Genomic DNA, 55,536 nt, shown 5'->3' with positions numbered 1-55,536 from the left:
CCGCGACATGCGCCATCGCGATCAGCGCGACCAGCGTCTTGCCCGAACCGACGTCGCCCTGCAGGAGCCGCACCATGCGCGTTTCGGAGCGGAGGTCGGCCGCGATCTCGGCGATCGCCTGTTCCTGCGAAGCCGTGAGGCCGAAGGGCAGGGCGGCCCGGATCCGCTCCGCGACCGCGCCCTCGAACCGCCACGCCTCGCCGCGGGCGCGCCGCGCATTGCCGCGCACCAGGGCGAGCGCGAGCTGGCTCGCCAGCAGTTCGTCGAAAGCGAGCCGCCGCGAGGCCGGCCCGATCGGATCGGCGTCCTCCGGCTTCCGCGGATCGTGGACCTGCCGGAGCGCTTCGGCGAAGGAAGGCCAAGCCTCGCGCGCGGCGTGCTCCGGCGAGATCCATTCCGGCAGGCGGGGAATCTTCCCGAGCGCGGCGGCCACAGCCTTGCGCAGCACCTTGGGCGACAGCCCCGCCGTGGTGCCGTAGACCGGCTCGATCTCCGGCAGGTCCCCGGCCTTCTCCGGCGGCAGGACGTAGTCGGGATGCACGATCTGCGGTCGGAGGTCGAACCATTCGACCGGCCCGCTCACCACGCGCCGCTCGCCGACGGGATAAAGCTTCAGCATCCAGTCGGCGCGGGCATGGAAATAGACGACCTGCACGGCCGCCCCGCCGTCCGAGATCACCACCCGCCACGGCGCCCGCGAGCCGGGCGGCGGCGGATCGTGCCGCTCCACCACGCCCTCCACCGTCACCGCCCCGGACGGCGGCAGCTGCCAGAGCGGCGGCCGGTTGCGCCGGTCGGTCACGCTTGAAGGCAGGTGGAAGAGGAGGTCCCGCACGAGCGGCTCCGCGCCGTTCTCGCCGATGATCCGCTTCAGCAGCGCCGCCACGCGCGGGCCGACCCCGGAGAGGGTCTCGGCCGGCGCGAACAGGGGGTCGAGGAGGGACGGGCGCATGATGCTCGGAGAGGGGCTGCCGCTTGTCTTGAAGAGCGCGCGACCGATCTATAGAGGCTCGTTCATCATCACCAAAGCGGAACCGGATCGGCTGTCATGACGGGCACCACCCGCACCAGCAACGGGCTCGACGTTCGCCGCCGGCGCGCACTCTACCACGCCTGGCATCGCGGCACGCGCGAGATGGACCTGCTCCTCGGCCGCTTTGCCGACAGCCACATCGCCGACCTCTCCGACGCCGAGCTCGCCGATTTCGAGGCGCTGATGGAAGTGCCCGACCCGGACCTCTTCGCCTGGCTGACCAACGCGCGCGAAGTGGCCGCCGAGCATGCCGGCCCGGTCTACCGTCGCCTCGTCCGCTTCCACGCCGAGACGGCAGGAAAGTCTCCATGAAGAAGAGCATCACGGGCAGCCCGGCCGAGCTCCTGAAGCAGCACGACCGGCTCGTCGTCGGCGGCGTGCCGGACGGCTACGAGGGCCGCGTCCTCGGCGATCTCGCGCGCGCCGAGGGCACGGTGCTCTACGTCGCGCCGGACGCGCGCCGGCTGGCGCTGACCGAGCAGGCGCTCGCCTTCTTCGCGCCCGACGTGGCGGTGATGACCTTTCCGGCCTGGGACTGCCTGCCCTACGACCGCGTCTCGCCCGCCCACGACGTCTCCGCCCGGCGGATCAGCGCGCTCCACGGCCTTTCCGCCGACGACTGGGGCAAGGCGCCGCGCATCCTGCTGACCACGGCGAACGCGATCGTGCAGCGCGTGCTGCCGCGCGACGTGGTCGAGACGCGGGCCTGGCGGGCGAAGGCCGGCGGCTCGGCGCCGATGAAGGGCCTCGTCGAATGGCTCGAGCAGAACGGCTTCGACCGCACGTCGACCGTCCGCGAGATCGGCGAATATGCCGTGCGCGGCGGCATCGTCGACCTCTGGGCCGCCGGAGCGCCGGCCCCGATCCGCCTCGATTTCTTCGGCGACACGCTGGAGACGATCCGCCCCTTCGATGCCGCCACCCAGCGCACCACCGGCCAGATCCCGCAGATCGACCTCGTGCCGGCGAGCGAGGTGATCCTGACCGAGGAGACGGTGAGCCGCTTCCGGCAGGCCTACCGCGACGCCTTCGGCGCGGTCACCGGCAGCGACCCGCTCTACGAGGCGGTCAGCGAGGGCCGCCGCTTCGCCGGCATGGAGCACTGGCTGCCCTTCTTCTACGAGCGCCTCGTGACGCTGTTCGACTACCTGCCCGACGCGCCCGTCGTGATCGGCCATCTGGTGGAGGAGGGGGTCGCGGCGCGGCTCGACCAGGTCCGCGACCATTACGAGGCGCGCAAGGAGGCGGTCGGGCACGCTTCGGCCGCCGGCGCCGTGCCCTACAAGCCGGCGCCGCCCGAAGGCCTTTATTTCTCGCCCGAAGGCTGGCGGTCCGCGCTCGCCGACCGCCGCCACGCCGTGCTCTCCCCCTTCGCCAAGCCGGAGGAGCAGGGCGGGCTCACCGTCGACCTCGAGGGCCGCACCGGGCGCACCTTCGCCGCCGAGCGCGCCGCCGGCGACGTCAACGTGTTCGACGCCCTCGTCGCCCATATCGCCGCGCTGCGGAAGGCCGGGAAGCGCGTCGTGCTCACGGCCTGGAGCGACGGCGCGCGCGACCGCCTCGCCCAGGTGCTCGCCGACCACGGCCTGCAGAGGCTCGAGCCGGTCGAGACGGCGGCGGAGGCCGAGGCGCTGCCGAAGGGCGCGACCGCGCTCGCCGTGCTGCCGCTGGAGACCGGCTTCGAGACGTCGGCGCTCGCCGTCATCGGCGACCAGGACGTGCTCGGCGACCGCCTCGTGCGCGCCGCGCGCAAGCGCAAGCGCGCCGCCGACGCCATCACCGAGGCGACGAGCCTGGCCGCCGGCGACCTCGTCGTCCATGTCGACCACGGCATCGCCCGCTTCACTGGGCTGCGCACCATCAAGGCGGCCGGCGCGCCGCACGATTGCCTGGAGCTGCAATATGCCGGCGGCGACAAGCTGTTCCTGCCGGTGGAGAACATCGAGCTCCTGACCCGCTTCGGCTCGGACGGCTCGGACGCCGATCTCGACAGGCTCGGCGGCGTCGGCTGGCAGAACCGCAAGGCGCGCCTCAAGAAGCGCATCCGCGACATGGCCGACGCGCTCATCCGGACGGCGGCGGCGCGCCTCACGAAGAAGGCGCCCGAGCTGCCGCCGCCGCACGGCCTCTACGGCGAGTTCGCCGCCCGCTTCCCCTACGAGGAGACGGACGACCAACTCGCGGCGATCGACGCCGCGCTCGACGATCTCGTCGCCGGGCGCCCGATGGACCGGCTCGTCTGCGGCGACGTCGGGTTCGGCAAGACCGAGGTGGCTCTGCGCGCCGCCTTCGTGGCCGCCATGAACGGCAAGCAGGTCGCCGTCGTGGTGCCGACGACGCTGCTCGCCCGCCAGCACTTCCGCACCTTCCAGGAGCGCTTCCGCGGCCTGCCGCTCGTCGTCGAGCAGGCCTCGCGCCTGGTCGGCTCCGCCCAGCTCGCCAAGGTGAAGAAGGGCCTCGCCGACGGCACGGTCGACATCGTGATCGGCACGCACGCGCTCCTCGGCAAGGCCATCGCCTTCCGCGACCTCGGCCTCCTCATCGTCGACGAGGAGCAGCATTTCGGCGTCAAGCACAAGGAGCGGCTGAAGGAGATCCGCGCGAACGTCCACGTGCTCACCATGTCGGCGACGCCGATCCCGCGCACGCTGCAGCTGGCGCTGACCGGCGTGCGCGACCTCTCCATGATCGCCACCCCGCCGGTCGACCGGCTCGCCGTGCGCACCTTCGTCTCGCCGTTCGACCCGCTCACCATCCGCGAGGCGCTCCTGCGCGAGCGCGTGCGCGGCGGCCAGGCCTTCTACGTCGTGCCGCGCATCTCCGACCTCGCCGACATCAAGGCCTTCCTCGACGAGCAGGTCCCGGAGGCGACGGTGGCCGTCGCGCACGGCCAGATGCCGGCCTCCGAGCTCGACCAGATCATGAACGCCTTCTACGAGGGCCAGTACGACATCCTGCTGTCGACCACGATCGTGGAATCGGGCCTCGACATCCCGCGCGCCAACACGCTCGTCGTGCATCGCGCCGACATGTTCGGCCTCGCCCAGCTCTACCAGCTGCGCGGCCGCATCGGCCGGGCGAAGACGCGCGCCTACGCGCTCTTCACCGTGCCGGCGAACCGGGCGCTGACCGACATGGCGGAGCGCCGGCTGAAGGTGCTGCAGTCGCTCGACACGCTCGGCGCCGGCTTCCAGCTCGCCTCGCACGACCTCGACCTGCGCGGCGCCGGCAACCTCCTCGGCGAGGAGCAGTCCGGCCACATCCGCGAGGTCGGCTTCGAGCTCTACCAGCAGATGCTGGAGGAGGCGGTCGCGAGCCTCAAGGCCGGCGGCGACGCGGAAGCGGGCGAGGAGCGCTGGTCGCCGCAGATCACGATCGGCACCGCCGTCATGATCCCGGAGGCCTACGTGCCGGACCTGCAGCTGCGCATGAGCCTCTACCGCCGCCTCGCCGACCTCGAGGACGCCGCCGCCATCGACGCCTTCGGCGCCGAGCTCATCGACCGCTTCGGCCCGCTCCCCGACGAGGTCGAGCACCTCCTGAAGGTCGTCTACGTGAAGTCGCTCTGCCGGCGCGCCAATGTCGAGAAGGTCGACGCCGGGCCGAAGGGCGTCGTCGTCGCCTTCCGCAACAACGAGTTCGCCAACCCGGCCGGGCTCGTCCGCTATATCGGCGAGCAGGGCACGATGGCGAAGATCCGCCCCGACCAGCGCATCGTCCTCCAGCGCGACTGGCCGCGCGAGGACGACCGCCTCAAGGGCGTCGCCACCGTCATGACCCGCCTGGTGCGGATCGCCGAGGAGGCGGAGAAGAAGGCGGCTTGAGGACCTTCACACCACCTTGCTATCGCCGCCTTATCCAGCGACAATGGTGTTCATATCCGTGCAGGGTTCTTTCGATGCAAGTAGCACCTATGGCAACCTGAGAACATGATCTCGGTCACGGCTTTTGTTGACTGGAAAGCGCAAATTCATAATGCACAAGCTGTTAGGATTGTGAGCGTGATCGACCGAGCGCGTATCTCGCTCGATCATTGTTGTGACGTGATAGGAACTGCGCTTGCCAAGTCGTCCACTAGCGCGCGCGACCGTTTTCGCGTCCAGCTACGTTTATATCACGGTTGGCATAGAGGGCTCGCGCCGACCGACATGCGATTGGCCCTGTTGAAGTTGAGTTCTCAGCCAAATTTTGCCCTGACTTGTAAGGAATCCAATGTAATCTTCTCGACCCCACTCGAATTTGGAGAACGCCTTCTCAATGCGCTGCCGAACCGCTTGGTAAAGTCCTGTCGGTCTGGAATGCCACAGATACACCTTCCTGACACATTTCGTGCACCAATGAACAAGGGTGGTCCCTTTCGTGAGAAGATGGTAGATACTGCGATTGCTTGCGATGTGCTTTGCCACGCCCGATCAGACGCTAAGGACTGGCGCCTGGTGTTGGCTGAGGACGACGACTTGGTCCCGGCGCTTTTTGTTGCTGAAGCGTGGTCAAAGGAAAAAGGAGGAAGAACCTTGTTGGTCAGGAAACGGGGATCTTCCCGATACATTGATCTGTCTGGTTTTATGCGAGAGTGTCAAACATGATAGCAAGCGTTGATCAAGTTCGTGATGACCTCTCAGTATTCGCTGACGTGGGCTCATCTCCGCTTAATGTCGACGATAACGGACGTGAGATAGTCTGTCGCCTGACCCGCAACGGATCACAGATCACGGTGCGCCTTCGAAAAGAAGATGGTGCTATCACAAAGAGTTCGAACGGAATCGCCGATCGAAACTACGTCTCTTTCAAAGCTCTAATTGCATCGGAAGAGTTTGCGAATCTCAGAATGTGGGCAAGTGTTCAGCAACAGATGTTAAAGATGTCTGACTTAAAAGCTAACAGTATCCCAGTAAAAGGGCGTTTACTTAGAGATACAAATATATCAGATAGCACAATAGATGAAGTAAATGTATTTCTGACTGACAAGTCAGATGAACACCTTGTATCCGTACTTTTAGTAGATGGTCCAGCAGGTATTGGGAAAACCTATTTGATTGAGCAGCTTGCGCTTCAACGAGCAGAGAGTTTCTTTAGAACACAAGAGCCGCTTATTCTTCATGTAAAAAGCCGCGGTCGCGTGTTAACATTTCTTCAAGACCTAATGGCGTTCAGCCTACAGGTTATGCGATTGCAGGTAACATTCGACCAAGTGCCGGTTTTGGCTCGGTTGGGTTTGATTCAAGTTGCGATAGACGGGTTCGATGAGCTCGGCGATCCGAATGGGTACGATACAGCCTGGAGCCAAGTCCGGGATCTTGTTCAAGCGATAACGGGCGACGGTACGCTGATTCTGGCCGGGCGTGAAACGTTCATAGGCAGGGAGCGTTTGATAAAAGCAGTGCCAAGATTGGGCAGCGGTCGACATCACGTTGCTGTGTATAGCCTTCTTCCCGTTGATCCTAACACCGCAAAACAATGGCTACAAACCCAGGGGGTTGGCGACGGTCGAATTCGAGAGGCGGAAGAATGGGGGCTGTTTGAGCATGACTCATACGCGCTCCGCCCATTCTTTTTAAAGCGAGTGCGAGAGCTATTGGATGAGGATATTGAGTTTCAAACCTATCCGCCTCTGTTTTCTCTTGTTAACAGCATGGTTAACCGCGAGGCGGATAAATTCCCCGAGCCAGTATCTGAGGCGTGGGCGGTTTCGGATCGGCGCAAGTTTGTGATCGGTCTTTTGGGGGAGGTTGCTCGGGACATGGCCGAGAACCAATCGGACTCAATAGAGGAGGAGGCCCTCGCATGGCTCGTGGAAGCCGTTGTAGAAGACAAGATCGACGACGAGCTTATCCGACTGCTTAAGAACAGAGTGCAGGCGATTGCGTTTCTTGAGAATGATGATCGAAATAACAGGCGGAAGTTTGCGCATTCTGAGTTTTATAATTATTTCCTTTGCTATGCGATTCGGCAGGCCGTGCAACAGCAAGAAGTGCCGAAGTTTATCAGACGTACATTGATTGGTCCGGACCTTCTCGTCACGATGTCATATTACATCATGTCCTTGGACGATGATTCCGCGTCCCGCGTTTTGATGGAATTGTTGGAGACAAAGAAACTTACGTCGGGGATGGATAGGGCGGATCGTAATCTTTCTGCTTTGATCTTATCGTGCCTTCCAATCGTCGACAGTTCGAAGATCGCGCGCCTACCAGGTCTGAATGTCGATGATGCGGTGGTGCGAGGTGCTGTCGGCAATGTGACGTTGGAGGAGGCTAGTATCAATCAGTTGGACATCCGAGAGTGCGATCTATCAGGTGTAGAGTTTCGGAATGTAACACTGGCGACTGCTATTGTGGACTCCACCACGAGAGTCTCACCATCATTTCCTGATCCGGGATGGCTGCAGCTGATCGATCGTGGGAAGGAGGAGTATGTGCAGGGAGCTGCAGCCGCTGACTGGCTTAACAAGCATGGGAGGAGACCGAGCACCGAGGGTATGGGTCCTAGCTATGCTCGGATAGATGAGACGCACAAGTTAGTCATAACACTAAAGAAGGTATGCCGAGTTATGTTAAGGCAGCATTGGGTTAGAAGCGATGGAGAAGATCATGTCAATCGGCTGGTCAATTCACTGGAGTGGCAGATACTAGCGGACGTGTTGCGGAAGCACAATCTACTGGAAAAGAGGGATAACAAGCAAGCCTCAGGCCCGCCGTCTGCATTCTATCATGTGCGGCACGCCCGTGAGATCCTGATGTGGGACAGAGGTAATATGGACGTGCGCCGTTTCTTGGATGATTTGGAGAGGTGCGTTGGAGATGAAGCGGGTGCGTAGGCGTCTTTGGAGCGGCCAACCGCGAGCAGATCGCCCTGTCCTCCTGAGGTAGCGGTACGGCTGGTTGGACGCTGGCCACTGGCAGACCACGACAATGACCGAGGCGCTCACCCTACGGCCCATGATTGCTCCTTTCACCCGCTGAATCCGAAAAGAGAAATTGCGCCTTGCCGGCAAGGGCCGGAAGCACTACCTTGGTCGTATCGATCTTTGGCCTGACAACTTGGCCGTACTGCCTGGCATGCCGGGCGCACGTTCAGACCTTCTTTCCAAAACTCGACTTCATGGAGCGGGCGCTCTGAGCGCCCGGCCGAACGCGCGCGTCACGAAAGGACACGACATGACTACGGGCACCGTAAAGTTCTACAATTCCCAGAAGGGTTTCGGATTCATCCAGCCGGACGACGGCGGCAACGACGTCTTCGTGCACGCCACCGCTCTCGAGGCGGCCGGCATGCGCGGGCTCGTCGAAGGCCAGAAGATCAGCTTCGACGTCGAGAACGACCGTCGCTCCGGCAAGCCGGCGGCTGCGAACCTGCAGCACGCCTGACCCGGTCGGGTTGAGGAGGGGCGCGGGCGACCGCGCCTCTCCGCCATTTCGAAGGCTGGAGGAGATCTCGATGAACCGTCATGCCTTCAAGGTGGGCCAGAGCGTCCGCCTGTCCGGCTCGGCCGCCATGCGCGGCGCCGCCGGAACCTACAAGATCCTGGCGCTCATGCCGGAGGAGCGCGGCGACTGGCAGTACCGCGTCCAGGCGACCGACAGCCCGCAGCAGCGGGTGGTGTGGGAGAGCCAGCTTTCGCCGGCCTGGCCGGGATCGGGCCTCGATTCCTGACCGGCCCAGGCCGCCGCCCTCGACGAGCCCCGGACGGCGCGGGGAAGTGCGCCGCAGGCAAGGGAGCCCATGATGGCCAAGGCCCAGAAGCGCGGAAACAAGGAAGCCAAGAAGCCGAAGAGCGCCGAGAAGGGCGCGAAACCCGGCCCGAAATACATGGCCGCGAGCGATCTCGGCCAGGCCATGAAGAGCGCGGCGACGCGCCTCGGCCAGCAGAAGAAGTGAGGCCGGATGGCGCGCTTCGAACTGACCATGACGGGCGGCGAGAAGCTCGTCGTCGACCATCCCGCCGCGACCATGACCGAGATGCGGACCTTCCTTGCCGGCGGGCTGTTCGTCGTGTTCGGCGAGATCCGCGTCGGCGGCCACCCGCCGCTCCAGGACATCATCGTGGCGACGCGGCAGATCTCGCTGCTGAGGCCGCTCCTCGAGGGCGCCACCCAGGGCAGCGGGTTCCGGCCGAAGCGCTGAGCGCGCCCGCCACACGGGCGTGCCGTTTGGGAGGGCGTCGATGGCACTGAACACACGGGAGGTCGTCGCGCTGCAGGCGCAGATCGACGCCGCGCTCGCCGATCCCGGCGTGAGCGGCTTCGAGCGGCAGTTCCTCGCCGGCCAGAAGGCGCGGCTCGACCAGCACGGCACGCACGCCATGATCACCCGCGACCAGCGCAGCCGCATGGACGCGATCTTCGCCCGCAGCGAGGGCGGCGGCGCAGCGTCCTCCGCGCCCGCCGAACCCTCGGCCGGGCACGTCCTCCACGTGCATCAGGGCCTCCCGGACAACGACGGCTAGCGCGGCGCCTCGCGCCGGACCGGATTGCGCCGCCTGTGTAGCCCGAAGGGGCTCACGGGCTGGACTCCATCCATATTCGGGATATCATCCCGGATATGGAACGAAACTCTCCCCCCGACGAAGCGATCGACCGGCGCATCGCCGCGCGCCTCAAGGCGCTGAGGGCCGGGCGCGGCTGGGCGCTGAACGAGCTCGCGCGCCGCTCCGGCGTCAGTCGGGCGACGCTGTCGCGGCTGGAGAATGCCGAGGTGAGCGCCACGGCGGCCGTGCTCGGCCGGCTCTGCGCCGCCTACGGGCTGCCGATGTCGCGGCTCATGCTGATGGTGGAGGAGGACTTCCCGCCGCTCGTGCCCCCTGACGAGCAGCCGCTCTGGACCGATCCCGAAACCGGCTTCCGCCGGCGCTCCGTCTCGCCGCCGGCGCGCAGCCTCGCCGGCGAGGTGCTGGAATGCGCGCTGCCGCCCGCCACGCGCATCGCCTATGACGATCCGCCGAGGCCGGGGCTCGAGCACCATCTCGTCCTGCTCGAAGGCGCGCTGACGCTGAGCCTCGGCGCCGCCGTCCACGACCTCCGCCCGGGCGACTGCCTGCGCTACCGTCTCGAAGGCCCGAGCGCCTTCGAGACGCCCGCGGCGAGCGGGGCGCGCTATCTCCTGTTCATCCTGTGAGGACGCCATGAGCGCAGGGAAGGAAATCCAGGCGACGATCCGGCCGGCGATCGTCGCAGCCGACGAACTCGCGGGCCGGCTCGATGCATTCGCGAAGCTGCTTCATGCCTGCGTCCACGCCGGGGCGAGCGTGAATTTCGTGATGCCCTTCCCGGAAGCCGAAGCGCGCGCCTTCTGGGAGCGGAAGGTGCTGCCGGCCGTCCGCGACGGCACGCGCGTGCTCCTCGCCGCGGAATCGGGCGGGAAAATCGTCGGAACGGTGCAGCTCGCGCTCGACATGCCGCCCAACCAGCCGCACCGGGCGGAAATCTCCAAGCTCCTCGTCGATCCGGCCTTCCGCCGCCGCGGCATCGCCCGCGCGCTGATGGCGGCGGCGGAGAGCGAAGCGGCGGCACGGGGGCGCAGCCTCCTCACGCTCGACACGCGCACCGGCGACCATGCCGAGCCGCTCTATGCCTCGCTCGGATACGTCACCGCCGGGACGATCCCCGGCTATTGCCGCGATCCGTCCGCGGACCGGCTGGACGCCACGACCATCATGTACAAGCGCCTGAACGTGCCCGCAGCCCTGCTCGACGCCTAGGAGTCGCCGTTCTCCGCGGTCTCGCGCGCGACGGCCGCGAGCGCCTCGGCGATCGTCTCCGCCGCCTGCGCGCCGACGACCGCATATCTGTCGGCGAGGATGAAGGTCGGCACGCCGGTCACGCCCACGCGGCGGGCGAGCGCGACCTCCTCCTCGATGCGCGCCCGGTCGGCGTCGCCGGCGAGGAGGCGCGCCACCACCTCCGGCTCCATTCCGGCCTCGGCGGCGATCGCGACGAGCACCTCCTGGTCGCCGACGTTCCGCCCTTCGACGAAATAGGCGCGGAAGAGGGCCTCGATCACGGCGTCCTGCACGCCGGCCGTGAGCGCCCAGCGCGACAGCCGGTGCGCGTCGAGTGTGTTGGGCGAGACGCGGATCGCGGCGAAGTCGAAGGCGATGCCTTCCGCGGCGCCGGTTTCCGAAAGGCGCTCGTGCATGGCCGCGATCCGCCCGGGATCGCCGAACTTGTCGGAGAGGTAGGCGCCGCGGTCCTTGCCTTCGGGCGGAAGCGTCGGGTCGAGCTGGTAGGGGCGCCAGCGCACGGCCACCGCAAGCGGGGCGGCGAGCGCGAGCGCCTTTTCGAGCCGCCGCTTGCCGATGTAGCACCACGGGCACATCACGTCGGAGACGACGTCGATTGCGAGCGGCGCGATCGCGGTCCCGCTCATCGCGCGGCCTCCGCGGACCACCAGGTCGTCGGCTCCGGCCCGTAGAGCGAGCCCCGTTCGGGCGGCACGACGCGGGTCCATCGTGCCACCCAGTCGCCCGGCGGGTGGAAGAGCGGCAGCACGTAGAAGCCGGAGATGAGCACGCGGTCGAGCGCGCGGGCGGCGGCGAGGAACTCCTCGCGGGTGACGGCGGCAAGCAGCGCGTCGATCGTGGCGTCGACGGCGGGGTTGCGGACCCCGGCGAAGTTGAAGCTGCCGTCGGAATCCGCCGATTGCGACGACCAGCGGAAGCGCTGCTCGTTGCCGGGCGAGAGCGAGGCCGCGTAGGTCCACTGGATCATGTCGAAGTCGAACGACTTCAGCCGCTCCCAGTACTGCGCGGCGTCGACCTGCCGGACGCCGAGTTCGATGCCGATCAGCCCCAGCGTGCGCTGGAAGGCGAGGGCGAGCCGCTCCTGGTCGCGCGAGAGCACCAGCATCTCGAACCGGAGCGGCTGGCCCGTCTTCTCCTCGACGAGCTTGCCGCCACGGATGCCGTAGCCCGCTTCGGTGAGAAGGTTCATGCCGCGCTTGAGGTTCGCGCGGTCCCGGCCGGTGCCGTCGCTCACCGGCGGCGCGTAGCGGCCCTCCATCACCTCGGGCCTGACCGCGTCCGGAAAGGCCGCGAGCAATGCCCGCTCGCGCGCATCCGCCGGTTGCCCGAGCGCCGACAGTTCGGAGCCCTGGAAGAAGCTCCCCGTCCGCTGGTAGAGGTCGTGATAGAGGTTGCGGTTGATCCACTCGAAATCGAGAAAATAGGTGAGCGCCTCGCGCACCTTCGGAGCGTCGAAGGGCGGTCGGCGGGTGTTGAAGACGAAGCCGATCATCGCCTTCGGCACGCCGGTTTCGAACTCGTCGAGCTTCACGCGCCCGTCGCGCGCGGCCGGGAAGTCGTAGCCGATCGCCCAGCGGTTCGGGTCGGATTCCACCACCATGTCGAAGAGGCCCTTCTTGAAGGCTTCGAAATAGGAGTTGGAGTCGCGGAAGTACTCGACCCGGATCTCGTCGAAATTGTCGGTGCCGCGCTTCACCGGCAGGTCCTTGCCCCAGTAGTCGGGGTTGCGCCGGAGCGTCACGCGCGTGCCCGGGTTGACCTCCGCGATCATGTAGGGACCGGAGCCGACGGGAATGGTGAAGCCGGATCGGTCGAAGGTGTCCGGGTCGGTCGCGTGCTTCGGGAAGATCGGGAACATGCCGAGGAGGAGCGGCAGTTCGCGGCTCGAGCCTTCGGCGAGCGTGAAGCGGATGCCGTGCTCGCCGACGCTCTCGATCTTCGTCACGGCGTCCGCCCAGGAGCGGAAGTTCGGCCGCCCCTTCTTCGCAAGCAGCTCGAACGAGAAGCGCACGTCCTCGACCGTCACCGGCGCACCGTCGGAAAAGCGCGCCTCCGGGTTCAGCCGGAACTCGACCCAGCTGCGGTCCGCGGGTGATTCGACGGTTTCGGCGAGGAGGCCGTAGAGCGAGAAGGCCTCGTCCTTGTTCCGGGTGAGCAGGCTCTCCCAGACGTTGTTGCCCCACGTCACGTCCCACAGCCCCCGCGGCGCAGTGCCGCGCACGATGAACGGGTTCAGGCTGTCAAACGTGCCGACATTGGCGAAGCCGAGCCTGCCGCCCTTCGGCGCATCGGGATCGGCATAGGGCAGGTGAGGGAAGTCGGGCGGCAGCGCCGGCTCGCCATGCATCGCGATGCCGTGCGCCGGCTCGGCCTGGCCGCCTCCGCTCCCCGCGAGCAGGAGGAGAGCGGCGGCCACTGCACTTCGCCACCGCCATGTAGTAGAGAATCCCACGTTCCGTTCGTCCTTCCGCGATTCGCATGGCTGCGATCGTGTTGTCCGAGTCTGCGCGAAACTGGAACTATCGGCAAATGACGGCTATGGAGGGGCAGGGGACCGCCAGCCCAGCTATCGCCTCATTTGGAAGCGACGAGCCCGGAGCGGATTTCGGACCGCGCCCGCCACGAGCCGAGCGGGCCAGCCAGAGGGATTTTCATGTCTTCGACGCGCACACATGCCATTTCGCGCGCCGGCGCAACGCGGGCCGCCCTTGCGGCGGCCTTCATCGCAGCGGGTGCCGCATCCGCGCTTGCGCAGGATGCCGCCCAGCAGCCGGCCCCGGCCCCTGCGCAGGCCGCCCAGGGCGGCGACGCGCAGGCACAGCCCGACTGGCTGAAGCTCTGCAGCCAGAACCCGGAGAACAAGCAGAACGTCTGCGTGGTCACACGCGAGCGCCGGGCCGCGACCGGCCAGCTGCTCGCCGCGATCTCGCTGCGCGAGGTCGAGAACAAGAAGATCCTCGTGACCGCCGTCCCGCCCGGCATGCTGCTCCGTCCGGGGCTTCAGGTCCAGATCGACGGCGGCAAGACGCAGAAGGCGACCTACACGATCTGCTTCCCGAACCTCTGCTTCGCGGAGAACGAGGTGAACGCCGACTACGTGGCGAGCCTCAAGCGCGGCAAGCAGCTCGTCATCACCACGCTGAACCAGCAGGCGAAGCCGGTGAATTTCGACATCAGCCTCGCCGGCTTCACCGCGGCCTATGACGGCCCGGCCGTCGATCCGGCGCAGCTGCAGGCGGAGCAGCAGAAGCTGCAGGACGAGCTGACGAAGAAGGCCGAAGAGGCGCGGCAGCAGCTCATCGAGCGCCAGCGCCAGCCGGCCCCCGCCGCCGGACAGTAGAGCCTAGCCGCCGGGCCCGGCGCGAGCCGGGCCCAGTTCGCCGAGTCCAGTCCGCCGGGATCAGTTCATCGCGCAGCGGCTGCGGTAATAGCCCTTCTCGAAGCCGGCGAAGAGCTCGCGCACCTGGGGGTGGCGGACCGGATCGCCGCTCTCGTCCGGCATGAGGTTCTGCTCCGAAACGTAGGCGATGTATTCGGATTCCGCGTTCTCCGCGAGCAGGTGGTAGAACGGCTGGTCCTTGGACGGCCGGATCTCCTCCGGGATCGCCTGGTACCATTCCTCCGTGTTGTCGAACGCGGGATCGACGTCGAAGATCACGCCGCGGAAGGGAAAGTGCCTGTGGCGGACGATCTGTCCGACCCGGTACTTGGCTTCTATGACCTTCATCGTCACCCCGAGCCTCGTGCGGCGCTCTCGACCGCGGACGGCGCCGGCGTCTCGATGCGCCGCCTTCCGCTGTCGCGCCAGCGATCGTGGACCCACATCCATTCCTCCGGCCGTTCCCTGATCCAGGCCTCGAACTGGCTCTGGATCGCCTGCGTCGCCACCTGCACGTCGGCGGCCGGATCGCCGGTCACCGGGACCGGGATCTCCACCCCGTCAACCCGGAACCGCGCGCCACCGTCGCGCATGGCGCGCGCCGCATAGAGCGGCACGTGCAAACGGCGCGCCACCATCGCGGGAAACGGATTCGCGGTCGTCTCGCGGCCGAAGAAGGTCACGGGGACGCCGCGGGCCTCGCGGTGATCGACGAGGATGCCGATCGCCTTTCCCTCCCGCACCCAGCGCATCACCTGGGCCGCCGTGCGATGCCCCTTCGAGAAGAGCCCGCCGTTGAAGACCTCGCCGCGCATCCCGGTCACGTACCGATCCGACAGCGGGTTAGAGAGCCGCTGGTAAAGCCCCGCCACGGGGAAATAGGCCCGGACCGGCAGGGCGGCCACCTCCCAGTTCGCCGCATGCATGGACACGAAGATGGCACCGGTCTCGCAGGCGCGCAGCCGCTCATGGATAGCGGCGGGGTAGACCGACACGATGCGGCTGGGATCGGCGGCGATCCGGTCGATCTGGAAGGTCTCGGCGAAGGTGCGGCCGAGATTGTTCCACTGCGCCCGCGCGATCCGCAGACGCGCCTCCGGGCCGGCGTCCGGGAAGGCGATCGCGAGATTCTCCATCACGCGGGCATGGCGGCGCGTCAGCGGGGCGGCCTTTTCCCAGACCCATCCCATCAATGCGGAGGCGGTGTCCACGGGCAGGGCGCGCATGAGACCGGCCACCGTCCTCAACGCCGCATATTCGAGCATCTGCTGCGCCCGAAGCATCGGCCCCGACCGGCGCGGGCGGGTCGCCCTCATCGCCATCGGATCACCGCATCCCCTTCATTGACCTGCCATTCCATTCCGATTAGCCCCAGCCCGGACGCCGCCGCAGTTAAGGGAGGCGGTCGCCACTTGCAACCAGGGCCGGGACCAGCCCTCATTCCGATCGGGCCGTCATGACCGAGGTCGCGGGACTAGCGCTGCCCTTCTTCGGCCTGATCTTCATCGGCTTCCTGGCAGGCCGGATCTGGCGCAAGAGCGAGAGCGAACTCGCCTGGCTCAACGTCTTCGTCATCTATTTCGCGCTGCCGGCGCTCTTCATCCGGCTCGTCTCGCAGACGCCGATCGACCAGCTCGCCAACTGGTCCTTCGTGTTCGCCACGACGCTCGCCACCTATACCGCCTTCGCCATCGCCTTCGCCTTCGCCGCGATCCGCAACCGCGGCAACATCCCGGAAGCGACGCTGCAGGGCCTGGTCGGCGGCTACGGGAACGTCGGCTACATGGGGCCGCCGCTCGCGCTCGTCGCGATCGGGCCGGCCGCCGCCGTTCCGGCGGCGCTGGTCTTCTGCTTCGACGTGGCGCTCGTCTTCACCCTCGCGCCGCTGATGATGGCGCTCGGCGGCCACGGCTCCGGCTCGCTCGGCCGCCTCGTCCTCGTGGAGATTCCCAGGCGCGTGCTGCTTCACCCGTTCATCGTCTCGACGCTGATCGGGGTCCTTCTCGCCGCGCTCGAGGCGAACCTGCCCGCACCCGTCGAACGGCTGCTCGAATTCCTGTCGAATGCCGCCGCCCCCTGCGCGCTCTTCGCGCTCGGGGTGACCGTCGCGCTGAGGCCGCTCAAGCGCATGGGCGCGGAGCTGCCGGCCCTCGTTGCGGTGAAACTCCTCGTCCATCCGATGATCGTGTTCGTGCTGCTCGGCTGGATCGGCGGCTTCGAGCGGATCTGGATCGAGACCGCCGTGCTGATGGCGTCGCTGCCGCCGGCCGCGACGATCTACGTGATCGCGGTGCAGTACGACACCTATGTGTTCCGCAGCTCCTCCGCCATCATGATCGGGACGGCCGCCTCCGTCTTCACCGTCACCGGCGTGCTCTACCTCATCACGCACGATCTGTTGCCGTTCGGCCTCTTCGCCCGCTAGCGTGGCGCATGGCACAGCCGCTCTCCGGCCTCACCGTCCTCGATTTCTCGACCCTCCTGCCGGGCCCGCTCGCGGCCCTCATGCTCGCGGAGGCCGGCGCGCGGGTGGTGAAGGTCGAGCGGCCGGGCGGCGAAGACATGCGGCGCTTCCCGCCCTTCCTCGACGGCCGGTCGGCGATCCACGCCATGCTCAACCGCGGCAAGGAGGTGGTCTTCCTCGACCTCAAGTCCGACGAGGGACGGGACCGCGCGCTTGCGCTTGCTCGCGAGGCCGACATTCTCGTCGAGCAGTTCCGCCCCGGCGTGATGGCGCGGCTCGGCCTCGGCTACGAGGTCATCGGGCGCATGAACCCGCGCATCGTCTATTGCTCGATCACCGGCTACGGCCAGACCGGGCCGCGCGCCGGCGAGGTCGGTCACGACGTCAACTACATCGGGAACACCGGCCTCCTCGCGCAGTCCTGGGGCACGGCGGAACGGCCCGTCCTGCCGCCGACCCAGATCGCGGACATCGGCGGCGGCACCTTTCCCGCGGTGATCAACATCCTGCTCGCGCTCCTCGCCCGCCAGCGGACGGGGAGGGGGCTCCATCTCGACATCGCGATGTGCGACGCGATGTTCACGTTCGCCGTGATGGCGCACGCCTTTGCGGGCGCCACGGGGCAGGCCCCGGCCAACGGCGCCGGGCTGCTGACCGGCGGCTCGCCGCGCTACGGCCTCTATCCCGCACGTTGCGGCACGCCGATCTGCGTCGGCGCGCTGGAGGAGCCGTTCTGGATGGCGTTCTGCGACGCGGTCGGCCTGCCCCCGGACCGGCGCAACGATGCCGAGGACCCGGCTGCCGTCTGGGTCGCGGTCGCCGAAGCGGTCCGAGGCCGGACCGCAAGCGAATGGCGGCCGATCCTTGCCGCCGCGAACTGCTGCGCCACAGTTCTCGAGCCGCTCGAAGCAGCGCTCGGGGACCCGCATTTCGTCGAGCGCGGCCTCGTCGCCGGGCGTCCCCCGGGCGGCAGCCTGGCCGGCCTGGAGGCCGTCCTGCCGATCGCGCCCGCGTTCCGCGCCGAAGAGCAGGGAGGCGGCACCGCCTGACCGGTCACCCGGCGGCCGGAAGGCGCGCGGCGAGGCCCTGCCGCATGAGGAACTGGCGCGCGAACGGGATGCCCGAAGCCGCCGCCACGCCGAGGCTGCGGATCGCCTGGACCGGCAGGAAATCGGTCAGGAGCGACCGGTTCAGGATGTCCACCATCATCGTCCGGCTGGCGACGTCGAGCCGGCGGGCGCGGTCGAAGGCGGCAAGGGCCGCCGGCTCGCCCGGGTCCCGGCGATGCATGAGGAGGATCCGGCGGAGCGCGTCGACGTCCCGGAAGCCGAGATTGAGGCCCTGTGCCCCGATCGGCGGGAAGACGTGCGCCGCCTCGCCGACGAGCATCACCCGATGCTGCGCGAGCCGGTCGGCGAGCGCCCCGCGCAGCGGCACCAGGGCGGGCTCGCTGTCGAGGCTCAGCGCGCCGCAGATCGAGGCCGAGCGTCTCTCCACCTCCTCCGCGAAGGCCGCCGGCTCCAGGCGGGCGGCGATCGCCGCCCGCTCGGGACGATCCACCCAGATCAGGCTGACGCGCCGTCCCGGCATCGGCACCAGCGTGAAGGGGCCGTGCTCGGTGTGGAACTCGGTCGAGATTCCGCCGTGCGGCAGCTCGCTGGCGAGGGTCGCCACCAGGGCCGCCTGGGGATAGGACCAGGTCCGGGTGCCGATGCCGGCGGCACGCCGCGCGAGCGAACGGGCGCCGTCGGCCCCCACCACGAGCTTTGCCGAGACTTCGCCGCCTTCGGCAACGATTCCGACCTCCCGCTCCGCCGGCCGGATCGCCGCAACCGGCTCGGCACGAACCTCGAGCCTGTCCAGTTGGGCCGCGACGGCCGCCATGCCGGCCACCAGTTCGCCATTGGCGATGTTGTGGCCGAAGGCCGGCAGCCCAACCTCCGAGGCGTAGAAGGTCACTTCGGGGGCGCGGATCAGGCGCCGCGTCGCGTCGACGAGCCGGATCGCCGTGATCGGGGCGCCGCGGCCGGCGACGCGATCCCACACGCCGATGCCGGCGAGGAAGACGGCGGAGCCCTGCAGCAAGGCCGCCGTGCGTCCAGGCGGGAAGAGGATGGGCGGGGCGAAGAGAACGGTCCTGAGGCCCGCCGTCGCGGCCGCGATGGCGGCGGCATACCCGGTTGCCCCGCCGCCGATCACGGCCACGTCGAACCGGGTTCCGTCGCCTTCATCCATGCGTGGTAGATGGCGCAAATCCGCCCGACTGGCAATCTGCCGTCCGCCGCACGTCGGTTCGCCGCCGGGCCGTGCGGTCGCGTCCGCGCGACGGCACTTGCGCAGGCCGCGAGCGGCGGGGCATGAGAGGGGCGAGACAGGAGAGAGCTGTGGCGCTTCCACCCGGCCTGAACCGGCGCTCGGCCCGCGATGCGGCCGACGCCGTCGTGGTGGCGTGCCGCTTCGGTCGGCCGGCGCGTGCGGCCTGAGACGGTGGAGCTGCGGTGGTAGGGCCGAGACGTCTATTCGCCATTCATCTCTTCACGGCCACCGGGGCCGCGCTCGCGCTCCTCTCGGTCCTCGCTGCCGTGCAGGGAAACTGGCGCGCGACCTTCGTCTGGCTCGGCATCGCGCTCATCGTCGATGGCGTCGACGGGCCGATCGCACGGCGCTTCCGCGTGCGCGAGCGGCTGCCGAAATGGGATGGCGCCGCGCTCGATTTCGTCATCGACTACACGACCTATGTCTTCGTGCCCGCTCTGGTCGTCGCGCTCGGGCTCAATCTCTCGACGCTGCTCGGAGCGGTGCTCGGCGTCATCGTCGCCGTCACCGGCGCGCTTTATTTCGCCGACACGCGCATGAAGCAGCCGGACAATTCGTTTCGCGGCTTCCCCGCCGTGTGGAACATGGCCGCCTTCGTCCTCTTCGCGCTGCAGCCGCCGGCGGCGATCGTCGTGCTGGTCATCCTCGCCCTCGCCGCGCTCACCTTCCTGCCGGTCAACTTCGTGCACCCGGTGCGCGTCGTCCGCTGGCGGCCGCTCACGCTCGCCGTGCTGGCAGGCTGGCTGGTCGCCTCGGCCTGGTTCCTCTTGACGGATCCGCCGCTCGAGGCCGGCATGAAGGCGCTCCTGGCGCTGACGAGCCTTTATCTGCTCTCGGTCTCGGGGGTCCAGCAGTTGCTGCGGCGGACGGAATCGCGAGAAACATGAGGCTCGGTGCCGTCGTTCGCGTGCGGACGGGACGCGGCGCCGGAGCCGGCGCACGCCTGGGGGAGAAGAGATGGCGAAGGCGATCCTGATACGGCAGACCGGCGGGCCGGACGTGCTGAACTACGAGGAGATCGGCGAGATCGGCGATCCGGGCCCGGGCGAGGTCAGGATCCGGCACGAGGCGATCGGGCTCAACTTCATCGACTGCTATTTCCGCACCGGGATCTACCAGCCTCCCGGCGGCTATCCGTTCACTCCGGGCAACGAGGGGGCCGGGGTGGTCCTCGCGGTCGGTCCGGACGTGACGGATTTCCGGGCCGGGGACCGCGTCGCCTATACCGGGCCGCTCGGCGCCTACGCAACCGAACGGCTGATCCCGGCGGCAAGCCTGGTCAGGCTGCCGGACGAGGTGGATTTCCGCACCGGCGCGGCCATGATGCTGAAGGGGCTGACGGCGCAATACCTGTTGCGGCGAACCTTCCGGGTCGAGCCGGGCCACACCGTCCTCTTCCATGCCGCCGCCGGCGGCGTCGGGCTGATCGCCTGCCGCTGGGCCAAGGCGCTCGGGGCGACCGTCATCGGAACCGTCGGCTCGCCGGACAAGGCGCGGCTGGCGCGCGAGAACGGCTGCGACCACGTCATCGACTACCGCGCCGAGAGCTTCGTCGAGCGCGTGCTGGAGATCACCGGGGGCGAGAAGTGCGACGTCGTCTACGATTCGGTCGGCAAGGACACATTCCCGGGCTCGCTCGACTGCCTGAAGCCGTTCGGCATGTGGGTGCTGTTCGGGCAATCCTCCGGCGTGATCGACGGCTTCGACATGAACATTCTCGCGAAGAAGGGGTCGCTCTACGCCACCCGGCCGACGATCTTCACGCACATTGCCAGCCGCGCCGTCATGCAGGAGATGGCGGACGAGCTGTTCGATCTCGTCGGGCGCGGCGTGGTCGCGATTCCGGTCAACCAGGAGTTCAGGCTCGCCGATGCCGCAGGGGCGCACCGCGCGCTCGAAAGCCGTGCGACGACCGGCGCTTCCGTCCTCGTCCCCTGAACAGGGAAGCGGCTCCCCGTGCTCTCGATTTGGGCTGGCGCCAGGCGGCGACCGATCATAACGTGCCGGTCGCCTGGGGGATCGGATGGACGAAGCTGAGGCCGTGCCGGTCGGACGCGACGGGCCGCTATTGCTGCAGACGGTCGGCCTGACGAAGCGCTTCGGCGCCCTGACCGCGTGCGACCAGATCGGCTTCGGGATCGCCGCCGGGGAGATCCACGCCCTTCTCGGCGAGAACGGGGCGGGCAAGTCGACCCTCGTCAAGATGCTCTACGGCGCGCTCTCGCCCGATGCCGGCGAGATCCGCTGGCGGGGCGAGCCGGTCACCATCGCCAGCCCGGCGGCTGCGCGCGCGCTCGGCATCGGCATGGTGTTCCAGCACTTCTCGCTGTTCGATGCGCTCACCGTCGGCGAGAACATCGAGATCGCGCTGCCGAAAGGCACCAGCCGGCACACCCTGCCGGAGCGGATCCGGTCCGTGTCGCGACAGTACGGCCTGCCGCTCGATCCGGGCGCCCGGATCGCCGATCTCTCCGTCGGCGAGCGCCAGCGCGTGGAGATCGTGCGCTGCCTGCTCCAGGAGCCGCGGCTGATCATCATGGACGAGCCGACCTCGGTGCTGACCCCGCAGGAAAGCGGCGTCCTGTTCGAGACGCTGAAGCGGCTGTCCGACGAAGGCGTCGCGATCCTCTACATCACCCACCGGCTCGCCGAAGTGGTCGAGATCGCCGCCCGCGCCACGATCCTCCGGCGCGGTAAGGTGGTGGGCGAAGCGGATCCGAGACAGGAGAGCGCGCGCACGCTGGCGCGCCTCATGGTCGGCAGCGAGATCGGCGGCGTGGAACGCGCGGAGGCCCGGATGACGGGCGGCGAGAGGCTGCGGCTCGAGAACCTCTCGCTGCCTGCCGACAGCCCCTTCGGCGTCAGCCTGCGCGGCATCGACCTCACCGTCCGGTCCGGCGAGGTCGTGGGCATCGCTGGGGTCGCCGGCAACGGCCAGCAGGAGCTCTTCGACGCGATCTCCGGCGAACGGCTGGCGGAAGACGACGGCGCCGTCCTGATCGATGGACAGTCGGTCGGCCGGCGCGGCGTGAATGAACGGCGCCGGCTCGGCGCGGCCTTCGTTCCCGAGGAGCGCCTCGGCCACGGCGCGGTCGCGACGTTTCGGCTGTCCGACAATGTTGTCCTCACCCGCCACGCCACGCGCGAGCCGGTGGCGCGCCGCGGGCGCATCGACCACAAGGCGGCGCAGGACGTGGAGATCCGGGTCGCCGAGCGTTTCGACGTCCGCCGCGGCAGCCCGGATCCGCGTGCGGGATCGCTTTCGGGCGGCAATCTCCAGAAGTTCGTGGTCGGGCGGGAGATCGACCGCGCGCCGGCGCTGCTGGTCGTGAGCCAGCCGACCTGGGGGGTCGATGCCGGCGCCGCAAGGACGATCCGGAAAGCGCTGGTGTCGTTGGCCGAATCGGGTGCGGCGGTGCTCTTGATCAGCCAGGATCTCGACGAGATCTTCGAGATCGCCGACCGCATCGCGGTGATGTCCGAGGGACGGCTGTCGGAAGCCCATCCGGCGCGCTCGCTCACCGCGGAACAGATCGGCCTGCTGATGGGCGGCATTCACCACAGCCATGACGGGCTCGGCCCGAACGGGGAGGCGGCCGCCGCACATGCGCCTTAGCCTCGTCCCGCGGGCGGAGCCCTCCTTCCGCATGGCGCTCCTGTCGCCGGCCATCGCAACTCTGCTCACGCTCGCGATCGGCGCGATCCTGTTCGCGCTCCTCGGCGTCGATCCCGTCCGCGGCCTCTACGTCTATTTCGTCGCGCCGCTGACCGAATGGTGGTCGCTCGAGGAACTGGTCATCAAGGCGGCGCCGCTCGCGCTGATCGCCGTCGGCCTCGCCCTCTGCTTCCGCGCGAACGTATGGAACATCGGGGCGGAGGGCCAGTTCACGGTCGGCGCGATCTTCGGCGCGGCCCTGCCGATCCTGCTGCCGGAATGGGAAGGGCCGCTGGTCCTGCCGCTGATGCTTCTGTGCGGCATGGTCGGAGGCGCGCTCTATGGTGCCGTTCCCGCCATCCTCAAGAACCGCTTCGGCGCAAGCGAGATCCTGACCAGCCTGATGCTGAGCTACGTCGCGCTGCTCCTGCTCGACTGGCTCGTCCGTGGCCCCTGGCGCGATCCCGGCAGCTTCAATTTTCCCGAATCGGCGCTGTTCGGCCCGGCCGCGACGGTGCCGCTCGTCTCCGAAAGCGGCCGACTGCATTGGGGCGTCCTGTTCGCGCCGCTCGTCGCGCTGATCGTGTACGTCCGCCTCGGGAGCTCGGTTTCCGGCTTCGCCATCAAGGTTGCGGGCGAGGCTCCGCGGGCCGCACGCTTTGCCGGCTTCCGCCGGAGTGCCGTGACGCTGTCGGTCTTCGCGCTCTCCGGTGCCCTGGCGGGGCTCGCCGGCATCCTGGAGGTCGCCGGCACGATCGGCCAGCTCCGCCCCACCATCTCGCCCGGCTACGGTTTCGCCGCGATCATCGTGGCTTTCCTTGGCCGCCTCAACCCGCTCGGCATTCTCGCGGCCGCCTTGCTGCTCGCGCTCACCTATCTCGGCGGCGAAGGGGCGCAGGTCACGCTCGGCTTGTCGGCCAACGTCACCCGCCTGTTCCAGGGGCTGCTCCTCGTCGTGCTGCTGGCCTGCGACACCCTCATCGCCTACCGCATCCGGCTCGAGTGGCGCTCGGCCAAGCCCGTGGCCGGGGAGGCCGCGCATGGCTGACATCGCCATCCTCACCGCGATCGTCCTGACGGTCATCACGGCGGCGACGCCGCTCCTCCTCGCCGGCATCGGCGAGCTCGTGGCCGAGCGGGCGGGGGTCCTGAACCTCGGCCTGGAAGGCATGATGGCGGTGGGGGCAGTCGCCGGATTCGCGGGCGCCGCCATGACCGGCTCGCCCTCCGCGGGCATTCTCGCGGCAGGCCTCGCAGGATTGCTCCTCGCCGTGCCGTTCGCCTTCCTCGTGATCAATCTCGCCGCCAACCAGGTCGCGACCGGCCTTGCGCTGACGCTGCTCGGGCTCGGCGCCTCGGCAATGCTTGGGGAGAGCTTCATCGGCAAGCCGGGCGTCAAGCTTCCGAGCCTCGCCATACCCGGCCTCCGCGACCTGCCCTTCGTCGGCCCCGTCCTGTTCGGGCAGGACGCGCTGGTCTACCTGTCCTTCCTGCTCGTCGGCGCGGTCTCCTGGTTCCTGTTCCGCACGCGTGCGGGGCTCATGCTCCGCGCCGTCGGCGACAGCCACGATTCGGCGCACAATCTCGGCATCTCGGTCTATGCCACGCGCTGGACGGCCGTGCTCTTCGGCGGGTTCTGTGCGGGGCTCGGCGGCGGCTACCTGTCGCTCGCCTACACCCCGCTGTGGACCGAGAACATGACCGCCGGCCGCGGCTGGATCGCGCTGGCGCTCGTTGTCTTCGCAAGCTGGCTGCCGTGGCGCCTCGCCGTCGGCGCCTACCTCTTCGGCGCGGTCGCGATCCTGGGCTTCCACGCGCAAGGATTCGGCATCCGGATCAGCTCGCAATTTATTTCAATGCTTCCCTATCTTGCGACGATCGCCGTTCTCGTCGTCATATCCAGGAACAAGATGGTGCTGCGCGCGAACACCCCGGCTTGCCTCGGCAGGCCGTTCGTGCCGGCGCGGTAGACGGGAGGCGCCAGGCCGGTTCGGCCGACGGTCTGGCGGGAATTGGCCGTGCGAGCTCCTTGGAGGAGGGACATGAGAAACTGGATCAGGCTGGCGGTCGCCGCGGCGGCGCTGGCGGTCGCGGCGGGAAGCGCCGGCGCGCAGGAGAAGCTGAAGGTCGGGTTCATCTATGTGGGCCCGCGCAATGACGGCGGCTGGTCGCAGCGCCACGAGATCGGCCGGCAGGCGGTGGAGGAAGCCTTCCCGGGCCAGGTCGAGACCACCTATGTGGAGAACGTCTCGGAGGGCCCGGACGCGGAGCGCGTGATCGAGCAGCTCGCACGCGCCGGCAACAAGCTGATCTTCACCACCTCCTTCGGGTTCATGAATCCGACGCTCAAGGTGGCGCAGCGCTTCAAGGACGTGAAGTTCGAGCACGCGACGGGCTTCAAGCAGGCGGCGAACGTCGCGACCTACAATGCCCGCTTCTACGAGGGCCGCTACATCCTCGGCCAGATCGCGGCGAAGATGTCGAAGTCCGGCACGGCCGGCTACATCGCCTCCTTCCCGATCCCGGAAGTGGTGATGGGGATCAACGCCTTCGTGATCGGCGCGCGCACCATCAACCCGGACTTCACGGTGAAGGTGGTCTGGGCGAACACCTGGCACGATCCGGGCAAGGAGGCGGACGCGGCGAAGGTCCTGCTCGACCAGGGCGTCGACATCCTCGCGCAGCACACGGATTCGCCCGCTGCACTCCAGATCGCGCAGGAGCGCGGCGCCTATGCCTTCGGGCAGGCCTCGGACATGATCGAGTTCGCCCCGAAGGCGCAGCTGACCGCCATCGTCGACAACTGGAACCCCTATTACGTGGAGCGCGTGAAGGCGATGCTCGACGGGGCATGGGAATCCCATGACGTCTGGTACGGCATTCCGGAGGGCATGGTCGAGATGGCGCCCTACACCAACATGCCGGACGACGTGAAGCAGATGGCCGAGGAGACCGAGGAGAAGATCCGCTTGGGCGAGCTCCACCCGTTCACCGGCCCGATCAGGAAGCAGGACGGCTCCGAGGCGGTTGCCGAGGGCCAGACCATGCCGGACTCCGAACTCCTCGGCATGAACTACTATGTCGAGGGCGTGGAGGGCGACCTGCCCAAGTGAGGCTCGCTGCAGCGGGCGCCGCGCGCCCGTGCCACCGCGAGAAGAAAGCCCGGCGGAGCGACCCGCCGGGCGTTTCTGTTCCGTCCTGATCGGGCGACGGCGCCGGTCAGAGCCGGACCGCCTGCCGCGCCACGCTCTCGATCTGCCCGCGGCTGATGCCGAGGTCGCTCAGCTCGTGGTTCGAGAGCGCCGCGAGCTGCCGCACGGTCGAGCGGTAGCGCCTCCAGCGCCGGAACCGGTCGACGACCGAATTGATCTTGCGCGCCATCACGCGCCTCCACTTCTTCTTTGACGATGATGGCGCAGAGATAGGCATCTGCCCGCCCCCGAGGCAGCGGGCGCCAAGCAGGGCAGGTCTGCGGCGGACGCAAGCCTCGGGCGGCGTGGGCGCCGGATCCGCCCGCCGGCGGCGCCGACCGCGTCGTTACTCGGCCGCCTCCGCGCGATCCCTCCGGCCGGGGCGGCGCTCCAGCAGTTCGCGCAGGAACCGTCCGGTATAGGAGCGCGGCTCCCGCACCACGTCCTCCGGGCGTCCGCAGGCGACGATCTCGCCGCCGCCGTCGCCGCCTTCCGGGCCGAGGTCGATGATCCAGTCGGCGGTCTTGATGACCTCCAGATTGTGCTCGATCACGGCGACTGTGTTGCCCTGGTCGACGAGCTCGTGGAGCACCTCGAGCAGCTTGGCGACATCGTGGAAGTGCAGCCCGGTCGTCGGCTCGTCGAGGATGTAGAGCGTGCGCCCGGTCGCGCGCTTCGAAAGCTCCTTGGCGAGCTTCACGCGCTGCGCCTCGCCGCCGGAGAGGGTCGTGGCCTGCTGGCCGATATGGATGTAGCCGAGGCCGACGCGCGCGAGCGTCTTGAGCTTGTCCCGGATCGCCGGGACCGCCTCGAAGAAGCCGCAGCCCTCGTCGACGGTCATGTCGAGCACGTCGGCGATCGACTTGCCCTTGAAGGTGACCTCGAGCGTCTCGCGGTTGTAGCGCTTGCCCTTGCAGACGTCGCAGGTGACGTAGACGTCCGGCAGGAAGTGCATCTCGATCTTGATGACGCCGTCGCCCTGGCACGCCTCGCAGCGCCCGCCCTTCACGTTGAAGGAGAAGCGGCCCGGCTGGTATCCGCGTGCCTTCGCCTCCGGCAGGCCGGCGAACCAGTCGCGCATCGGCGTGAAGGCGCCCGTATAGGTCGCCGGATTGGAGCGCGGCGTGCGCCCGATCGGCGACTGGTCGATGTCGATCACCTTGTCGAGGAACTCGAGCCCGGACAGGGACTGGTGCGGGGCAGGGTGCTCCCGGGAGCCGTTCAGCCGCCGCGCGACCGCCTTGTACACCGTGTCGATGAGGAGCGTGGACTTGCCGCCGCCCGAGACGCCGGTGACGCAGGTGAAGGTGCCGAGCGGGATCTCCGCCGTCACGCTCTTCAGATTGTTGCCGGTGGCGCCTTCCAGGCGCAGCCGCCGCGCGGCCGGCAGCGCGCGCCGCTCCTCCGGCATCCGGATGGCGAGGTCGCCCGAAAGATAGCGGCCCGTCAGCGATTTCGGGTCGGCGAGGATGTCCGCGGGCGTGCCTTGCGCCACGATGTGGCCGCCGTGGACGCCGGCGCCGGGGCCGACGTCGACGACGTGATCGGCGGCGAGGATCGCGTCCTCGTCGTGCTCCACGACGATCACGGTGTTGCCGAGGTCGCGCAGGTGCTTCAGTGTGTCGAGCAGGCGCGCATTGTCGCGCTGGTGGAGCCCGATCGAGGGCTCGTCGAGCACGTAGAGGACGCCGGTGAGCCCGGAGCCGATCTGGGAGGCGAGGCGGATGCGCTGGCTTTCGCCACCCGACAGCGTGCCCGATGCGCGCGACAGCGTCAGGTAATCGAGCCCGACATCATCGAGGAACGCGAGACGCTCGCGGATCTCCTTGAGAATCCGCGTCGCGATCTCGCGCTGCTTGTCGGTGAGCCGGCCCGGCAGCTCGCCGAACCAGGCGCGCGCGGCGCGGATCGACATGTCCGAGACCTGCCCGATGTGCAGCCCCGCGACCTTCACCGCCAGCGCTTCGGGCTTCAGCCGGTTGCCGCCGCAGGACGGGCAGGGCGCGGCCGACATGAAGCGGTCGATCTCCTCCCGCACCCAGGCCGAATCCGTCTCCTTCCAGCGCCGCTCGAGATTCGGGATGACGCCCTCGAAGGTCTTGTGCGTCTGGTAGGAGCGCAGCCCGTCGTCATAGGTGAACGTGACCTTCTCCTTCGTGCCGTAGAGCACGGCGCGGCGGGCCGTCTCCGGCAGGTCCGACCAGCGGTCGCTCACCTTGAACCCGAAATGGCGGCCGAGCGCCTCGAGCGTCTGGAGATAGTAGGGCGAGGACGACTTCGCCCAGGGCAGGACCGCGCCGGCGCGCAGCGTCATGTCCGGGTCGGGGACGACCAGGTCCGGGTCGATGCCCTGCTGCGTGCCGAGCCCGCCGCATTCGGGGCACGCCCCGAACGGATTGTTGAAGGAGAAGAGCCGCGGCTCGATCTCGGCGATCGTGAAGCCGGAAACCGGGCAGGCGAACTTCTCGGAGAAGAGCAGCCGGCGCGGCTCGCCGCGCTCGTCGCTCTCGTCGGCGAACTCCGCGATGGCAATCCCGTCGGCGAGCCCGAGCGCGGTTTCCAGCGAATCCGCCAGCCGCGCGCCGAGATCGGGACGCACCACGACGCGGTCCACGACGATGTCGATGTCGTGCTTCAGCTTCTTGTCGAGGGCGGGCGCGTCGGCGAGGTCGTGGAACACGCCGTCTATCCGGGCGCGCTGGAAACCCTTCTTCATGAACTCGGCGATGTCCTTGCGGTACTCGCCTTTGCGGCCGCGCACGACCGGGGCGAGGAGATAGAGCCGGGTGCCTTCCGGCAGTGCAAGGACCCGGTCGACCATCTCGCTGACGGTCTGGCTCTCGATCGGCAGGCCCGTCGCCGGGGAATGCGGCACGCCGATCCGCGCGAAGAGCAGCCGCATGTAGTCGTAGATCTCGGTGACCGTGCCGACCGTTGAGCGCGGGTTCCTCGACGTCGTCTTCTGCTCGATCGAGATCGCCGGCGAGAGGCCGTCGATCTGGTCGACGTCCGGCTTCTGCATCATCTCGAGGAACTGGCGGGCATAGGCGGAGAGCGATTCCACGTAGCGGCGCTGCCCCTCCGCGTAGATCGTGTCGAAGGCGAGCGACGACTTGCCCGAGCCGGAAAGGCCGGTCATCACGATCAGGCTGTCGCGCGGCAGGTCGAGGTCGACGTTCTTGAGATTGTGCTCGCGGGCGCCGCGGATGGCGATCGTCTTCAGCGGATCCGTCATGACCGTTCCGGATGAGGGTTGGTGCGGCGCGGCATCTCGGCCCGCCGGCCCTATCTAGTGTACCGGCTGCCGCCGCAAAAGGCCGTCGGCCGCATGGCGCCTAGTACGGCAGCGCGATGCCGCCGTCATCCGCGATCCTCCATTCCGGGTTGTGCGCAACTTCCCAGAGATGGTCGTCGGGATCGGCGAAATAGCCCGAATAGCCGCCCCATTCGGTCGCTTCCGGCGGCTTCAGGATCCGCGCGCCGGCGGCCTCGGCGTCGGCCATGACGGTATCCACCTCCGCCCGCTCCCGCGCATTGTAGGCGAGCGCGACGCCGCTGAAGCCTTCGCCTGCCGGCGCGAGGCGCGCGTCGGCCGCCAGCGCCTCCCGCGACCAGAGCGCCAGCACCAGGCCGTTCAGCTGGAAGAAGGCCACTTCGGCATGGCTGTTCGCCCGTCGCCATCCGAGCGCCTCGTAGAAGAGGAGCGATCGGGCGAGATCGGCGACGCCGAGGGTGACGAGGCTGAGACGTTGTTCCATGGGCATGCTCCCGGGGATCCGAACGGCTCGTCAGGGGTGGCGGCAATTCCCGATTGACGAGCGGATGCGAGCGAACATACAGTGAACGCATCGGCTCGGGCAAGCCCGCATTTGCAGATGCGGCCCGGTTGGAGGAAAAGCGTTGAGCGCGGGCCCGGGCCCGGAACGGGTGGAGAGGACCATGGCCGGAAGTGTGAACAAGGTGATCCTGATCGGCAATCTCGGTGCCGACCCCGAGATCCGGCGCACGCAGGACGGCCGGCCGATCGCCAATTTGCGGATAGCGACCTCGGAGAGCTGGCGCGACCGTGCGACGGGCGAGCAGCGCGAGAAGACGGAGTGGCACCGCGTCGTCATCTTCAACGAGGGGCTGTGCCGGATCGCCGAGCAATATCTGCGCAAGGGCTCGAAGGTCTATCTCGAGGGCCAGCTGCAGACCCGGAAGTGGCAGGACCAGTCCGGGCAGGACCGCTACAGCACGGAAGTCGTGCTGCAGGGCTTCAACAGCCAGCTGACGATGCTGGACGGCCGCGCCGGCGGCGGCGAGGCGGAGGACCGGTCGGGCCGGGGCGCCGATTTCGGCAGCTCCGCGCCGCTCGACCGGAACGCGCCCTCGGCCGGCTCCCGGGGCTCCTTCCGCGACGAAATGGACGACGAAATTCCGTTCTGATTTGGGGAGGCGGTTCGGCCGCACTGCTGCACCGGGCGAGGAGCAGGCGTCATGAGCGGATCCGGGTCAACGTTCAGGGCGGCGGCGCCCGATGACGCGGCCGCGCTCGCCGCTCTCGTGAATTTTGCGGGCGAGGGCCTGCCGCTCTACCTCTGGGGGCACATGGCGGAACCCGGCGAGGACCCCTGGGAGATCGGCCGCCGCCGGGCGCTGCGGGATGCCGGCAGCTTCTCCTACCGCAACGCAACGGTGGCGGACGTCGGCGGGACGGTGGCCGCGACCCTTATCGGCTACCGCCTGCCGGACGTGCCGGAACCGGTCGACTGGTCGGAGATGCCGGCCATGTTCGTGCCGCTCCAGCAGCTGGAGGACCTCGCGCCGGCAACCTGGTACGTGAACGTGCTCGCCACGATGCCGGAATTCCGCGGCCGTGGCCTCGGAACGCGTCTCCTGCGCCTTGCGGACGAGTTCGCCGCGGACACCGCCGCCAGGGGGCTCAGCCTTGTAGTCGCCGACGCCAACGCTGCCGCGCGCAGGCTCTACGGGCGATGCGGGTATCGGGAGGTCGCCGCAAGGCCGATGGTGAAAGAGGACTGGGCCGGTTCCGGCCGCGACTGGCTGCTGCTTGTGAAGGATCGCGGTTGAAGGCGCGCTGACGGCGTCCCGCGCCCCGCGCGGCGTCTCCGCCTCAGTGTGCTGCGCGGGCGAGCGACAGCATGCCGTCGGCGACGAACTGCACGGCGAGCGCGGCGAGGATGATCCCGAGGAGCCGCGTCAGCACGATCCGGCCCGTGGCGCCGAGCACCCGGTCGACCCGCTCCGCGACCAGGAAGACGGCATAGACCAGCGCGATGTTGACGGCGATGATCCCGATCAGGGCGCCGCGGCGGAGCGGCTCCGCGAAGGTGCCGCCGAGCAGGATGGTGGCGGAGATCGCGCCCGGCCCGGCGATGAGCGGAATGGCGAGCGGGAATACCGAGAGGTTCCGCATCTCGTCGATCGTGACCGCCCGCTCGGCGCTTCGTTCGTGGCGCTCCTGCCGCTTCTCGAAGATCATCTCGAAGGCGATGTAGAACAGGAGCAGGCCACCCGCCGTCCGGAAGGCGTGGATGGTGATGCCGAAGAGCCCCAGGATGGCGGTGCCGGCAAGTGCGAAGAGCACGAGGATCCCGAACGCGATGAGCGAGGCGCGCATCCCGATCTGCCGGCGTTCCTCGCGGACCATGCCGCTCGTCAGCGCGAGGAAGAGCGGCGCCAGCCCGGGCGGGTCGATGGTCACGAACAGCGTGACGAAGGCGGACAGGTATTCCTGCATCGGCGATCCCGGGGCTGGCCTGCGACGGAGAATGGCAGAGGGATCGCGCGCTTCACAGGGCCGTCGAGCCGGCAAAACATCGAAATCCCGCCGCCGGAGGCCGGCTCGCTCCGAGCACTTTGCGACGAATCTGAAATTGCTTTTCCCGGCAAAGGGTTACGGACCCATATGAAGTTGGCTTTGCGGGCCGGAATGGGCTAGAACGCTGGCAACTCCAACCATCCGCGATTCAAGCCTTGGCAGACGATTCCAACACGCCGCCGACCGGCCGGGACGGCGACATCCGGCCGATCTCCATTACCGACGAGATGAGGCGGTCCTACGTCGATTACGCGATGAGCGTGATCGTGAGCCGCGCGCTGCCGGACGCCCGCGACGGGCTGAAACCCGTCCACCGCCGCATCCTCTACGCGATGCACGAGAGCGGCTACGACTGGAACAAGTCCTACAAGAAGTCCTCGCGCGTCGTCGGCGACGTGATGGGTAAGTATCACCCGCACGGCGATTCCGCGATCTACGACTCGCTCGTCCGCATGGCGCAGGAATTCTCCATGCGCCTGCCGCTCATCGACGGGCAGGGCAATTTCGGCTCGCTCGACGGCGATCCCGCAGCGGCGATGCGGTACACCGAGGTGCGGCTGGAGAAGGCCGCGCATGCGCTGCTCGACGACCTCGACAAGAACACCGTCGACTTCCGCGCGAACTACGACGATTCCATGCGGGAGCCGACAGTCCTTCCGGCGCGGTTCCCGAACCTCCTCGTCAACGGCGCCGGCGGCATCGCCGTCGGCATGGCGACGAACATCCCGCCGCACAATCTCGGCGAGGTGATCGACGCGACCATTGCGCTCATCGCCGAACCGCGGATGAGTGTCGCCGACCTGCTGGCGATCATGCCCGGCCCCGACTTCCCCACCGGCGGGATCATCCTCGGGCGGAGCGGGATCCGGTCCGCATACGAGACGGGCCGCGGCTCGATCGTGATGCGCGGGCGCGTCGCGTTCGAGACGACCCGGCGCGATCGCGAGGCGATCATCGTCACCGAGGTCCCGTACCAGGTGAACAAGGCGACGATGATCGAGAAGATCGCCGAGCTCGCCCGCGAGAAGCGCATCGAAGGCATCGCCGACATACGCGACGAATCCGACCGCGACGGCGTCCGCGTGGTAATCGAGCTGAAGCGCGACGCGGTCGCCGACGTCGTGCTGAACCAGCTCTACCGCTTCACGCCGCTGCAGACGAATTTCGGCGGCAATTTCGTTGCGCTCAACGGCAACCGCCCGGAGCAGCTCGGCCTCAAGGACATCCTGCATATCTTCATCGCCTTCCGCGAGGAGGTGGTGAGCCGGCGCACGAAGTTCCTTCTCGCCAAGGCACGCGACCGGGCGCACGTCCTGGTCGGCCTCGCGATCGCAGTCGCGAACATCGACGAGGTGATCCACCTGATCCGCACCTCGCCCGACCCGCAGACGGCGCGCGAGCGGCTGATGGCACGCGACTGGCCGGCCCGGGACATCGCGCCGCTCGTCCAGCTGATCGCCGACCCGCGCCATTTCATCTCCACCGACGACACCTACCGGCTGTCGCAGGAGCAGGCGCGGGCCATCCTCGATCTGCGCCTGCAGCGGCTGACCGCACTCGGGCGGGACGAGATCGCCGAGGAGCTGGAAAAGCTTGCGGTCGAGATCCGCGAATATCTCGAGATCCTCGGATCCCGCGCGCGGATCCTCCAGATCGTCACGGACGAGCTCGCCGCGATCCGCGACGAGTTCGCCACCCCGCGGCGAACCGAGATCCTGGAGGGCGGGGCGGACCTCGAGGACGAGGACCTGATCCAGCGCGAGGACATGGTCGTGACGGTCAGCCATGCCGGCTACATCAAGCGCGTGGCGCTTTCGGAGTACCGGTCGCAGCGCCGCGGCGGCAAGGGGCGCTCGGGCATGTCGACGCGCGAGGAGGACTTCGTCACGAAGCTCTTCGTGGCGAACACGCATACGCTCGTCCTGTTCTTCTCCTCCCGCGGCATGGTCTACAAGATGAAGGTCTGGCGGCTGCCGCTCGCCGCGCCGCAGGCCCGCGGCAAGGCGCTCGTCAACCTGCTGCCGCTGGAGGAGGGGGAGCGGATCACCTCGATCCTGCCGCTTCCCGACGACGAGGCGCAATGGGCGGACCGCTACGTCATGTTCGCGACCTCGGTCGGCTCGATCCGCCGCAACAACCTCTCCGACTGCGTGCCGCGCACGAGCCTCGGCAAGCGCGTCATGGAGTTCGAGAACCCCGCCCAGTCGATCATCGGGGTGGAGCTGTGCTCGGAGAGCGACGACGTCCTGCTGACGAGCGCCTTCGGCCAGTGCATCCGCTTCCGCGCCGGCGACATCCGGGTGTTCGGCGGCAACGGCAGCACCGGAACGTCGCTCGGCAATCGGGGCATCGCGCTGGCGAGCGGCGACCGGGTGATCTCGCTCAGCATCCTCCATCATTTCGACGCGGCACCCGCCGAGCGCATCGCCTATCTGAAGCAGTCCTCGGCCATCCGCAGGGCCGCGACCGGCGAGGAGCCGGAGGAGCCGATCGCCGAGGCGGTCGAAGAAGCCGAGGGCGAGAGCGGCGCGGCGGAGACCTATCTCGGGCCCGACCGCTATGCGGAAATGGGGGCGGCGGAGCAGTTCGTGCTGACCATCAACGAGCGCGGCTACGGCAAGCGCTCGTCCTCCTACGAGTTCCGCATCTCCGGCCGCGGCGGCAAGGGCATTCGCGCCACCGACATCTCGAAGCTCGACGAGATCGGCGCGCTCGTCGCCGCATTCCCCGTCGAGCCGAGCGACCAGCTCATGCTGGTCTCGAACGGCGGAACGCTGATCCGGGTACCCGTGGAGGGGATCCGTTTCGCGAGCCGCACCTCCAAGGGCGTGCGCGTGTTCAACACCGCCGCCGACGAGAAGGTCGTCTCCGTGGAGCGGATCAGCGAATCCGCCGAGGCCGAGCCGGAAGCGGGCGAGGCGGAAGAGGGTGGGGGCGAAGAGGGCGGAGCGCCGGAGACCGAATGATGCGCACCGCGCTCTATCCGGGCTCCTTCGACCCGATCACCAATGGCCATGTCGACATGCTGGAGGCCTCCTTCCGGCTCTGCGACCGGCTCGTCGTGGCTGTGGGCGTTCATCCGTCCAAGACGCCGCTGCTCGCGGCGCCCGAGCGGCTTCGCCTGATCGAGGAGGTCGCCGCGCCGCTCGCGGCCGCTTCAGGCGTCGCGCTGGAGGTGCGCACATTCGAAGGGCTGGTGGTCGCGTTTGCGCAGGAGGTCGGGGCCACCATCCTGATCCGCGGCCTTCGCGACGGCACCGACCTCGATTACGAGATGCAGATGGCCGGCATGAACCGGACGATGGCGCCGGCCTTGCAGACCGTCTTCCTGCCGGCAAGCCCGAACGTCCGTCACGTCACGGCCACGCTTGTCCGGCAGATCGCCGCCATGGGCGGGGAGATCGCGCCGTTCGTGCCGGCCGCCGTCGTCGCCCATCTCGCCTGGCGAATTCGGGCCTGACGGCCCGGTCGGCCATTGCCGCGGCGGGCCGGCGCGCCAGCTTCAGTCGCGAGCACCGCTTCAAGGATGCCAGGGAGACCAAATGATCGCGAAAACACTCGCAGCGGCGGCCTTCGCCCTTGTCGTGGGCCTGTCCGTCCCGGCAGCCGCGCAAACGGCCGCGGCTCCGCAGGACACGCTCGTCATGCAGCTGAAGGACGGCAACGTCACGATCCGGCTGCGGCCGGACCTCGCCCCCCGGCATGCCGAGCGGCTGACGACGCTCGCGGGGGAGGGCTTCTATGACGGAATCGTCTTCCACCGCGTCATCGACGGCTTCATGGCCCAGACGGGCGATCCGACCGGGACGGGCCGCGGCGGCTCGAACCTCCCCAATCTGCCGGCCGAGTTCTCCGACGTGCCGTTCACGCGCGGCGTGGTCGGGATGGCGCGCAGCGCCGATCCGAACAGCGCGAATTCCCAGTTCTTCATCATGTTCGACGATGCGCCGTCGCTGAACGGCCAGTATACGGTCGTCGGCGAGGTGGTGGACGGCATGGATGCCGTCGACGCGATCAAGAAGGGCGATCGCCGGGCGAACGGCGTCGTCGACGACCCGGACAGGATAATCAGCCTGCGGCCGGCCGCCGGCGGCCAGTGACAGAGGATCGAGACATGACCGATATGAAGGACCCGGAGAACACGCTGGTCATGGAGACCAGCAAGGGCCCGGTGGTGATTGCATTGCGGCCCGACCTGGCGCCGAGCCACGTCGCCCGCATCAAGGAGCTGGCGCGCGACGGATTCTACGACGGCCTGAAGTTCCACCGGGTGATCGAGGGGTTCATGGCCCAGACCGGCTGCCCGAGGGGCACCGGGACCGGCGGCTCCGGCCAGAAGCTCAAGGCTGAGTTCTCGGCCGAGAAGCACAAGCGCGGCACCGTCTCCATGGCGCGCGCCATGGACCCCGATTCCGGCGACAGCCAGTTCTTCGTCTGCTTCACCGATGTGCCCTGGCTCGACCGGCAGTACACGGTCTGGGGCGAGGTGGTCGAGGGCATGGAGAACATCGACGCAATCGAGCGCGGCGAGCCGCCGCGCAGTCCCGACCGCATCGTTACCATGCGGGTTGCCGCCGACGCCGCCTGATCGGGGCGGACGCGGCTCATGGCGGACGTCCGGCCGCGCATGCGGCTCGAGGATTTCGATTTCGAGCTCCCGGAGGGCCTGATCGCGCTGCGCCCCGCAAGGCCGCGGGACGCAGCGCGCATGCTCGTCGTCGAGCCGGGCGTCGGCCTGCGCGACCGGATCGTGCGCGATCTGCCCGGGCTGCTCCGCCCGGGCGACGTGCTGGTCTTCAACGATACCCGGGTCATTTCGGCGCAGCTCTCCGGCACGCGTCACCGCGACGGCGCACCGAGCGTCGCGGTCGGCATGACGCTCGCCGAGCGTGTCGACGACGCGACGTGGATGGCGTTCGCGCGGCCCGGGCGGCGCCTCGCGCCCGGCGACGTGGTCCGGATCGGGCACGACAGCAATCTCTGCATGCTCGGCACGCTGGAAGCGCGGGTCGAGGCGAAGGAGCCCGACGGTCGTGTCAGGCTGCTCTTCAGCCTCTCCGGCGCGGCGCTCGACGAAGCGGTCGCGCTGGTCGGCGCGCCGCCGCTGCCGCCCTACATTGCCGCCAGGCGGACAGCCGACGAAGCTGACCGGACCGACTACCAGACGGTCTATGCGCGACGCGAGGGCGCCGTTGCAGCGCCGACCGCGGGCCTGCATTTCACGCCCGGGCTCTTCGCGGCTCTCGCCGACAAAGGCATCGCGACCGAATACGTGACGCTGCATGTCGGCCCGGGCACGTTCCTGCCGGTCAAGATCGAGGACGTCTCCGGGCATCGCATGCATGCGGAGGTCGGGGAGATCTCGGCCGACGCCGCCGGCCGGCTGAACGCAGCGCGGGCGGCGGGCGGGCGCATCGTCGCAATCGGCACGACGTCGCTTCGGCTCCTGGAGAGCGCCGCCGGCGACGACGGCCTGGTGCGCCCGTTCACGGGCGCGACCGACATCTTCATCACGCCCGGCCATCGCTTCCGTGCCGTCGATCTCCTCATGACCAACTTCCACCTGCCGAAATCCACGCTGTTCATGCTGGTTGCCGCTTTCTCGGGCCTCGAAACCATGAGGGCGGCCTATGCTCATGCCGTCGAGCGGGGCTATCGCTTCTACTCCTATGGCGACGCCTGCCTGCTCTTTCCGGAAGGGCCGCGTTGAGCCAGCTCGGCTTCGCAATCGCGGCGAGGGACGGGAGCGCGCGGACGGGCCTGATCGACCTGCCGCGCGGCCGGATCCGCACGCCGGCCTTCATGCCGGTGGGCACGCAGGCCACCGTGAAGACGATGTATCCCGAGCAGGTGCGCGCACTCGGGGCGGACATCGTCCTCGGGAACACCTACCATTTGATGCTGCGGCCGGGCGCCGAGCGCGTCGCGCGGCTCGGCGGTCTGCACGCCTTCATGAACTGGCCGCACCCGATCCTGACCGATTCCGGCGGCTTCCAGGTCATGTCGCTCTCGAAGCTCCGGAAGCTCGACGCCGACGGCGTGACGTTCCGCTCCCACGTGGACGGCTCCGAGCACCGCCTGACGCCGGAGCGCTCCATCGCGATCCAGCGGCTGCTCGATTCCGACATCGCGATGCAGTTCGACGAGTGCGTCCGGCTGCCGGCGCCGCGCGAGGACGTGGAGCGCGCCATGCGGCTCTCGCTCGCCTGGGCCGCGCGCTCCAGGGAGGCTTTCGGCGAGCCGGAGGGGAGGGCGCTCTTCGGCATCGTGCAGGGCGGCGATCATGTCGACCTGCGCCTCGCCTCGGCGCAGGGGCTCGCCGCGATCGGCTTCGACGGCTACGCGATCGGCGGGCTAGCCGTCGGCGAGCCGCAGGCGGTCATGCTCGACATGATCTCGGCGTGCGTGCCGGCGCTCCCGGACGGTCGCCCCCGCTATCTCATGGGCGTCGGCACGCCGGACGACATCCTCGAGGCGGTCGCGCGCGGCATCGACATGTTCGATTGCGTGATGCCGACGCGCTCGGGCCGGCATGGCCTTGCCTTTACGCAGCGCGGAAGGGTCAACCTCAAGAACGCGCGCCATGCCGACGACCCGCGGCCGCTCGACGAGGAGAGCGAATGTCCGGCGGCCCGCGACTACTCCCGGGCCTACCTGCACCATCTCATCCGGGCCGGGGAGATGCTGGGCGCGATGCTGCTGACCTGGAACAATCTCTGGTACTACCAGCAGCTCATGGCCGGCGCGCGTTCGGCGATCGCCGAGGGCCGGTACGGGGATTATGTCGCGGCGACGAAGGCGGCGTGGGCGGCGGGAGACGTCCCGCCGGCCGCATGACCGGCGCTTCCGTCAGATCGAGACGCCCGGCGCCGGCTGCAGATCGCAGGCGATGATCTTCCACTCGCCGTCGATGTCCTGCACGAGGTCGATTGCGGCGCGCCACTGCAGGCCGAGCTTGTCCTGCACGTAGAAGGTCGCGGTCGAAACCTCTTCGCTGACGTCGATCCGCTCGAAATTGATGCGCGTCGCGTAAGCGAGCGGCGGGAAAGCGCCCGAGACGGCCTGGAAAGCCTCGTCCACGGTCTTGAAGCTCGCCTGCTCCTCTTCCGAGGCGAACGACCATACCGCTTCCTTCTGTCCGTTCGAGAGCGCCCACACGAAGGTCGAAACCGCGTCGCGGATCTGGTCGCGGCCCTCAGGCCCGGTCGAAACCCGGACCACCGGCATGTGATTGTCGCGCAACAGCTCCGGCGCATTCTCGGACGCAACCACGCTCGCCGTGGCGGAGGACTTGACGGCCACCGACTCTTGCGGCACGAGAGGCAGCGAATTGACGCCGACTATGAGGACGGCGCAGGCGATGATCGCGGCAACTGGCTCGGCGATGATCGCAAGAGCACGACGGCGCATGGGACGGTGTCCTCCGTTTCGAACGGGGAGATAAGGCTCGACCCGTTCGTTTCGTTCCACTCTGGGACAATCACGATTTCGAGCCGGTAAGCCTCTGTTCGGAATCCGTCTGGGACTTGCCGGCAAGATGCACCGTCGGGGGCCGTGAATCCGCGTTGCGGGCGAGCCTGCCTAGCGCTGTCGAGCGTTTCCGGAAGCGGCGCCGCGCTTCAGCTACGATGCGAAGTCAGTGCACCACCACACCGGCGGCAACGGCCTCGTCGCGCAGCGTGGCCGCGATGTCCTCGCGCGAATAGCCCGTCGACCGGAAATGGGTGTAGAGCGCATCCGCCTGGCTCGCCAGGTCAAGCCCGGCGCCGTCGGCCTGGGCGTTCGAGACCACGTGGCTGATGCAGACGGCGATTTCCAGTGGCGTGTGCATGCGCGTTTCCTGACAAAACGTAATCATGCCCGCTCTCCCGCTCCATCAGTCTGGTTAAGGTCTGTGGCGCAATCGTGGCGGAGCCGTTCTGCTGCCGCTCGATCGGCTCACGCGCCCTCCTTGTCGCCGGAGCGTGTGTCCGGTCCTGCCTCCTGGCACTGCCCTGACCCGAACGCCGTCAGCGCCGCGACGCGGTAAAGGTCCGCGATCGCCGTCACTTCCGAACTGGAAGTCGGCCGCCCGTAAGGCGGACAGAACCATTGTGCCAGCTCGGGCTTTCCGTTGTCGTCGATGGGCATCGTCGCGCCTCCCCTTTGTCGCGACTTTGAACCGGATCAATGTCTGCAGCATTTCGTCGGCCTTCACCGGTGTTGCTTCACAATTCTACTGCATTTCTTCCGGCCGGGCGGTGGCACGCTGCGGCCATGGTTGCGTCCCTGGAAAGGCTCGCCGTGCGGAAGCGTGCCGCACGCAATCGTCCGCAACGGGTGGCCGGATCGTTTGCCGGCCGCCGGGCGTTAGCCACCGGTCACGAATGGAGGAAACCCGATGAAACGTCTGTTCAAGGCCCTCGTGCTCGGCTGGATCGCCAAGCGCTTCGTCGGGCGCCGGTAGCTAGCCCGGCCGCCCGGTCCGCGGTCGGGACGCATCTCGCAGCTTTCCGCTCGAGAACGCGTCCCGCTCGGCGCGTTCCAGCTCGCCGATCACGCTTGCGACAGCCGCTCCCCAGACGACGTGCGCCACGATCATCAGGGCATTGCGTCGCGCCGGGTGTGTGGATGCCGGCTTCAGGATACGCAGTCCCGGCACCCAGCCGAAATAGCTCGCCCCCCAGACCAGCACGCCGTAAGCCGCGCCTGCGGCCGGCGATCTCGTGCTGAACAGGAGCGGAAAGAGCGCGCCCGTCGCGGCGCCGAACCCGAAATGCGCCGCAACGGTCGCGTGTCGAAGCGTCGCCTCCGACCGCCGCCCCGGCAGGCGCTCGTCGACGAGCCGCTCGGTGATCTCGCGCGGCGGCAGCGGATAGCGTTCGCGCGCCGGCAGTTCGCGCCACAGCCTGCGCATCGCAACGGTCATGGCCGCGGTCGCGGCGATGCCGGCCAACCCGCCGAGAAGCGCGCCGCCGGCCATCGCCTCGGCCGCATGCCTGCGTCGATGCCGGGCCCTCTTCATATGTCGAGATCGTGCGCGAAGGCCGCGTGTTCCTGGATGAAGGCGAAGCGGTCCTCCGGGCGGTTGCCCATCAGCTGCTGGACGGTGTCGCGCGTCAGCTGGATCTCGTCCTCAATGATATCGACGCGCAGGAGCACCCGCTTGCGCGGATCCATGGTCGTCTCCTTCAGCTGCTGCATCGGCATCTCGCCGAGGCCCTTGAAGCGGCTGATCTCGATCTTGCCGCGGCCGTCGAACTCCTTGGCGATCAGTTCGTCCCGGTGGGCATCGTTGCGGGCGTAGAGCACCTTCGGCCCCTGCGCGATCCGGAACAGCGGGGGCACCGCCATGAAGAGGTGGCCCTGGCGGATGAGCTCCGGCATTTCGCGGTAGAAGAAGGTGATGAGCAGCGAGGCGATGTGCGCGCCGTCGACGTCGGCATCCGTCATGATGACGATCTTGCCGTAGCGCAGGTCGGCCTCGCGGTAGCGCGCCCCGGTGCCGCAGCCGAGCGCCTGCACCAGGTCGGCGAGCTGCTGGTTCTGAACGAGCTTCTCGCGGCCGGCATTGGCGACGTTCAGGATCTTGCCCCGAAGCGGCAGGATCGCCTGGGTCTTCCGGTCGCGCGCCTGCTTCGCGGAGCCCCCGGCCGAGTCGCCCTCCACGATGAAGAGCTCGGTCATGTCGCGGTTTGACGAGCTGCAGTCCGCGAGCTTGCCCGGCAGCCGCAGCTTCTGCGTCGCGGTCTTGCGGGCGACCTCCTTCTCCCGCCGGCGGGCGAGACGCTCGTCGGCGCGCTCGATCACCCAGTCGAGCAGCTGCCCGGCCTGGTTCGGGGAGGCGGTGAGCCAGTGCTCGAAGGAATCGCGGACGGCGTTCTCGACGAGGCGCGCGGCCTCTCCGGTCGCCAGCCGGTCCTTGGTCTGGCCGACGAATTCCGGCTCGCGAATGAAGACGGAGAGCATGCCGGCGCATGCGACGAGAATGTCGTCGGACGTGATGTTGGCCGCCCGCTTGTTGCCGGTCATGTCGGCATAGTTCTTGAAGCCGCGCAGCAGCGCGCTGCGCAGTCCCGCCTCGTGCGTGCCGCCTTCCGGCGTCGGGATGGTGTTGCAGTAGGAGCGCAGGAAGCCGTCGCCGGGATACCAGGCGATCGCCCATTCCACCGCGCCGTGGCCGCTCTGCTGTTTCGTGCGCCCGGCGAAGATCTCCTGCCCGACCAGCGTCTCGCCCTGGAGCTCCGCGGTGAGATAGTCCTTCAGCCCGCCCGGGAAGCGGAACACCGCCTTCTCCGGCACCTCGGCCTTGCCGGCGACGAGGGCAGGGGCGCAGGACCAGCGGATCTCGACGCCGCCGAAAAGGTAGGCCTTTGAGCGCGCGGTCCGGAACAGGCGCTCCGGGTCGAAGGCCGCGCCCGCCCCGAAGATCTCGGGGTCCGGCTTGAAGCGGACGCGGGTTCCCCGGCGGTTCTGGACGTCGCCGACGGCTTCGAGCTTCGTCTCCGCCTTGCCGCGCGCGAAGACCTGCCGGTAGAGCTTGCGGTCCCGCGCGACCTCGACCTCCAGCCATTCCGACAGCGCGTTCACCACCGAGATGCCGACGCCGTGGAGCCCGCCGGAGGTCTCGTACACCTTGGAATCGAACTTTCCGCCGGCATGGAGGGTGGTCATGATCACCTCCAGCGCGGACTTGTCCCTGAACTTCGGATGAGGATCGACCGGGATGCCGCGGCCGTTGTCGGTGACCGAGAGCACCCCGTCGGCATCGAGGTCGACCTCGATCCAGGAGGCGTGGCCGGCCACCGCCTCGTCCATGGAATTGTCGATCACCTCGGCGAAGAGGTGGTGCAGCGCCTTCTCGTCCGTTCCGCCGATATACATGCCGGGCCGGCGGCGGACCGGCTCGAGGCCCTCGAGGACCTCGATGTCGGCGGCGGTATAGGCGTCTCCGTTCGCGGCGGGCACCCGCTCGGCCTTGCGGGACGGCTTCGCCCGCGGCGCTTCGGCGAGCGGCTCGGGGGCGGAGAAGAGGTCTTCCGGTCTATCCATCCGGTCTACGTGGGCAATCCGAATCAGTGGTGCAGTGTGACATGCGCGCGCCCTGCATTCGACCGGGTTCGGTCTTTGTTCCGCAGCGCGTGGCCCGGAGGAATAGACCGCACGGCGTGATGCGTCCACCCGGGACGCCGGCCTGTCCGCAGAATCCCCGCGCACGGCGATGGGCGACGGCGGATATCGGCCTGGGAACCCAGCCTTCAGACGGCCGTCTCCGGCCAGAACGCCCAGACCAGGAGCGCTGCCGCCGCGATCCAGATGGCGACGATGATTGCCGCCGCCGCACGGCTCTTCGGCCGCCCTTCCGCGGCAGCGGCGGCCGCCCGGTGCTCCGCCATGAGGTCGGGCGGCACGAGCTTCACCGCCAGGAGGATGCCGAGCGGGACGATGACGAGGTCGTCGAGATAGCCGAGGACGGGCACGAAATCGGGGATGAGATCGATCGGGCTCAGCGCATAGCCCGCCACGGCCGCCGCGACGGCTTTCGCGTACCAGGGCACACGCCGGTCGCGGGCGGCAAGGTAAAGGGCGACGACGTCCCGCCTGATGCGTAGCGCCCAGGACTTGAGAGAAGCCAGCGCGGCCACGCCTGCACCTAACTGACGCCGACTGCGGGCGCATCCGTCCGCGCCGGGAGCCGCGATCGATCCTGCAATGGGGTGTGGGGGAATGGGCGCCTGCTCTGCTTTCGACGCCGGGCGCCGATTGCCGGGGCTCGTCCGCGCGGGGTTGGGCGCGATCCGCCCGTCATGGCAGCGGGGGTGTTCAAACGAGGGGTGTCAAAAAGGGAAGCGTCCAAACGAAAGGCGGTTCCAAGGCCCTGGCCGGCGCCTTCGAACCGCCTCTGTCCGGGTTCCGGCGAATGACTCCCACCATTTCGCGGGGTCCGGTGCATTCTGGACCCATCAAGAAGTCGTGCCTACCGGATGGTGTTAAGCAACGCATCCGCACGCAACCGATTTCGCTGCTGTTCGCTCGAAGAGAGCGCTCAAACCTCCTCTTGTTGGCAGCAACTACAAAGATATCGCGCGGCTCAAGAGAATTGAATTGTAGTGCTGGATCTGGCCGACTGGACAGGCTGACTGAGAGCTTACCCAACCGGCCTCCGCTGGCCCGGAGGATTCATTTTCGTAGACCTCCTTTCATCGGATGAGGCGAGTGTACGCGCGTGAGCGCGGGCGTCAAGCGCCGCCTTGACGCAACGTAAGCTGCTGCCGCCGTCAGCGGTCGATGCGGCTGGTGAACCAGCGGGTCAGGCGGTTCCAGACATCGGCCTTGCCGACCTGGTCCTCGACGCCGTGCTCGAGGTTCGGATTGTCGTTGATCTCGATGATGTAGACGCCGTTCTGCGTTTCCTTCAGGTCGACGCCGTAGAGCCCGTCGCCGATCAGGCTCGCCGCGCGCACCCCGGCGTCGAGCACCTCGGGCGGCACGCGGTCGAGCGGGAAGGTGCGGAAGCGGCCTTCCTCGGCCGTGCCGTCGGCGCGGTGGTGGACGATCTGCCAGTGCCTCTTCGCCATCCTGTACTGGCACACGAAGAGCGGCTGGCCGGAGAGCACGCCGACCCGCCAGTCGAACTGGGTCGGCACGAACTTCTGGGCGAGGAGCACGTCCGTCTCCTTGAAGAACTCGCTGACGATCGCCTTCAGCTCCGCCATCGAATCCGCCTTGCGGACGCCGCGGCTGAACGAGCCGTCGGGGATCTTCACCACGACCGGAAAGGCGAGCTGGTCGGCGACCTGCGCGAGATCCCCGTCCTCCTGGATCACGATCGTGTCCGGCACCGGCAGGCCGGCATGGGTGAGCCGCTCCCAAAGATAGACCTTGTTCGTGCAGCGGATCATGGAGACCGGATCGTCGATCACCGGCATCCCTTCCTGCGCGGCGCGCCGGGCGAAACGGTAGGTGTGGTTCCGGATCGAGGTCGTTTCCCGGATGAAGAGCGCGTCGAACTCGGCGAGCCTGGCGAGGTCCTTCTTCGCGATCGGTTCGACTTCGACCCCGAACGGCGCCGCCAGCTTCGCCCAATGGCGCAGCGTCTCGGGGCTGCTCGGCGGCAGCTGTTCCTTGGGGTCGTAGAGGACCGCCACGGAATAGCGCGGCGCGTTGCGGGCCTTGGGCGCGCGCCACTTCCGCGCCGTGTAGGTCTTCAGGGCGTCGCTGAAGAGCGTCTTCTGCTCCGCCTTGAACTTGCCGAGTGGGGTGAGCTCGATCTTCTGGATCCGGTGCCACTCCCCGGGCTTCAGCGTGACGGTCAGCGCGGGCGCCCGGAACCAGTCGAAGAGGAGTTGCCCGAAGGCGGCGAAGCGGGCGTCGTCCGTCCTGCCGAAGGCGACGAACAGCGATTTCGGCATGTCCTCGCCGACGTGCCTGGCATTCTGGTTGAGGCATTCCTCAAGTTCCGGCAGCGCGTGGACGTAGTGCGAGCGGCTGCGCAGGTCGAGGATGGTCTCCACGCTCGGGAGCACGCGGTGGCCGCGCGCCTCCGCCAGCAGCGAGCAATAATAGCCCTCCGTCTGGTAATTGTAGGAGCGCGCGAGATTGATCACCTTCTGCCGCGCCCCGGCGAACATGAACGGGCGCGTCACATAATCTTCGGTGGAGATGACGACGTGCTGCACGTCGCGCGCCGCAAGATCGCGGCGCTGTCCGAGCACGATGACCCAGCTGTCCATGGTCAGGCTGCCGCAGCTTTCGGGGCGGTGAGGGAATCGGGGGAAAGCGCGCGCTCATAGCGCAAGGCCGCGGCGCCGTCCTCGTAATAATCGTCCCGCGTCCCGATCGGGCGGTACCCCGCGGCCTCGTAGAGGCGGATGGCCCGTCGGTTGTCGGTGCGCACCTCGAGCCTGAGCGTGCGCTTGCCGGCATCCCGGGCGGCGCGCTCGGCAGCGCAGAGAAGGAGGTGTCCGAGGCCTGTGCCGGAAGCGCGGGGATCGACGGCCAGCGAATAGAGGCGTGCGGCGGCGCTCGTCCGGCGGAGGAGCACGAGGACGTATCCGACCACCTCGCCACGGTGCTCGGCCACCAGGCAGCGGGCGCTGCCCGACGCCAGCAGGCGGGCCATGCTGCGGCGCGAAAGGCGATCCGTTTCGAACGCGCCCGTCTCGATGCGATGGACCGCATCGAGGTCCGACGGCCTGGCCATGCGGATCGCGGGGCCGGACGAATCTCCGGATGGAACTGGGGAGAGGCCGGCTTCAGTCGACGACACGGGTGTTCTCTGCGGCCCGCTCGGTGGATATCCAAAGCCGACGGCGGTCGCTTCAGCGCCACTAGATGAGCGAGGTCCGACCGCGAATCAACGGGTCCGCCGTCCCGTTTGCCGGAATCTTGCGGCGATGGTGCCCGTGCAACGCGTGGACGGCACGCGGATTGCGCGCGGCGGAAAAGGAGCATTACTCTCCGGCGATGGCGCGCCGGTCCCGGATGCGGCCGGCGAAGCAAGGAGACCCGTGATGCGAAACCCGGTCCTGAAACACTTCGCCGGCCTGGCGCTTGCGACCCTCATGACCTCCGCGGCGCTCGCCGAGGTGGTCTACACGCGCGGCAACGATTCCGATCCCGAGACGCTCGACCAGCACAAGACCTCGACGATCTCGGAGGCGAACGTGCTGCGCGAAATGTACGAGGGCCTCGTCGTCTACGACCCGAAGGCTGAGGTGGTGCCGGGCGTGGCGGAGAGCTGGGAGGAGTCCGACGACGGGCTCACCTACACGTTCACGCTGCGGGCCGATGCCAAATGGTCGAACGGCGATCCGGTGACGGCCGAGGACTTCGTGTTCTCGTTCCGCCGCATCATGAACCCGGAAACCGGCGCGAAATACGCCAACATCCTTTACCCGATCAAGAACGCGGAGAAGGTGAACAAGGGCGAGGCGAAGCCCGAGGACATGGGTGTGAGGGCCGTCGACGAGCGCACGCTCGAGATCACGCTGGAGAACCCGACGCCCTATTTCATCGAGCTCCTGACGCACCAGACCGGGCTGCCGGTGAACAAGGCGGCGGTGGAGAAGTCCGGCACCGATTTCGTGAAGCCGGGGAACATCGTCACCAACGGCGCCTTCACGCTCGAGGAATTCACGCCGAACGACAAGATCGTGCTCGTGAAGAACAAGGAGTTCCACGACGCGGACAACGTGAAGATCGACCGCGTCGTCTACATCCCCTTCGAGGACCGCTCGGCCTGCCTGCGCCGCTTCGAGGCCGGCGAGGTGCAGTCCTGCTCCGACATCCCGGCCGAGCAGATGGCCTATGTGAAGGAGAATCTCGGCGACCGCGTCCGCATCGCGCCCTATCTCGGCACCTATTACTACGCCATCAAGGCCGACAAGGAGAAGTTCAAGGACGTCAGGATCCGTCAGGCGCTCTCCATGGCCATCGACCGCGAGTTCGTGGCGAACGAGATCTGGGCGGGCGCGATGCTGCCGGCCTATTCCTTCGTGCCGCCGGGCATCGGCAATTACGGCGAGCCGGCCTATGCCGAGTACAAGGACATGGACCAGCTCGACCGCGAGGACGAGGCGAAGAAGCTCCTTGAGGAGGCCGGCCACGGCCCCGGCAATCCGCTGAAGGTCGAGATCCGCTACAATACCGGTGAGAACCACCAGAACACGGCGACCGCGATCGCCGACATGTGGAAGACGGTCGGCGTGGAGACCAGCTTCGTCAACGTCGACGGCGCCACGCACTATGCCTACCTGCGCGACAAGGGCGACTTCGACATCGCCCGCGCCGGCTGGATCGGCGACTATTCCGACCCGCAGAACTTCCTGTTCCTGGTGGAGAGCGACAATACCGGCTTCAACTACGCCAACTACAGCAATCCGGACTACGACCGGCTGATGGACGAGGCCGCCGCGACCACCGATCTCGAGGCGCGGGCCGAGATTCTCAAGCGGGCCGAAGAGATCTTCATGCGGGATCTGCCCTACATCCCGATCCTCTATTATTCCTCGCTGAGCCTCGTCTCCGACCAGCTGTCCGGCTGGGAGGACAACATCCAGAATGCGCACGGCACGCGCTGGATGAGCCTGTCGCAATAGCCGGATCGGGCGGGAGGCGGTGCCTCCCGCCTCCGAACGGATGCCGGTGGGCAAGGGAACGCGCGACGCGAAGGGGACCCGGGGCAGGGCGGCTCCGCTCCCGCGCCCGTTCGGCCGCGAGGATGGCGGCCGCGGGCCGCGCGGGGCGGGGCGCGGACGATGATCGCCTATGTCCTCCGCCGCATGGCGAGCGCCGTCCCGACGCTCTTCATCATCGTCACCCTGTCGTTCTTCCTGATGCGCATCGCGCCGGGCGGCCCCTTCAACCTCGAGCGCCCGCTCGAGGCGAAGGTGATGGAGAACCTCAACCGCATCTACAATCTCGATAAGCCGCTCTGGCAGCAGTACCTGCTCTATCTCAGGAACCTCGCCCGGGGCGACCTCGGCCCGAGCTTCGTCTATCGCGACTTCTCGGTCGCCGACCTCTTCGCGAACGGGCTGCCGGTCTCCATCCAGCTCGGGGCGTCGGCGCTGGCGCTCGCGCTCGTCGTCGGCACGCTGCTCGGCTCGATCGCCGCACTGAAGCAGAACTCGCCGCTCGATTATCTCGTGGTCGGCGTCGCGACCTTCGGCATCACGATCCCGCCCTTCGTGGTGGCGCCGGTCCTCTCGCTCGTCTTCGGCGTCATGCTCGGCTGGCTGCCGGCGGGCGGCTGGGGCAACGGCGCGCTGCCGAACAAGATCCTGCCGATCGTGACGCTCGCGCTGCCGCAGATCGCCATTGTGGCGCGCCTCATCCGCGGAGCGACCATCGAGGCGCTCCGCTCCGACCATGTCCGCACGGCGCGCGCCTACGGCCTGCCCACGCGCGTGGTCGTCGTGGTGCATGCCCTGCGCGCGGCGGTCCTGCCCGTCGTCTCCTATCTCGGGCCGGCGGCGGCGGCGCTCCTCACCGGCTCGATCGTTGTGGAGACGATCTTCGGGATCCCGGGCATCGGCCGCTATTTCGTGCAGGCCGCGCTCAACCGCGACTACACGCTCGTGATGGGGACGGTGGTGGTCGTGTCGATCTTCGTGGTCGTCTTCAATCTGATCGTCGACCTGCTCTACGCGGCGCTCGACCCGCGCGTCCGGTACGATTGAGGGCGCATGGCGATCGTCAACGAACCCATGGTCCTCGACGCTCCGGTCCGCGGCCGTTCGCTCTGGCGCGACGCCTGGGCGCGGCTGAGGCGGAACAGGGCGGCGGTGACGAGTGCGATCGTACTCCTCGTCGTGGCGCTGGCGAGCATTTTCGGCCCGATGGTCTGGCCGCACCCCTACGACCGCGTCTACCCGCAATATGTCCGCGCGCCGGCGAGCCTCGAGCCGTATCCAGGCGCGGAGCGCATCGTCCCGGAATTCGAGCAGGCGCTCGCGCGGGGCAGGGTGGAGGTGCTCTCGGCCGAGGTGACCGACCGCGGCGTTCGGGCGGAAATCCGGTCGGATCGGGAAATCGATCCCCGCATCGTGCGCTACGTCGAGCGGAACGACCTCTTCTCCAACGCGCGCCTCACGCAGACGGCGGCCGACGGCCGCTCGGCGATCCTCGAAGCGGACGTGGCGCGCGTGCGGTTCATCGCCGGCACGGATGCGAACGGCCGCGACCTCTTCGCCCGCATCCTGGTCGCGATCCGCATCTCGCTGACGATCGGGCTGCTCGCCACCTTCGTCGCGCTCCTGATCGGCGTCACCTACGGCGCCACGGCGGGCTTCCTCGGCGGCCGCATCGACAATGTGATGATGCGCGTCGTCGACATCCTCTATTCGCTGCCCTTCATCTTCTTCGTCATCCTGCTCGTCGTCTTCTTCGGGCGGAACTTCGTGCTGATGTTCATCGCCGTCGGCGCCATCGAATGGCTCGACATGGCGCGCATCGTGCGCGGCCAGACGCTCTCGCTGAAGCGGCGGGAGTTCGTGCAGGCGGCCGAGGCGCTCGGCGTCTCCAATCGGGCGATCGTGTTCCGCCACATCATCCCGAACACGCTTGGTCCCGTCGTGGTCTACATGACGCTGCTCGTGCCGCGCGTGATCCTGCTCGAGAGCTTCCTGTCCTTCCTCGGGCTCGGCGTCCAGGAGCCGCTCACGAGCCTCGGCGTGCTCATCTCCGAGGGCGCGCGCAACATCCAGGGCGCGCGCTGGCTGCTGCTCTATCCCTCGATCGCGCTCGCGCTCATCCTGTTCTCGCTGAACTTCATCGGCGACGGGCTGCGTGACGCGCTCGACCCGAAGGACCGCTGAGATGGGCGCCGGGCCGATCCTCAGTGTCCGCGGCCTGCACGTCCGGTTCCGGCTGGCGGCCGGGGAGGTTCATGCCGTGCGCGGCGTCGGGCTCGACATTGGGGCCGGGGAGACGGTGGCGATCGTCGGCGAGTCGGGATCCGGCAAGAGCCAGACCGTGATGGCGGCGATGGGGCTCCTGGCATCGAACGGCCGTGCCGAGGGAAGCATCCTCTACCGCGGCGAGGACCTCCTGAAGCTGACGCCGCGGCGGCTCAACCGCATCCGCGGCGACCGGATCACCATGATCTTCCAGGAGCCGATGACCTCGCTCGATCCGCTCTACCGGATCGGGCGGCAGCTCGCCGAGCCGATGATCCATCACCGGGGGCTCGGCCGCCGGGCGGCACGCGCCAGGGCGATCGAGCTCCTCCGCCTCGTGCACATCCAGGACCCGGAGCGCCGCATCGACGCCTATCCGCACGAGCTCTCGGGCGGACAGCGTCAGCGCGTGATGATAGCGATGGCGCTCGCCAACGAGCCAGACATCCTGATCGCCGACGAGCCGACGACCGCGCTCGACGTGACCATCCAGGCCCAGATCCTGGCGCTCCTGAAGGAACTGCAGGCGCGGCTCGGCATGGCGATCCTGTTCATCACCCACGACCTCGGCATCGTCCGCCGCTTCGCGGACCGCGTCTATGTCATGCGCGCGGGCGAGGTGGTGGAAGAGGGTGCCGTCGCCGAGATCTTCGCGCGCCCCGAGCACCCCTACACGCGGATGCTGCTGGCAGCCGAGCCGACCGGCACGAAGGCGCCGGTGCCGAAGAACGCGCCGATCCTGCTCGAAGGCCACAATGTCGGCGTGCGTTTCCATCTTCCCGGCGGGTGGCTCGGCGGCGGCGGGTTCGAGCTGAAGGCGGTCGACGGCGTCACGCTCGCGCTGCGCAAGGGCCAGACGATCGGCATCGTCGGCGAATCGGGGTCGGGGAAATCGACGCTCGGCCGAGCGCTTCTCAGGCTCCTGCCCTCGGAGGGCGTCATCCGCTTCGAGGGCCAGGATCTCCGCGCGATCGACCTCAAGCGCCATCCGAAGCTCCGGCGCGAGCTCCAGATCGTGTTCCAGGATCCGTACGGCTCGCTGTCGCCGCGCATGACGGTCGGGCAGATCGTCACGGAAGGCCTGCTCGTGCATGAGCCCGCCCTGTCGCGTGCGGAGCGCGACCGCCGCGCCATCGCCGCGCTCGAGGAGGTCCAGCTCGAGCCGGCGATGCGGAACCGCTACCCGCACGAATTCTCCGGCGGCCAGCGCCAGCGCATTGCCATCGCGCGCACCATGATCCTGAAGCCGCGCGTCGTGGTGCTCGACGAGCCGACCTCGGCGCTCGACCGCTCCGTCCAGAAGGAGATCGTCGAACTGCTGCGCGCGCTGCAGCGCGCCCACGACCTCTCCTATCTCTTCATCAGCCACGACCTTGCGGTGGTCCGCGCGCTCGCGGACCAGGTCATGGTGATGAAGGGCGGCCGGGTGATCGAGCACGGGCCTGCCGAGCACCTTTTCCAGCATCCGCGCGAGCCCTACACGCAGGCTCTGCTGGAAGCCGCCTTCGGCGGCCGGATATCGGGACGCTCCGATACGGACGGCGAGGTTCCGCGGGCTTCGAGCGACCGATAGGGCGGGGCGCCTCAGATGATCTCGCCGGCGTAGTCGCCGTAGTCGATCGTCAGCTCCTCGCGCGCCCCGATCGCCCGCCGCGCGACGAGGCACAGCGTTTCCGTGTTCTCGTCGATGAAGAAGTCGCAGCTCGGATCCGGGTCGTGGTTGAGGAACGACATCGGGCCGATCGCCAGCGCGCACCAGGGCGCCGGATCGTGCGCCTCGCCGTCCTTCAGGTAGAAGACGTAGTCCTTCATGGAGGTGCGCCGGACGAGCTCGACCTCGTCCGGGGAGAAGATCATGATCGGACACGTGCCGATCACGTCGCCGCGCGCGGCCGGCCGTGTGCTGAAGCAACCCTCGCCATGGAGTTGCGACTGCGCGATCGCCAGGCCCATGTCCTCACCCGCTCGTCTTGCTCTTCGGCAGCATCGTGCAGAATGGCTACCGTCCACAAGCGTTCCCGAATGATTCACTTGAACGAAACGCCGCCCGAAAGCTTCGCCGGCGCAACGTCCGTTCTTCGGCGTGCAGGGACGGGAGGCGTCCGGTCGCAAGCGCGCGGGTCACGGCAGGACGATTGCGCACCGCTCGACCGTTACATCTGCGTGAGCGGCACTGATCCGGGCTCGACCGGATGCCCATATCGGCACTAGTCCGGATACCGGACGAGCCGTTGGAGTGGACCGATGATGACGAAACGCCTGTTCCTCGGAGGCAGCCTCGCCGCGCTCGGCGCCGGCGCGTTTGCGGTTTTCGGACGCGGACGGGAGGCGGGCGCCGCTCCCGCCGAGCGCTTCGAACTGATGCGCTCGGAGGCGGAGTGGCGGCAGATCCTCACGCCGGCGCAGTACCGCGTGCTGCGCGAGGAGGGCACCGAGCCGGCCGGCTCGAGCCCGCTCAACGCCGAGAAGCGGGCCGGGCTGTTCCACTGCGCCGGTTGCGACCTGCCGGTCTATTCCTCCGCGACCAAATACGAGAGCGGCACCGGGTGGCCGAGCTTCTGGGAATCGCTGCCGGATGCGGTGCGCACGAAGGAAGACCGCAGCTTCTTCATGCGTCGGACGGAGGTTCATTGCCGGCGCTGCGGCGGCCATTTCGGCCACATCTTCGACGACGGCCCGCCGCCGACCGGCAAGCGGCACTGCCTCAACGGCCTGGCGCTGACGTTCGTCCCCGGCGCGACCGAACCCGCGGCCGGCTGACCGGCACGCAAGCGGCGGCGCCGCAACGCCGCCAATTCATGGCAGCCATTCGGCCCGCCTCTGTGGCGCGGCGCAAGCGATCGCGTTAAGGAGGGCGCGATCGCAACGCCGGGGGAAGCGCATGGCCGGAAAGAGCTACGACGTCATCGTGATCGGGGCAGGGCCGGGCGGCTACGTCGCGGCGATCCGCGCCGCGCAGCTCGGGCTCCGGACCGCCGTGGTCGAGAAGTCGCATCTCGGCGGCATCTGCCTCAACTGGGGCTGCATCCCGACCAAGGCGCTGCTGCGCTCCGCCGAGGTCTATCACCTTATGAGCCACGCCGCGAATTACGGCCTCAGCGCCTCGGGCGTGGGCTTCGACATCGGCGCGGTGGTGAAGCGCTCCCGCGGCGTCGCCTCGCAGCTCTCGAACGGCGTCGGCTTCCTCCTGAACAAGAACAAGATCGACGTGATCTGGGGCGCCGCGAAGCTCGCCGGCAAGGGCAAGGTGACCGTATCGGCGGCCGAGAACCCGCCGAAGGGCGCGCTCGGCGCGGGCGATTACGAGGCAGCGAACATCATCGTCGCCACCGGCGCGCGGCCGCGCGCGCTGCCCGGGCTGGAGCCCGACGGCAAGCTCGTCTGGACCTATTTCGAGGCGATGGCGCCGCAGGCCATGCCGAAGTCGCTGCTCGTCGTCGGCTCCGGCGCGATCGGGATCGAGTTCGCCTCCTTCTACCGCTCGCTCGGCGCCGAGGTGACGGTCGTCGAGATCCTGCCGCAGATCCTGCCGGTCGAGGATGCCGAGATCGCCGCCCATGCCCGCAAGCGCTTCGAGAAGCAGGGAATCCGGATCGAGACCGAGGCCAAGGTGACGAAGCTCGACAAGGGCGCCGACGACGTCACCGCGACGATCGAGCTGAAGGGCGGCAAGACCGAGACGCTGAAGGTCGACCGCGTGATCTCGGCCGTGGGCGTCGTCGGCAACATCGAGGGCCTCGGCCTGGAAGCGCTCGGCGTGAAGACGGACCGCGGCCTCGTCGTCGCCGATCCGTTCGGCCGCACGAATGTCGAGGGCCTCTATGCGATCGGCGACGTCGCGGGGCCGCCCATGCTCGCCCACAAGGCCGAGCACGAGGGCGTCATCTGCGTGGAGGCCATCAAGGGCCTGCATCCGCACGCGATGGACAAGGGCAAGATCCCCGGCTGCACCTATTGCAACCCGCAGATCGCCTCCGTCGGGCTGACCGAGGCCAGGGCCAGGGAAGCGGGCCACGAGGTGAAGGTCGGCCGGTTTCCCTTCATCGGCAACGGCAAGGCGATCGCGCTCGGCGAGCCGGAGGGCCTGGTCAAGACGGTGTTCGATGCGAAGACCGGGCAGCTCCTCGGGGCGCACATGGTCGGTGCCGAGGTGACCGAGCTCATCCAGGGCTTCGTGCTCGCCATGAACCTGGAGACCACGGAGGAGGAGCTCATCCACGCCGTGTTCCCGCACCCGACGCTTTCCGAGACGATGCACGAAAGCGTGCTCGACGCCTACGGACGCGTGATCCACGTCTGAGGCGGAGTTCCGCACCGTTTACGACCTCCGGCCGTCCTGGCCGTCCGGCTCGGCGCGGCGTGCTATGTCCGGTCGTATCGCGGCAGGAGGCTTCCATGTCTGATTCGTTCCGGTTCCGGCGGTTCGTCCGGGCCGCCTCGGCGGCGGCAATCCTGCTCCTCGGCGGGGCGGGTCACGGCTTCGCCCAGTCCGCTGTGGCAACCGGCGGCAGCGGGCCCGTCGTTTCGATCGAGGCGAGCGGCGGAGAGATCGCGGAAGCGGCGGCGAGCGTCACCGTCACCGGCCGGGCACGGGCGATCCGGGCCGCGGGCGCGCTGCTCGACGTCCAGGCGGACGTGGAGCGGGACCTGCAGGTCGCCGGCGCCGAGGTGTCGGTCGCGGGGTCGGTCGGCGGCAAGCTCCAGGCCGCCGGCGCAATCATCGACGTGACCGGACGGGCCGGCGGCGACGTGAACCTCGCGGGCGCGGTCGTGAATGCGAGCATCGTGACGGCCGGGGACATGCGCGCGATCGGCGCCCGCGTGACCATCGCGCCGGGGACCGAAGTCGCCGGCGACCTCTGGGCGGGCGGCGCGCTGGTCTCGGTCGCCGGCCACGTGGCGGGCGACGCTGAGATCTCGGCATCGGTGCTCACTCTGTCCGGACGGATCGACGGCACGGTCACGGTCGCCGCCGACCGCATCGTGGTCGCGCCCGGCGCGGTGCTCGGCGGCGATCTCGTCTTCCAGTCCGACCGGGAGCCCGAGATCCGCCCGGGAGCGCAGGTCGCCGGAGCGGTTCGGGCGGACGAGCCGAAGACCTGGGGCGGCCTGCCGGGCTGGGCGACGCATCTCCTGGTCGCGCTGTTCATCGCGGGCGCCATCCTCGTCGCCGGGATCGTGCTCTATCTGCTCGCGCGCGGAGCCGTCCAGGACGGCGCCGCGGCAGTCGGGCGGCGGCCGCTCGCGAGCGCGGCGCTGGGCGTGCTCGCCGCCGTCGCCATCCCCGTGCTCGCGCTCCTCCTGATGATGACCGGGCTCGGCGCCCCGGTCGGATTCGCGCTCCTGCTCGTGCTGCCGTTCGTGCTGCTCGCTGGGCTTGCCGTCGCGGCGATGGGGCTGGCCGGTTGGCGCCGGTCCGACGGGCCGCCGGGCTTCGGCCGCACGCTCCTCATGCTTCTCCTCGGCGGCGTGGTGCTCGGCCTCGTCTGGGTCGTGCCGGTCGTCGGCGGCTGGCTCGTGCTCGTGGCGGTGCTCGTCGGCACGGGCGCCTTCCT

General features: G+C 68.4%; 54 protein-coding genes (2 of these 54 running past the window's edge). 35 read left to right on the top strand and 19 right to left on the bottom strand.

Annotated elements, in window-relative coordinates; translation table 11 throughout:
- Positions 1 to 952 carry the beginning of an ATP-dependent DNA helicase RecG gene (gene recG, locus ACUN0C_RS05320; protein WP_445465280.1) on the bottom strand. Its footprint begins 1,148 nt before the window's first position, so 952 of the gene's 2,100 nt are visible here — the first part of the coding sequence; the start codon lies at positions 950 to 952; its stop codon lies off the left edge, out of view.
- Positions 953 to 1,048: 96 nt separating this feature from the next.
- Here recG and ACUN0C_RS05315 point away from each other — a divergent pair, with 96 nt between their 5' ends.
- From ACUN0C_RS05315 to ACUN0C_RS05265, 11 genes are all read left to right on the top strand, one after another.
- On the top strand, positions 1,049 to 1,345 hold the full coding sequence (locus ACUN0C_RS05315; RefSeq protein ID WP_445465279.1) for an FAD assembly factor SdhE: 297 nt from the start codon (positions 1,049 to 1,051) through the stop codon (positions 1,343 to 1,345).
- On the top strand, positions 1,342 to 4,857 hold the full coding sequence (gene mfd / locus ACUN0C_RS05310) for a transcription-repair coupling factor (RefSeq protein WP_445465278.1): 3,516 nt from the start codon (positions 1,342 to 1,344) through the stop codon (positions 4,855 to 4,857). Before ACUN0C_RS05315 ends, mfd begins: the two co-directional genes overlap by 4 nt.
- Positions 4,858 to 4,962: 105 nt before the next feature.
- Positions 4,963 to 5,619, top strand: a complete 657-nt coding sequence (locus ACUN0C_RS05305; protein ID WP_445465277.1) for a hypothetical protein — start codon at positions 4,963 to 4,965, stop codon at positions 5,617 to 5,619.
- The gene (locus tag ACUN0C_RS05300; protein WP_445465276.1) at positions 5,616 to 7,850 is read left to right on the top strand and encodes a hypothetical protein; all 2,235 of its coding nucleotides are present in this window, start codon (positions 5,616 to 5,618) and stop codon (positions 7,848 to 7,850) included. Before ACUN0C_RS05305 ends, ACUN0C_RS05300 begins: the two co-directional genes overlap by 4 nt.
- A 340-nt stretch (positions 7,851 to 8,190) precedes the next feature.
- On the top strand, positions 8,191 to 8,400 hold the full coding sequence (locus ACUN0C_RS05295; protein ID WP_445465275.1) for a cold-shock protein: 210 nt from the start codon (positions 8,191 to 8,193) through the stop codon (positions 8,398 to 8,400).
- Between the two features lie 70 nt (positions 8,401 to 8,470).
- On the top strand, positions 8,471 to 8,686 hold the full coding sequence (locus tag ACUN0C_RS05290) for a hypothetical protein (protein ID WP_445465274.1): 216 nt from the start codon (positions 8,471 to 8,473) through the stop codon (positions 8,684 to 8,686).
- Between the two features lie 72 nt (positions 8,687 to 8,758).
- A complete protein-coding gene (locus tag ACUN0C_RS05285; protein ID WP_445465273.1) occupies positions 8,759 to 8,911 on the top strand; it encodes a hypothetical protein in 153 nt (50 codons plus the stop codon).
- A gap of 6 nt (positions 8,912 to 8,917) precedes the next feature.
- A complete protein-coding gene (locus tag ACUN0C_RS05280) occupies positions 8,918 to 9,157 on the top strand; it encodes a hypothetical protein (RefSeq protein ID WP_445465272.1) in 240 nt (79 codons plus the stop codon).
- Between the two features lie 40 nt (positions 9,158 to 9,197).
- Positions 9,198 to 9,479, top strand: coding sequence for a hypothetical protein (locus ACUN0C_RS05275; RefSeq protein ID WP_445465271.1), 282 nt, complete (start codon positions 9,198 to 9,200; stop codon positions 9,477 to 9,479).
- 95 nt (positions 9,480 to 9,574) lie between these two features.
- Complete coding sequence (locus ACUN0C_RS05270) at positions 9,575 to 10,147, top strand: helix-turn-helix domain-containing protein (protein ID WP_445465270.1); 573 nt, start codon at positions 9,575 to 9,577, stop codon at positions 10,145 to 10,147.
- Between the two features lie 7 nt (positions 10,148 to 10,154).
- Positions 10,155 to 10,730, top strand: coding sequence for a GNAT family N-acetyltransferase (locus tag ACUN0C_RS05265; RefSeq protein ID WP_445465269.1), 576 nt, complete (start codon positions 10,155 to 10,157; stop codon positions 10,728 to 10,730).
- Here ACUN0C_RS05265 and ACUN0C_RS05260 read toward each other — a convergent pair.
- Positions 10,727 to 11,398, bottom strand: coding sequence for a DsbA family oxidoreductase (locus ACUN0C_RS05260; protein ID WP_445465268.1), 672 nt, complete (start codon positions 11,396 to 11,398; stop codon positions 10,727 to 10,729). The genes ACUN0C_RS05265 and ACUN0C_RS05260 overlap by 4 nt on opposite strands.
- Positions 11,395 to 13,188, bottom strand: coding sequence for an extracellular solute-binding protein (locus ACUN0C_RS05255; protein WP_445465267.1), 1,794 nt, complete (start codon positions 13,186 to 13,188; stop codon positions 11,395 to 11,397). The genes ACUN0C_RS05260 and ACUN0C_RS05255 overlap by 4 nt, the downstream gene beginning before the upstream one ends.
- Before the next feature lie 237 nt (positions 13,189 to 13,425).
- Here ACUN0C_RS05255 and ACUN0C_RS05250 point away from each other — a divergent pair, with 237 nt between their 5' ends.
- Entirely contained in the window at positions 13,426 to 14,112 is a 687-nt protein-coding gene (locus ACUN0C_RS05250) for an invasion associated locus B family protein (protein WP_445465266.1), read from the top strand.
- Between the two features lie 60 nt (positions 14,113 to 14,172).
- Here ACUN0C_RS05250 and hspQ read toward each other — a convergent pair whose 3' ends face one another.
- Positions 14,173 to 14,499 carry a heat shock protein HspQ gene (gene hspQ / locus ACUN0C_RS05245; RefSeq protein WP_445465265.1) on the bottom strand — a complete coding sequence of 109 codons (327 nt, stop codon included), beginning with the start codon at positions 14,497 to 14,499 and terminating at the stop codon, positions 14,173 to 14,175.
- Between the two features lie 2 nt (positions 14,500 to 14,501).
- Positions 14,502 to 15,467 (bottom strand): LpxL/LpxP family acyltransferase, encoded by a 966-nt coding sequence (locus ACUN0C_RS05240; protein ID WP_445465264.1) that lies wholly within the window; start codon positions 15,465 to 15,467, stop codon positions 14,502 to 14,504.
- Positions 15,468 to 15,607: 140 nt separating this feature from the next.
- Here ACUN0C_RS05240 and ACUN0C_RS05235 point away from each other — a divergent pair, with 140 nt between their 5' ends.
- Positions 15,608 to 16,576 carry an AEC family transporter gene (locus ACUN0C_RS05235; RefSeq protein ID WP_445465263.1) on the top strand — a complete coding sequence of 323 codons (969 nt, stop codon included), beginning with the start codon at positions 15,608 to 15,610 and terminating at the stop codon, positions 16,574 to 16,576.
- Positions 16,577 to 16,584: 8 nt separating this feature from the next.
- The gene (locus ACUN0C_RS05230) at positions 16,585 to 17,664 is read left to right on the top strand and encodes a CaiB/BaiF CoA transferase family protein (RefSeq protein WP_445465262.1); all 1,080 of its coding nucleotides are present in this window, start codon (positions 16,585 to 16,587) and stop codon (positions 17,662 to 17,664) included.
- Positions 17,665 to 17,668: 4 nt separating this feature from the next.
- Here the strand turns inward: ACUN0C_RS05230 and ACUN0C_RS05225 are convergent, their stop codons facing one another.
- Positions 17,669 to 18,850 carry an FAD-dependent monooxygenase gene (locus ACUN0C_RS05225; RefSeq protein ID WP_445465261.1) on the bottom strand — a complete coding sequence of 394 codons (1,182 nt, stop codon included), beginning with the start codon at positions 18,848 to 18,850 and terminating at the stop codon, positions 17,669 to 17,671.
- A gap of 263 nt (positions 18,851 to 19,113) precedes the next feature.
- On the opposite strand from ACUN0C_RS05225, the gene ACUN0C_RS05220 reads away from it, so the two are divergent.
- The 6 genes from ACUN0C_RS05220 (at position 19,114) to ACUN0C_RS05195 (ending at position 25,699) form a co-directional block, all read left to right on the top strand.
- Positions 19,114 to 19,818, top strand: a complete 705-nt coding sequence (locus tag ACUN0C_RS05220; protein WP_445465260.1) for a CDP-alcohol phosphatidyltransferase family protein — start codon at positions 19,114 to 19,116, stop codon at positions 19,816 to 19,818.
- A 70-nt stretch (positions 19,819 to 19,888) separates the two neighbouring features.
- Positions 19,889 to 20,869 (top strand): quinone oxidoreductase family protein, encoded by a 981-nt coding sequence (locus ACUN0C_RS05215; protein WP_445465259.1) that lies wholly within the window; start codon positions 19,889 to 19,891, stop codon positions 20,867 to 20,869.
- A gap of 85 nt (positions 20,870 to 20,954) precedes the next feature.
- Positions 20,955 to 22,547 (top strand): ABC transporter ATP-binding protein, encoded by a 1,593-nt coding sequence (locus tag ACUN0C_RS05210; RefSeq protein WP_445465258.1) that lies wholly within the window; start codon positions 20,955 to 20,957, stop codon positions 22,545 to 22,547.
- Complete coding sequence (locus tag ACUN0C_RS05205; protein WP_445465257.1) at positions 22,537 to 23,634, top strand: ABC transporter permease; 1,098 nt, start codon at positions 22,537 to 22,539, stop codon at positions 23,632 to 23,634. Before ACUN0C_RS05210 ends, ACUN0C_RS05205 begins: the two co-directional genes overlap by 11 nt.
- Positions 23,627 to 24,556, top strand: coding sequence for an ABC transporter permease (locus ACUN0C_RS05200; protein WP_445465256.1), 930 nt, complete (start codon positions 23,627 to 23,629; stop codon positions 24,554 to 24,556). The genes ACUN0C_RS05205 and ACUN0C_RS05200 overlap by 8 nt, the downstream gene beginning before the upstream one ends.
- 72 nt (positions 24,557 to 24,628) lie before the next feature.
- Positions 24,629 to 25,699 (top strand): BMP family ABC transporter substrate-binding protein, encoded by a 1,071-nt coding sequence (locus ACUN0C_RS05195; protein ID WP_445465255.1) that lies wholly within the window; start codon positions 24,629 to 24,631, stop codon positions 25,697 to 25,699.
- A 106-nt stretch (positions 25,700 to 25,805) separates the two neighbouring features.
- Here the strand turns inward: ACUN0C_RS05195 and ACUN0C_RS05190 are convergent, their stop codons facing one another.
- The 3 genes from ACUN0C_RS05190 to ACUN0C_RS05180 all read right to left on the bottom strand — a co-directional run bounded on the left by ACUN0C_RS05190 (position 25,806) and on the right by ACUN0C_RS05180 (position 29,535).
- A complete protein-coding gene (locus ACUN0C_RS05190; RefSeq protein WP_445465254.1) occupies positions 25,806 to 25,967 on the bottom strand; it encodes a DUF1127 domain-containing protein in 162 nt (53 codons plus the stop codon).
- Between the two features lie 156 nt (positions 25,968 to 26,123).
- The gene (uvrA, locus tag ACUN0C_RS05185; RefSeq protein ID WP_445465253.1) at positions 26,124 to 29,012 is read right to left on the bottom strand and encodes an excinuclease ABC subunit UvrA; all 2,889 of its coding nucleotides are present in this window, start codon (positions 29,010 to 29,012) and stop codon (positions 26,124 to 26,126) included.
- A 100-nt stretch (positions 29,013 to 29,112) separates the two neighbouring features.
- Positions 29,113 to 29,535, bottom strand: a complete 423-nt coding sequence (locus tag ACUN0C_RS05180; protein ID WP_445465252.1) for a VOC family protein — start codon at positions 29,533 to 29,535, stop codon at positions 29,113 to 29,115.
- A gap of 181 nt (positions 29,536 to 29,716) precedes the next feature.
- On the opposite strand from ACUN0C_RS05180, the gene ACUN0C_RS05175 reads away from it, so the two are divergent.
- Both ACUN0C_RS05175 and ACUN0C_RS05170 read left to right on the top strand, forming a co-directional pair.
- Positions 29,717 to 30,205 (top strand): single-stranded DNA-binding protein, encoded by a 489-nt coding sequence (locus ACUN0C_RS05175; protein WP_445465251.1) that lies wholly within the window; start codon positions 29,717 to 29,719, stop codon positions 30,203 to 30,205.
- A 51-nt stretch (positions 30,206 to 30,256) separates the two neighbouring features.
- The gene (locus ACUN0C_RS05170; RefSeq protein WP_445465250.1) at positions 30,257 to 30,850 is read left to right on the top strand and encodes a GNAT family N-acetyltransferase; all 594 of its coding nucleotides are present in this window, start codon (positions 30,257 to 30,259) and stop codon (positions 30,848 to 30,850) included.
- A 43-nt stretch (positions 30,851 to 30,893) separates the two neighbouring features.
- Here ACUN0C_RS05170 and ACUN0C_RS05165 read toward each other — a convergent pair whose 3' ends face one another.
- On the bottom strand, positions 30,894 to 31,520 hold the full coding sequence (locus ACUN0C_RS05165) for a MarC family protein (RefSeq protein ID WP_445465249.1): 627 nt from the start codon (positions 31,518 to 31,520) through the stop codon (positions 30,894 to 30,896).
- Between the two features lie 236 nt (positions 31,521 to 31,756).
- On the opposite strand from ACUN0C_RS05165, the gene gyrA reads away from it, so the two are divergent.
- The 6 genes from gyrA to tgt all read left to right on the top strand — a co-directional run bounded on the left by gyrA (position 31,757) and on the right by tgt (position 38,438).
- Complete coding sequence (gyrA, locus tag ACUN0C_RS05160) at positions 31,757 to 34,567, top strand: DNA gyrase subunit A (protein ID WP_445465248.1); 2,811 nt, start codon at positions 31,757 to 31,759, stop codon at positions 34,565 to 34,567.
- Positions 34,564 to 35,061 carry a pantetheine-phosphate adenylyltransferase gene (gene coaD / locus ACUN0C_RS05155; RefSeq protein WP_445465247.1) on the top strand — a complete coding sequence of 166 codons (498 nt, stop codon included), beginning with the start codon at positions 34,564 to 34,566 and terminating at the stop codon, positions 35,059 to 35,061. Before gyrA ends, coaD begins: the two co-directional genes overlap by 4 nt.
- Before the next feature lie 82 nt (positions 35,062 to 35,143).
- Positions 35,144 to 35,701 carry a peptidylprolyl isomerase gene (locus ACUN0C_RS05150; protein ID WP_445465246.1) on the top strand — a complete coding sequence of 186 codons (558 nt, stop codon included), beginning with the start codon at positions 35,144 to 35,146 and terminating at the stop codon, positions 35,699 to 35,701.
- A 23-nt stretch (positions 35,702 to 35,724) separates the two neighbouring features.
- Positions 35,725 to 36,189 (top strand): peptidylprolyl isomerase, encoded by a 465-nt coding sequence (locus ACUN0C_RS05145; protein ID WP_445465444.1) that lies wholly within the window; start codon positions 35,725 to 35,727, stop codon positions 36,187 to 36,189.
- A gap of 39 nt (positions 36,190 to 36,228) precedes the next feature.
- On the top strand, positions 36,229 to 37,311 hold the full coding sequence (gene queA, locus ACUN0C_RS05140; protein ID WP_445465443.1) for a tRNA preQ1(34) S-adenosylmethionine ribosyltransferase-isomerase QueA: 1,083 nt from the start codon (positions 36,229 to 36,231) through the stop codon (positions 37,309 to 37,311).
- On the top strand, positions 37,308 to 38,438 hold the full coding sequence (gene tgt / locus ACUN0C_RS05135; RefSeq protein WP_445465245.1) for a tRNA guanosine(34) transglycosylase Tgt: 1,131 nt from the start codon (positions 37,308 to 37,310) through the stop codon (positions 38,436 to 38,438). The genes queA and tgt overlap by 4 nt, the downstream gene beginning before the upstream one ends.
- A 12-nt stretch (positions 38,439 to 38,450) precedes the next feature.
- On the opposite strand, the gene ACUN0C_RS05130 is transcribed toward tgt, so the two are convergent.
- From ACUN0C_RS05130 to ACUN0C_RS05095, 8 genes are all read right to left on the bottom strand, one after another.
- The gene (locus ACUN0C_RS05130; protein ID WP_445465244.1) at positions 38,451 to 39,011 is read right to left on the bottom strand and encodes a DUF4864 domain-containing protein; all 561 of its coding nucleotides are present in this window, start codon (positions 39,009 to 39,011) and stop codon (positions 38,451 to 38,453) included.
- Between the two features lie 226 nt (positions 39,012 to 39,237).
- The gene (locus tag ACUN0C_RS05125) at positions 39,238 to 39,432 is read right to left on the bottom strand and encodes a hypothetical protein (protein WP_445465243.1); all 195 of its coding nucleotides are present in this window, start codon (positions 39,430 to 39,432) and stop codon (positions 39,238 to 39,240) included.
- Positions 39,433 to 39,539: 107 nt separating this feature from the next.
- Positions 39,540 to 39,731 (bottom strand): hypothetical protein, encoded by a 192-nt coding sequence (locus ACUN0C_RS05120; RefSeq protein WP_445465242.1) that lies wholly within the window; start codon positions 39,729 to 39,731, stop codon positions 39,540 to 39,542.
- Positions 39,732 to 40,047: 316 nt separating this feature from the next.
- Complete coding sequence (locus ACUN0C_RS05115; protein ID WP_445465241.1) at positions 40,048 to 40,605, bottom strand: hypothetical protein; 558 nt, start codon at positions 40,603 to 40,605, stop codon at positions 40,048 to 40,050.
- A complete protein-coding gene (parE, locus tag ACUN0C_RS05110; RefSeq protein ID WP_445465240.1) occupies positions 40,602 to 42,632 on the bottom strand; it encodes a DNA topoisomerase IV subunit B in 2,031 nt (676 codons plus the stop codon). Before parE ends, ACUN0C_RS05115 begins: the two co-directional genes overlap by 4 nt.
- A 206-nt stretch (positions 42,633 to 42,838) precedes the next feature.
- Complete coding sequence (locus ACUN0C_RS05105; RefSeq protein WP_445465239.1) at positions 42,839 to 43,225, bottom strand: YkvA family protein; 387 nt, start codon at positions 43,223 to 43,225, stop codon at positions 42,839 to 42,841.
- Between the two features lie 633 nt (positions 43,226 to 43,858).
- Positions 43,859 to 45,313 (bottom strand): RimK family protein, encoded by a 1,455-nt coding sequence (locus ACUN0C_RS05100; RefSeq protein WP_445465238.1) that lies wholly within the window; start codon positions 45,311 to 45,313, stop codon positions 43,859 to 43,861.
- 2 nt (positions 45,314 to 45,315) lie between these two features.
- The gene (locus ACUN0C_RS05095) at positions 45,316 to 45,783 is read right to left on the bottom strand and encodes a GNAT family N-acetyltransferase (RefSeq protein WP_445465237.1); all 468 of its coding nucleotides are present in this window, start codon (positions 45,781 to 45,783) and stop codon (positions 45,316 to 45,318) included.
- 310 nt (positions 45,784 to 46,093) lie between these two features.
- Between ACUN0C_RS05095 and ACUN0C_RS05090 the strand changes: the two genes are divergently transcribed.
- The 4 genes from ACUN0C_RS05090 (at position 46,094) to ACUN0C_RS05075 (ending at position 51,554) form a co-directional block, all read left to right on the top strand.
- The gene (locus ACUN0C_RS05090) at positions 46,094 to 47,680 is read left to right on the top strand and encodes a peptide ABC transporter substrate-binding protein (RefSeq protein ID WP_445465236.1); all 1,587 of its coding nucleotides are present in this window, start codon (positions 46,094 to 46,096) and stop codon (positions 47,678 to 47,680) included.
- A gap of 159 nt (positions 47,681 to 47,839) precedes the next feature.
- Positions 47,840 to 48,763, top strand: coding sequence for an oligopeptide ABC transporter permease OppB (gene oppB, locus ACUN0C_RS05085; protein WP_445465235.1), 924 nt, complete (start codon positions 47,840 to 47,842; stop codon positions 48,761 to 48,763).
- 6 nt (positions 48,764 to 48,769) lie between these two features.
- Entirely contained in the window at positions 48,770 to 49,900 is a 1,131-nt protein-coding gene (locus ACUN0C_RS05080; protein ID WP_445465234.1) for an ABC transporter permease, read from the top strand.
- A 1-nt stretch (position 49,901) separates the two neighbouring features.
- Complete coding sequence (locus ACUN0C_RS05075) at positions 49,902 to 51,554, top strand: ABC transporter ATP-binding protein (protein ID WP_445465233.1); 1,653 nt, start codon at positions 49,902 to 49,904, stop codon at positions 51,552 to 51,554.
- Positions 51,555 to 51,565: 11 nt separating this feature from the next.
- Here the strand turns inward: ACUN0C_RS05075 and ACUN0C_RS05070 are convergent, their stop codons facing one another.
- Entirely contained in the window at positions 51,566 to 51,934 is a 369-nt protein-coding gene (locus ACUN0C_RS05070) for an SET domain-containing protein (protein WP_445465232.1), read from the bottom strand.
- Positions 51,935 to 52,228: 294 nt separating this feature from the next.
- Between ACUN0C_RS05070 and msrB the strand changes: the two genes are divergently transcribed.
- From msrB to ACUN0C_RS05055, 3 genes are all read left to right on the top strand, one after another.
- The gene (gene msrB / locus ACUN0C_RS05065) at positions 52,229 to 52,741 is read left to right on the top strand and encodes a peptide-methionine (R)-S-oxide reductase MsrB (protein ID WP_445465231.1); all 513 of its coding nucleotides are present in this window, start codon (positions 52,229 to 52,231) and stop codon (positions 52,739 to 52,741) included.
- A gap of 121 nt (positions 52,742 to 52,862) precedes the next feature.
- On the top strand, positions 52,863 to 54,281 hold the full coding sequence (gene lpdA, locus ACUN0C_RS05060) for a dihydrolipoyl dehydrogenase (RefSeq protein WP_445465230.1): 1,419 nt from the start codon (positions 52,863 to 52,865) through the stop codon (positions 54,279 to 54,281).
- Between the two features lie 95 nt (positions 54,282 to 54,376).
- Positions 54,377 to 55,536, top strand: partial view of a hypothetical protein gene (locus tag ACUN0C_RS05055; RefSeq protein ID WP_445465229.1) — the 5' portion only. It continues 43 nt past the right edge of the window; only the first 1,160 of its 1,203 coding nucleotides appear in the window; the start codon lies at positions 54,377 to 54,379; its stop codon lies off the right edge, out of view.

This window comes from Faunimonas sp. B44 (assembly GCF_052655945.1).
The sequence above is the reverse complement of the archived record's forward strand: the minus strand, read 5'-3'. Positions and strand labels throughout refer to the sequence as shown.

Coding starts and splice junctions, on each gene's coding strand:
- ACUN0C_RS05190 (WP_445465254.1), bottom strand. CDS start 25,967: ATGGCGCGCAAGATCAATTCGGTCGTCGACCGGTTCCGGCGCTGGAGG.
- ACUN0C_RS05295 (WP_445465275.1), top strand. CDS start 8,191: ATGACTACGGGCACCGTAAAGTTCTACAATTCCCAGAAGGGTTTCGGA.
- ACUN0C_RS05180 (WP_445465252.1), bottom strand. CDS start 29,535: ATGGAACAACGTCTCAGCCTCGTCACCCTCGGCGTCGCCGATCTCGCC.
- parE (WP_445465240.1), bottom strand. CDS start 42,632: ATGGATAGACCGGAAGACCTCTTCTCCGCCCCCGAGCCGCTCGCCGAA.
- ACUN0C_RS05215 (WP_445465259.1), top strand. CDS start 19,889: ATGGCGAAGGCGATCCTGATACGGCAGACCGGCGGGCCGGACGTGCTG.
- ACUN0C_RS05130 (WP_445465244.1), bottom strand. CDS start 39,011: ATGCGCCGTCGTGCTCTTGCGATCATCGCCGAGCCAGTTGCCGCGATC.
- ACUN0C_RS05260 (WP_445465268.1), bottom strand. CDS start 11,398: ATGAGCGGGACCGCGATCGCGCCGCTCGCAATCGACGTCGTCTCCGAC.
- ACUN0C_RS05090 (WP_445465236.1), top strand. CDS start 46,094: ATGCGAAACCCGGTCCTGAAACACTTCGCCGGCCTGGCGCTTGCGACC.
- ACUN0C_RS05175 (WP_445465251.1), top strand. CDS start 29,717: ATGGCCGGAAGTGTGAACAAGGTGATCCTGATCGGCAATCTCGGTGCC.
- ACUN0C_RS05305 (WP_445465277.1), top strand. CDS start 4,963: ATGATCTCGGTCACGGCTTTTGTTGACTGGAAAGCGCAAATTCATAAT.
- ACUN0C_RS05240 (WP_445465264.1), bottom strand. CDS start 15,467: ATGAGGGCGACCCGCCCGCGCCGGTCGGGGCCGATGCTTCGGGCGCAG.
- ACUN0C_RS05075 (WP_445465233.1), top strand. CDS start 49,902: ATGGGCGCCGGGCCGATCCTCAGTGTCCGCGGCCTGCACGTCCGGTTC.
- ACUN0C_RS05315 (WP_445465279.1), top strand. CDS start 1,049: ATGACGGGCACCACCCGCACCAGCAACGGGCTCGACGTTCGCCGCCGG.
- ACUN0C_RS05235 (WP_445465263.1), top strand. CDS start 15,608: ATGACCGAGGTCGCGGGACTAGCGCTGCCCTTCTTCGGCCTGATCTTC.
- mfd (WP_445465278.1), top strand. CDS start 1,342: ATGAAGAAGAGCATCACGGGCAGCCCGGCCGAGCTCCTGAAGCAGCAC.
- ACUN0C_RS05150 (WP_445465246.1), top strand. CDS start 35,144: ATGATCGCGAAAACACTCGCAGCGGCGGCCTTCGCCCTTGTCGTGGGC.
- ACUN0C_RS05230 (WP_445465262.1), top strand. CDS start 16,585: ATGGCACAGCCGCTCTCCGGCCTCACCGTCCTCGATTTCTCGACCCTC.
- uvrA (WP_445465253.1), bottom strand. CDS start 29,012: ATGACGGATCCGCTGAAGACGATCGCCATCCGCGGCGCCCGCGAGCAC.
- ACUN0C_RS05200 (WP_445465256.1), top strand. CDS start 23,627: ATGGCTGACATCGCCATCCTCACCGCGATCGTCCTGACGGTCATCACG.
- ACUN0C_RS05280 (WP_445465272.1), top strand. CDS start 8,918: ATGGCGCGCTTCGAACTGACCATGACGGGCGGCGAGAAGCTCGTCGTC.
- ACUN0C_RS05125 (WP_445465243.1), bottom strand. CDS start 39,432: ATGCACACGCCACTGGAAATCGCCGTCTGCATCAGCCACGTGGTCTCG.
- lpdA (WP_445465230.1), top strand. CDS start 52,863: ATGGCCGGAAAGAGCTACGACGTCATCGTGATCGGGGCAGGGCCGGGC.
- ACUN0C_RS05285 (WP_445465273.1), top strand. CDS start 8,759: ATGGCCAAGGCCCAGAAGCGCGGAAACAAGGAAGCCAAGAAGCCGAAG.
- ACUN0C_RS05165 (WP_445465249.1), bottom strand. CDS start 31,520: ATGCAGGAATACCTGTCCGCCTTCGTCACGCTGTTCGTGACCATCGAC.
- ACUN0C_RS05225 (WP_445465261.1), bottom strand. CDS start 18,850: ATGGATGAAGGCGACGGAACCCGGTTCGACGTGGCCGTGATCGGCGGC.
- ACUN0C_RS05145 (WP_445465444.1), top strand. CDS start 35,725: ATGAAGGACCCGGAGAACACGCTGGTCATGGAGACCAGCAAGGGCCCG.
- hspQ (WP_445465265.1), bottom strand. CDS start 14,499: ATGAAGGTCATAGAAGCCAAGTACCGGGTCGGACAGATCGTCCGCCAC.
- ACUN0C_RS05250 (WP_445465266.1), top strand. CDS start 13,426: ATGTCTTCGACGCGCACACATGCCATTTCGCGCGCCGGCGCAACGCGG.
- msrB (WP_445465231.1), top strand. CDS start 52,229: ATGACGAAACGCCTGTTCCTCGGAGGCAGCCTCGCCGCGCTCGGCGCC.
- ACUN0C_RS05070 (WP_445465232.1), bottom strand. CDS start 51,934: ATGGGCCTGGCGATCGCGCAGTCGCAACTCCATGGCGAGGGTTGCTTC.
- queA (WP_445465443.1), top strand. CDS start 36,229: ATGCGGCTCGAGGATTTCGATTTCGAGCTCCCGGAGGGCCTGATCGCG.
- ACUN0C_RS05290 (WP_445465274.1), top strand. CDS start 8,471: ATGAACCGTCATGCCTTCAAGGTGGGCCAGAGCGTCCGCCTGTCCGGC.
- ACUN0C_RS05170 (WP_445465250.1), top strand. CDS start 30,257: ATGAGCGGATCCGGGTCAACGTTCAGGGCGGCGGCGCCCGATGACGCG.
- coaD (WP_445465247.1), top strand. CDS start 34,564: ATGATGCGCACCGCGCTCTATCCGGGCTCCTTCGACCCGATCACCAAT.
- ACUN0C_RS05210 (WP_445465258.1), top strand. CDS start 20,955: ATGGACGAAGCTGAGGCCGTGCCGGTCGGACGCGACGGGCCGCTATTG.
- ACUN0C_RS05265 (WP_445465269.1), top strand. CDS start 10,155: ATGAGCGCAGGGAAGGAAATCCAGGCGACGATCCGGCCGGCGATCGTC.
- ACUN0C_RS05080 (WP_445465234.1), top strand. CDS start 48,770: ATGGCGATCGTCAACGAACCCATGGTCCTCGACGCTCCGGTCCGCGGC.
- ACUN0C_RS05300 (WP_445465276.1), top strand. CDS start 5,616: ATGATAGCAAGCGTTGATCAAGTTCGTGATGACCTCTCAGTATTCGCT.
- ACUN0C_RS05275 (WP_445465271.1), top strand. CDS start 9,198: ATGGCACTGAACACACGGGAGGTCGTCGCGCTGCAGGCGCAGATCGAC.
- ACUN0C_RS05270 (WP_445465270.1), top strand. CDS start 9,575: ATGGAACGAAACTCTCCCCCCGACGAAGCGATCGACCGGCGCATCGCC.
- ACUN0C_RS05100 (WP_445465238.1), bottom strand. CDS start 45,313: ATGGACAGCTGGGTCATCGTGCTCGGACAGCGCCGCGATCTTGCGGCG.
- ACUN0C_RS05195 (WP_445465255.1), top strand. CDS start 24,629: ATGAGAAACTGGATCAGGCTGGCGGTCGCCGCGGCGGCGCTGGCGGTC.
- ACUN0C_RS05095 (WP_445465237.1), bottom strand. CDS start 45,783: ATGGCCAGGCCGTCGGACCTCGATGCGGTCCATCGCATCGAGACGGGC.
- oppB (WP_445465235.1), top strand. CDS start 47,840: ATGATCGCCTATGTCCTCCGCCGCATGGCGAGCGCCGTCCCGACGCTC.
- ACUN0C_RS05120 (WP_445465242.1), bottom strand. CDS start 39,731: ATGCCCATCGACGACAACGGAAAGCCCGAGCTGGCACAATGGTTCTGT.
- ACUN0C_RS05115 (WP_445465241.1), bottom strand. CDS start 40,605: ATGAAGAGGGCCCGGCATCGACGCAGGCATGCGGCCGAGGCGATGGCC.
- ACUN0C_RS05205 (WP_445465257.1), top strand. CDS start 22,537: ATGCGCCTTAGCCTCGTCCCGCGGGCGGAGCCCTCCTTCCGCATGGCG.